This is a genomic window from Solibacillus sp. FSL W7-1436 (genome assembly GCF_038007305.1).
GTDB lineage: Bacteria > Bacillota > Bacilli > Bacillales_A > Planococcaceae > Solibacillus.
This window is the reverse complement of the sequence record NZ_JBBOWV010000001.1, coordinates 3044286-3101956: the sequence shown is the minus strand read 5'-3', so window position 1 is coordinate 3101956 and position 57671 is coordinate 3044286. Positions and strand designations below refer to the sequence as shown.

General features: G+C 39.6%; 57 protein-coding genes, 1 pseudogene and 1 other annotated feature (2 of these 59 cut by a window edge). Of the genes and pseudogenes, 10 read left to right on the top strand and 48 right to left on the bottom strand.

All coding sequences use genetic code 11. The annotated features are described in order from the left end of the window. The 3 genes from MKX73_RS15280 to MKX73_RS15270 all read left to right on the top strand — a co-directional run. Positions 1 to 609, top strand: partial view of a TDT family transporter gene (locus MKX73_RS15280; RefSeq protein ID WP_340718195.1) — the 3' portion only. The gene continues 363 nt to the left of window position 1, outside the view; 609 of the gene's 972 nt are visible here — the last part of the coding sequence; its start codon lies beyond the left edge, outside the window; its stop codon occupies positions 607 to 609. Positions 610 to 673: 64 nt separating this feature from the next. Then, positions 674 to 1246, top strand: a complete 573-nt coding sequence (locus MKX73_RS15275) for a YdcF family protein (protein ID WP_340718194.1) — start codon at positions 674 to 676, stop codon at positions 1244 to 1246. A gap of 61 nt (positions 1247 to 1307) precedes the next feature. Continuing rightward, on the top strand, positions 1308 to 2303 hold the full coding sequence (locus MKX73_RS15270; protein ID WP_340718193.1) for an LLM class flavin-dependent oxidoreductase: 996 nt from the start codon (positions 1308 to 1310) through the stop codon (positions 2301 to 2303). Positions 2304 to 2689: 386 nt separating this feature from the next. Here the strand turns inward: MKX73_RS15270 and MKX73_RS15265 are convergent, their stop codons facing one another. Continuing rightward, on the bottom strand, positions 2690 to 4279 hold the full coding sequence (locus MKX73_RS15265; RefSeq protein ID WP_340718192.1) for a 2-isopropylmalate synthase: 1590 nt from the start codon (positions 4277 to 4279) through the stop codon (positions 2690 to 2692). 77 nt (positions 4280 to 4356) lie between these two features. Continuing rightward, positions 4357 to 4589, bottom strand: a binding site (T-box leader). A gap of 61 nt (positions 4590 to 4650) precedes the next feature. Continuing rightward, on the bottom strand, positions 4651 to 5631 hold the full coding sequence (guaC, locus tag MKX73_RS15260) for a GMP reductase (protein WP_340718915.1): 981 nt from the start codon (positions 5629 to 5631) through the stop codon (positions 4651 to 4653). 357 nt (positions 5632 to 5988) lie between these two features. Between guaC and MKX73_RS15255 the strand changes: the two genes are divergently transcribed. Then, positions 5989 to 6789, top strand: a complete 801-nt coding sequence (locus MKX73_RS15255; RefSeq protein ID WP_340718191.1) for a class I SAM-dependent methyltransferase — start codon at positions 5989 to 5991, stop codon at positions 6787 to 6789. Positions 6790 to 6882: 93 nt separating this feature from the next. Here MKX73_RS15255 and MKX73_RS15250 read toward each other — a convergent pair whose 3' ends face one another. After that, positions 6883 to 7173 carry a hypothetical protein gene (locus tag MKX73_RS15250; protein ID WP_340718190.1) on the bottom strand — a complete coding sequence of 97 codons (291 nt, stop codon included), beginning with the start codon at positions 7171 to 7173 and terminating at the stop codon, positions 6883 to 6885. 173 nt (positions 7174 to 7346) lie between these two features. Here MKX73_RS15250 and sspO point away from each other — a divergent pair, with 173 nt between their 5' ends. Continuing rightward, the gene (sspO, locus tag MKX73_RS15245) at positions 7347 to 7496 is read left to right on the top strand and encodes a small acid-soluble spore protein O (RefSeq protein WP_340718189.1); all 150 of its coding nucleotides are present in this window, start codon (positions 7347 to 7349) and stop codon (positions 7494 to 7496) included. Between the two features lie 519 nt (positions 7497 to 8015). On the opposite strand, the pseudogene MKX73_RS15240 reads toward sspO, so the two are convergent. Beyond that, positions 8016 to 9046, bottom strand: a pseudogene (locus tag MKX73_RS15240) (S66 family peptidase). A gap of 82 nt (positions 9047 to 9128) precedes the next feature. Next, positions 9129 to 9554 (bottom strand): cytidine deaminase, encoded by a 426-nt coding sequence (locus tag MKX73_RS15235; RefSeq protein ID WP_340718188.1) that lies wholly within the window; start codon positions 9552 to 9554, stop codon positions 9129 to 9131. A gap of 228 nt (positions 9555 to 9782) precedes the next feature. On the opposite strand from MKX73_RS15235, the gene MKX73_RS15230 reads away from it, so the two are divergent. Beyond that, complete coding sequence (locus MKX73_RS15230; protein ID WP_340718187.1) at positions 9783 to 10277, top strand: GNAT family N-acetyltransferase; 495 nt, start codon at positions 9783 to 9785, stop codon at positions 10275 to 10277. Positions 10278 to 10375: 98 nt separating this feature from the next. Next, the gene (locus tag MKX73_RS15225) at positions 10376 to 10585 is read left to right on the top strand and encodes a hypothetical protein (protein WP_340718186.1); all 210 of its coding nucleotides are present in this window, start codon (positions 10376 to 10378) and stop codon (positions 10583 to 10585) included. A gap of 58 nt (positions 10586 to 10643) precedes the next feature. Here MKX73_RS15225 and MKX73_RS15220 read toward each other — a convergent pair whose 3' ends face one another. From MKX73_RS15220 to MKX73_RS15150, 15 genes are all read right to left on the bottom strand, one after another. Beyond that, positions 10644 to 10940: a hypothetical protein gene (locus MKX73_RS15220; protein WP_340718185.1), complete on the bottom strand. Its 297-nt coding sequence runs from the start codon at positions 10938 to 10940 to the stop codon at positions 10644 to 10646. 72 nt (positions 10941 to 11012) lie between these two features. After that, positions 11013 to 11249, bottom strand: a complete 237-nt coding sequence (locus tag MKX73_RS15215) for a hypothetical protein (RefSeq protein ID WP_340718184.1) — start codon at positions 11247 to 11249, stop codon at positions 11013 to 11015. A gap of 66 nt (positions 11250 to 11315) precedes the next feature. Continuing rightward, complete coding sequence (locus MKX73_RS15210; RefSeq protein ID WP_340718183.1) at positions 11316 to 12227, bottom strand: tetratricopeptide repeat protein; 912 nt, start codon at positions 12225 to 12227, stop codon at positions 11316 to 11318. 490 nt (positions 12228 to 12717) lie between these two features. Continuing rightward, positions 12718 to 13194 (bottom strand): CarD family transcriptional regulator, encoded by a 477-nt coding sequence (locus tag MKX73_RS15205; RefSeq protein ID WP_340718914.1) that lies wholly within the window; start codon positions 13192 to 13194, stop codon positions 12718 to 12720. Positions 13195 to 13382: 188 nt separating this feature from the next. Next, complete coding sequence (locus MKX73_RS15200) at positions 13383 to 14039, bottom strand: hypothetical protein (RefSeq protein ID WP_340718182.1); 657 nt, start codon at positions 14037 to 14039, stop codon at positions 13383 to 13385. 14 nt (positions 14040 to 14053) lie between these two features. Next, entirely contained in the window at positions 14054 to 14542 is a 489-nt protein-coding gene (locus MKX73_RS15195) for a hypothetical protein (protein ID WP_340718181.1), read from the bottom strand. A 4-nt stretch (positions 14543 to 14546) separates the two neighbouring features. Next, positions 14547 to 15038 carry an RNA polymerase sigma factor gene (locus MKX73_RS15190; RefSeq protein WP_340718180.1) on the bottom strand — a complete coding sequence of 164 codons (492 nt, stop codon included), beginning with the start codon at positions 15036 to 15038 and terminating at the stop codon, positions 14547 to 14549. Positions 15039 to 15254: 216 nt separating this feature from the next. Then, the gene (locus tag MKX73_RS15185) at positions 15255 to 15740 is read right to left on the bottom strand and encodes an NUDIX hydrolase (protein WP_340718179.1); all 486 of its coding nucleotides are present in this window, start codon (positions 15738 to 15740) and stop codon (positions 15255 to 15257) included. A gap of 39 nt (positions 15741 to 15779) precedes the next feature. Continuing rightward, the gene (locus MKX73_RS15180; RefSeq protein WP_340718178.1) at positions 15780 to 16235 is read right to left on the bottom strand and encodes a GNAT family N-acetyltransferase; all 456 of its coding nucleotides are present in this window, start codon (positions 16233 to 16235) and stop codon (positions 15780 to 15782) included. A gap of 75 nt (positions 16236 to 16310) precedes the next feature. Continuing rightward, positions 16311 to 16796 carry a hypothetical protein gene (locus MKX73_RS15175; RefSeq protein WP_340718177.1) on the bottom strand — a complete coding sequence of 162 codons (486 nt, stop codon included), beginning with the start codon at positions 16794 to 16796 and terminating at the stop codon, positions 16311 to 16313. Between the two features lie 89 nt (positions 16797 to 16885). Further along, a complete protein-coding gene (locus MKX73_RS15170) occupies positions 16886 to 17338 on the bottom strand; it encodes a GNAT family N-acetyltransferase (RefSeq protein ID WP_340718176.1) in 453 nt (150 codons plus the stop codon). A gap of 43 nt (positions 17339 to 17381) precedes the next feature. Then, positions 17382 to 17714 (bottom strand): hypothetical protein, encoded by a 333-nt coding sequence (locus MKX73_RS15165; RefSeq protein WP_340718175.1) that lies wholly within the window; start codon positions 17712 to 17714, stop codon positions 17382 to 17384. 14 nt (positions 17715 to 17728) lie between these two features. After that, positions 17729 to 18151 (bottom strand): RND transporter, encoded by a 423-nt coding sequence (locus MKX73_RS15160; RefSeq protein ID WP_340718174.1) that lies wholly within the window; start codon positions 18149 to 18151, stop codon positions 17729 to 17731. Between the two features lie 262 nt (positions 18152 to 18413). Continuing rightward, positions 18414 to 19391: a ketoacyl-ACP synthase III gene (locus tag MKX73_RS15155; RefSeq protein ID WP_340718173.1), complete on the bottom strand. Its 978-nt coding sequence runs from the start codon at positions 19389 to 19391 to the stop codon at positions 18414 to 18416. A 40-nt stretch (positions 19392 to 19431) separates the two neighbouring features. Continuing rightward, on the bottom strand, positions 19432 to 19776 hold the full coding sequence (locus tag MKX73_RS15150; RefSeq protein ID WP_340718172.1) for a hypothetical protein: 345 nt from the start codon (positions 19774 to 19776) through the stop codon (positions 19432 to 19434). Positions 19777 to 20192: 416 nt separating this feature from the next. Here MKX73_RS15150 and MKX73_RS15145 point away from each other — a divergent pair, with 416 nt between their 5' ends. Continuing rightward, on the top strand, positions 20193 to 21632 hold the full coding sequence (locus MKX73_RS15145) for an S-layer homology domain-containing protein (protein WP_340718171.1): 1440 nt from the start codon (positions 20193 to 20195) through the stop codon (positions 21630 to 21632). Positions 21633 to 21741: 109 nt separating this feature from the next. Then, positions 21742 to 22206 carry a GNAT family N-acetyltransferase gene (locus MKX73_RS15140; protein ID WP_340718170.1) on the top strand — a complete coding sequence of 155 codons (465 nt, stop codon included), beginning with the start codon at positions 21742 to 21744 and terminating at the stop codon, positions 22204 to 22206. Between the two features lie 180 nt (positions 22207 to 22386). Here the strand turns inward: MKX73_RS15140 and MKX73_RS15135 are convergent, their stop codons facing one another. From MKX73_RS15135 to MKX73_RS15070, 14 genes are all read right to left on the bottom strand, one after another. Further along, a complete protein-coding gene (locus MKX73_RS15135; protein ID WP_340718169.1) occupies positions 22387 to 22866 on the bottom strand; it encodes a GNAT family N-acetyltransferase in 480 nt (159 codons plus the stop codon). A 322-nt stretch (positions 22867 to 23188) separates the two neighbouring features. Beyond that, positions 23189 to 25768: an AAA family ATPase gene (locus MKX73_RS15130; RefSeq protein ID WP_340718168.1), complete on the bottom strand. Its 2580-nt coding sequence runs from the start codon at positions 25766 to 25768 to the stop codon at positions 23189 to 23191. Then, on the bottom strand, positions 25758 to 27050 hold the full coding sequence (locus tag MKX73_RS15125; RefSeq protein ID WP_340718167.1) for a methyltransferase domain-containing protein: 1293 nt from the start codon (positions 27048 to 27050) through the stop codon (positions 25758 to 25760). Before MKX73_RS15125 ends, MKX73_RS15130 begins: the two co-directional genes overlap by 11 nt. Positions 27051 to 27191: 141 nt before the next feature. Beyond that, complete coding sequence (locus MKX73_RS15120; protein WP_340718166.1) at positions 27192 to 27923, bottom strand: NAD-dependent deacylase; 732 nt, start codon at positions 27921 to 27923, stop codon at positions 27192 to 27194. Next, the gene (locus tag MKX73_RS15115; RefSeq protein WP_340718165.1) at positions 27913 to 29070 is read right to left on the bottom strand and encodes a M20 family metallopeptidase; all 1158 of its coding nucleotides are present in this window, start codon (positions 29068 to 29070) and stop codon (positions 27913 to 27915) included. The genes MKX73_RS15120 and MKX73_RS15115 overlap by 11 nt, the downstream gene beginning before the upstream one ends. Positions 29071 to 29121: 51 nt before the next feature. Then, entirely contained in the window at positions 29122 to 30033 is a 912-nt protein-coding gene (locus MKX73_RS15110) for a DMT family transporter (RefSeq protein ID WP_340718164.1), read from the bottom strand. A 75-nt stretch (positions 30034 to 30108) separates the two neighbouring features. Continuing rightward, entirely contained in the window at positions 30109 to 30408 is a 300-nt protein-coding gene (locus tag MKX73_RS15105) for a cytosine deaminase (RefSeq protein ID WP_340718163.1), read from the bottom strand. A gap of 347 nt (positions 30409 to 30755) precedes the next feature. Next, a complete protein-coding gene (locus MKX73_RS15100; RefSeq protein WP_340718162.1) occupies positions 30756 to 31907 on the bottom strand; it encodes a toxic anion resistance protein in 1152 nt (383 codons plus the stop codon). A gap of 277 nt (positions 31908 to 32184) precedes the next feature. Further along, entirely contained in the window at positions 32185 to 33798 is a 1614-nt protein-coding gene (locus MKX73_RS15095) for an MFS transporter (RefSeq protein WP_340718161.1), read from the bottom strand. Positions 33799 to 33967: 169 nt separating this feature from the next. After that, positions 33968 to 35227, bottom strand: a complete 1260-nt coding sequence (gene ltrA, locus MKX73_RS15090; RefSeq protein ID WP_340718855.1) for a group II intron reverse transcriptase/maturase — start codon at positions 35225 to 35227, stop codon at positions 33968 to 33970. Positions 35228 to 35779: 552 nt separating this feature from the next. Then, a complete protein-coding gene (argH, locus tag MKX73_RS15085) occupies positions 35780 to 37153 on the bottom strand; it encodes an argininosuccinate lyase (protein WP_340718160.1) in 1374 nt (457 codons plus the stop codon). 87 nt (positions 37154 to 37240) lie between these two features. Then, a complete protein-coding gene (locus MKX73_RS15080; protein WP_340718159.1) occupies positions 37241 to 38455 on the bottom strand; it encodes an argininosuccinate synthase in 1215 nt (404 codons plus the stop codon). A gap of 247 nt (positions 38456 to 38702) precedes the next feature. After that, positions 38703 to 39449: an SDR family NAD(P)-dependent oxidoreductase gene (locus tag MKX73_RS15075; RefSeq protein ID WP_340718158.1), complete on the bottom strand. Its 747-nt coding sequence runs from the start codon at positions 39447 to 39449 to the stop codon at positions 38703 to 38705. A gap of 52 nt (positions 39450 to 39501) precedes the next feature. After that, entirely contained in the window at positions 39502 to 39951 is a 450-nt protein-coding gene (locus MKX73_RS15070; RefSeq protein WP_340718157.1) for an RrF2 family transcriptional regulator, read from the bottom strand. Positions 39952 to 40194: 243 nt separating this feature from the next. Between MKX73_RS15070 and hmpA the strand changes: the two genes are divergently transcribed. Further along, positions 40195 to 41355 carry an NO-inducible flavohemoprotein gene (gene hmpA / locus MKX73_RS15065; RefSeq protein ID WP_340718156.1) on the top strand — a complete coding sequence of 387 codons (1161 nt, stop codon included), beginning with the start codon at positions 40195 to 40197 and terminating at the stop codon, positions 41353 to 41355. A 420-nt stretch (positions 41356 to 41775) separates the two neighbouring features. Here hmpA and MKX73_RS15060 read toward each other — a convergent pair whose 3' ends face one another. The 14 genes from MKX73_RS15060 to MKX73_RS14995 form a co-directional block, all read right to left on the bottom strand. Further along, positions 41776 to 42765 carry an HD domain-containing phosphohydrolase gene (locus tag MKX73_RS15060; RefSeq protein WP_340718155.1) on the bottom strand — a complete coding sequence of 330 codons (990 nt, stop codon included), beginning with the start codon at positions 42763 to 42765 and terminating at the stop codon, positions 41776 to 41778. Positions 42766 to 43046: 281 nt separating this feature from the next. Beyond that, positions 43047 to 43676: a bifunctional 2-keto-4-hydroxyglutarate aldolase/2-keto-3-deoxy-6-phosphogluconate aldolase gene (locus MKX73_RS15055; RefSeq protein WP_340718154.1), complete on the bottom strand. Its 630-nt coding sequence runs from the start codon at positions 43674 to 43676 to the stop codon at positions 43047 to 43049. Between the two features lie 8 nt (positions 43677 to 43684). Next, on the bottom strand, positions 43685 to 44629 hold the full coding sequence (locus MKX73_RS15050) for a sugar kinase (RefSeq protein WP_340718153.1): 945 nt from the start codon (positions 44627 to 44629) through the stop codon (positions 43685 to 43687). A gap of 126 nt (positions 44630 to 44755) precedes the next feature. Further along, positions 44756 to 45853 (bottom strand): ABC transporter ATP-binding protein, encoded by a 1098-nt coding sequence (locus MKX73_RS15045; protein WP_079526491.1) that lies wholly within the window; start codon positions 45851 to 45853, stop codon positions 44756 to 44758. Between the two features lie 155 nt (positions 45854 to 46008). Then, positions 46009 to 46851 (bottom strand): sugar phosphate isomerase/epimerase family protein, encoded by an 843-nt coding sequence (locus MKX73_RS15040; protein ID WP_340718152.1) that lies wholly within the window; start codon positions 46849 to 46851, stop codon positions 46009 to 46011. Positions 46852 to 46928: 77 nt separating this feature from the next. Beyond that, positions 46929 to 47711 carry a 2-dehydro-3-deoxy-D-gluconate 5-dehydrogenase KduD gene (gene kduD / locus MKX73_RS15035; RefSeq protein ID WP_340718151.1) on the bottom strand — a complete coding sequence of 261 codons (783 nt, stop codon included), beginning with the start codon at positions 47709 to 47711 and terminating at the stop codon, positions 46929 to 46931. A gap of 19 nt (positions 47712 to 47730) precedes the next feature. Then, entirely contained in the window at positions 47731 to 48561 is an 831-nt protein-coding gene (kduI, locus tag MKX73_RS15030; protein ID WP_340718150.1) for a 5-dehydro-4-deoxy-D-glucuronate isomerase, read from the bottom strand. A gap of 232 nt (positions 48562 to 48793) precedes the next feature. Next, positions 48794 to 50329 (bottom strand): response regulator, encoded by a 1536-nt coding sequence (locus MKX73_RS15025; protein WP_340718149.1) that lies wholly within the window; start codon positions 50327 to 50329, stop codon positions 48794 to 48796. Beyond that, a complete protein-coding gene (locus MKX73_RS15020) occupies positions 50322 to 52100 on the bottom strand; it encodes a sensor histidine kinase (RefSeq protein ID WP_340718148.1) in 1779 nt (592 codons plus the stop codon). The genes MKX73_RS15025 and MKX73_RS15020 overlap by 8 nt, the downstream gene beginning before the upstream one ends. Before the next feature lie 223 nt (positions 52101 to 52323). Beyond that, complete coding sequence (locus MKX73_RS15015) at positions 52324 to 53430, bottom strand: glycoside hydrolase family 88/105 protein (protein ID WP_340718147.1); 1107 nt, start codon at positions 53428 to 53430, stop codon at positions 52324 to 52326. Positions 53431 to 53515: 85 nt separating this feature from the next. Continuing rightward, positions 53516 to 54853: a sugar ABC transporter substrate-binding protein gene (locus MKX73_RS15010; RefSeq protein ID WP_340718146.1), complete on the bottom strand. Its 1338-nt coding sequence runs from the start codon at positions 54851 to 54853 to the stop codon at positions 53516 to 53518. 31 nt (positions 54854 to 54884) lie between these two features. Then, positions 54885 to 55721: a carbohydrate ABC transporter permease gene (locus tag MKX73_RS15005; protein WP_079526475.1), complete on the bottom strand. Its 837-nt coding sequence runs from the start codon at positions 55719 to 55721 to the stop codon at positions 54885 to 54887. Positions 55722 to 55727: 6 nt separating this feature from the next. Then, positions 55728 to 56669, bottom strand: coding sequence for a carbohydrate ABC transporter permease (locus tag MKX73_RS15000; protein ID WP_340718145.1), 942 nt, complete (start codon positions 56667 to 56669; stop codon positions 55728 to 55730). A gap of 138 nt (positions 56670 to 56807) precedes the next feature. Continuing rightward, a protein-coding gene (locus tag MKX73_RS14995; protein WP_340718144.1) for an ABC transporter substrate-binding protein crosses the window boundary here: on the bottom strand, positions 56808 to 57671 show its 3' portion. 474 nt of this gene lie beyond the right edge of the window; 864 of the gene's 1338 nt are visible here — the last part of the coding sequence; its start codon lies beyond the right edge, outside the window; it ends in the stop codon at positions 56808 to 56810.

Below are 57671 nucleotides of genomic sequence, written 5' to 3'. Positions count from 1 at the left end.
AAAAAAAGGATTACAGTATCGGATATTTATCCAAGCTGGCTTATTATGTTTGTCGGAACTGCCGTTATCCCATTAACAGCGAGTGATCTTTCAAGCATATTCACAAAAGCGATTGTCATTTTCTCGATCTGTTCTTTCACTGTATTAGTGCCGATTCTTATTTTCCGTGTATTTATCCGAAAAGATTTGCCGGAGCCTACGATTCCGATGCTGACGATTTTAACCGCGCCCGCTTCTATCAGTTTAGCTGCCTATTTCCAGCAGTTTGAAAGTCAATTCGGGATTGTTCTGACATTATTCATTGTCGCGCAAATATTGTATCTTTTAGTACTGTCGAAATTACCGGGCGCATTACAGCTGCCTTTTTATCCAAGCTATGCTGCCTTTACGTTTCCGTTGGTTATTTCTGCTACTGCCACTTATGAAGTCATTCGTTATTTCGGACAAAACGGGATGGCGACAAGCTGGCTGGAAACGTATTTTTATTTTCAATTAACATTCTCTGCAATTATTGTTTTTTATGTTTTTTTCCGTTATATCAACTACTTGTCCGTACAGGTACGACAACAGCGCAGAGTCATTCGGGAAGAAAAAGAAGCCATTTCATAATTCTTCCGCAATAGCGAAACATTCCCCCTTTATGCATCGTATACTACATAAAGGGGGGATTTTTTTGAAAAGAATTATTTTTGCACTATTATTTATTGTACTTATCCTCGTATTAATATTCTACTGGCTTGACTATGAAATGAATGCTGCGTTAAAAAATGAGGCTGATGGGACCAATGAGTTTGCTGTCATTTTAGGCGCAAAAGTGAAACCAGGAGGCATCCCTTCCCAGTCACTTAAAAACCGTTTAGATGCCGCAGTGGATTATCTTCAAAAATATCCCGCTGTAAAAGCGATTGTTACAGGTGGCCAGGGGGCTGATGAAGATCGTACAGAAGCATCGGTCATGGCGGACTATTTAATCAAACACGGGATTGCTGAAGATCGTGTCTTATTGGAAGATCAGTCTACTACAACATATGAAAATTTGTTGTTCGCAAAAAAACTGTTGCCCGAAAATACAGCGAGCATCACGATCATTTCAAATGATTTCCACCTGAAACGCGCGACCATTCTTGCCCGAAAACTCGGTCTAAAAGCAGATGTTGTGGCAGCCCCTACGCCAAAAGTCGTCAATACAAAATCACGTATTCGCGAACGCTTGGCGATCATTAAGGCCTATACGAGAGGCCAATAATTTTACATTTGCCGTCCAATTCGTTATCGTAAAATGTAACGAACAGTTGAGGTGAATTTCAATGAAACTTAGTATATTAGATCAAGTACCAATTTCCAAAGGCATGACATCAACCGAAGCACTAGCTAATGCAGTGAAGCTCGCCCAACTTGGTGATGAGCACGGTTATGAACGAATCTGGTTTGCAGAGCACCATAACACAACTTCCCTTGCCAGCTCCGCTCCTGAAGTAACAGCTGCCTATGTCGCTGCGAAAACAGAGCGCATCCGTGTCGGAACGGGCGGCATTATGATGATGCATTATTCTCCATATAAAGTGGCCGAAGTATTTAAAACATTGGCAGCGTTGGCACCAGGCCGAATCGATTTCGGTGCAGGCCGCGCTCCAGGCGGGGATATGCCGGCAATGACCGCTCTTGCCAGCGGACGCAGACCTGACCTGACGGAACAATACGATAAACTCGAAGTAATTTTACGTTTAATGAATGAACAACGTACAGGTGAAGCGGTTTATGATAATGTTGTCGCCGCGCCTTTCAAAATACAGCTGCCGCAAAGCTGGCTGCTTGGATCAAGCGGACAAAGCGCGAAAAAAGCTGGTGAAGCGGGTGTCGGCTATTCGTTTGCCCAGTTCTTCAATGGACAAATGTCTAAAGGGATTTTCGATGCATACCGCAACAGTTTCCAGCCTTCGTACTTTATGGAACAGCCGCAAATTATTACGACATATGCAATCAGTGTAGCTGAAACGGCGGAAGAAGCGGAATACTTATCGATGCCGATGCAAATTACCCGCCTGAACTTGATGCGTGGTAAGCTTCTCACAGTGCTTTCTCCTGAAGAAGCAAATGACTATCCGCTTACTGAGATGGATAAAATGATTTTGGAGGAAAACCGTTCGCTTATGCTGATCGGTTCTGCCGAAGATGTTGCGAATCAGATTAGAGAAGAACAGGCATACTACGGCTTTGATGAAGCGATGATCAACTGTAATCTATATACGATCGATCAGCGTCTGAACAGCTACCGTCTATTAATGGAACAGTTCAAAAAATAATATAGTTTAATCAAGTAGTGCCGATTGATTCGTCAAAGGCACTACTTTTTTCGGTTAATGGCCGTTAAATTTTGAAGTGGATACCAACAAAAGCATGCAACTAAAAAGAGGCCGGGACATAACCCAAAAACACTATTTTTCTCTCAGAGAGAAAAATAGTGTTTTTTTGCTGAACGTTAAAATTGATTTCCATTCCGGGACGCTTTCCGCGGGCGTGGCCTGAGCCTGTAGTCTCAGGCGTCACGCTATTCCCGCAGGAGTCGCCCTGCATTCCAATCAATTTTTCAAATATCCGTTTTTTAATAATGTCTTTCCTCTTATTTAACGGTTATTCTACTTATGTCCCAGCCTCCTGTAATTTTCATTTAGTTTCTATTACAATCTGTTTATACTGTAGCTGTCGTTGTAACAGTTTGCGGGGCAATTTTTGCGACGATGACACTGTTTACCGCATTAATATAGGCCATTGCAGAAGCTTTTAAAATATCGGTATCTGCTGCTTTTGCGATATAGTTCTCTCCGCCGTATTCGATTATTATTTTTACTTTCCCTAACGCTTCCTGACCGCGTGATACGGAACTGATGTTGTATTCGACAAGCTTCACCTTGATTCCTGTTACATCCGCTATAGCTGAGTAAAGAGCGTCAATCGGACCGGAACCGACCGCACTTGATTTGAATACATCTTCCCCGCGTCGGATTTTTACGCTGGCTGAAGGGAAGGCAGCGTTTGAAATAATCTGTAAGTCTTCAATATCATAAAACTGATCAGAGTACGATTCCTTATTCGGATTGTTCTTCTCTGTTTTTTCATAGTAGCTTTCAACAATGACATATAAATCATGGTTGTAAACTTCTTTTTTCGAATCGGCCAGTTTCAGGAAGCTTTCAAAAATGCCTTCAAACTCTTCGTCCGTAAAGTCTGCAAAGCCAAGTTTGGAAAGCGCATTTTTCACTGCATGACGGCCAGAACGTGCTGTTAATACAAGCTCCATATCATCAAGTCCTACATCTTCCGGGTGAACGATTTCATATGCATCGCGTGATTTCAGTAGTCCGTCCTGATGGATACCCGATGAATGGGCAAAGGCATTATCACCAGTAATCGCTTTGTTCACTTGCACATCAAGTCCCATGAAGCTTGACACTAAGCGAGACGTATTCATAATTTCTTTCGTATTAATATCTGTAAACACATCGTACACATCACCGCGCGTCTTAATCGCCATCACGACTTCTTCTAATGCCGCGTTTCCGGCACGTTCGCCAATCCCGTTCATCGTTACTTCTATTTTATCAGCACCATTTTTGACCGCCGCTAACGTATTGGCAGTCGCCATACCTAAATCGTTATGACAGTGAACTGAAAGCAGTACGGAATCGTCCAGGTTTTTCATTCGGTAGTTCAGTTTGGCAATCATTTCGCCCCACTGTTCCGGCTCGGCATACCCGACTGTATCCGGTACATTGATCATCGTAGCGCCGGCTTTCATGACGGCTTCAATCGTTTTCCAAAGGTATTCAAAATCAGAGCGGGATGCATCTTCCGTTGAATATTGTACTTGCGGCAGCAGTGTTTTCGCGTATTTCACTGCATCTACTCCGATTTGCAGAATCTGGTCTTTCGATTTACTGAACTTTTTCTCCACATGAATATCAGATGTTCCTAAAACCATATGAATCATTGGATTATCTGCGTATTTCACCGCATTATATACGGAATCGATATCATTTTTCACTGCACGTGCAAGTGCTGTAATCATCATATCCGTATTTTGACCAACCTTCTGTGCCACAGCTTTTACTGCTTCAAAATCACCTTGTGAAGATGCTGGGAATCCGGCTTCGATAATATCAACACCGAGCTTTTTTAACTGCTGGGCAATTTCCACTTTTTCATATAAATTCAGTTTAGCCCCAGGTACTTGCTCACCATCACGTAATGTCGTATCAAAAACCCAAATTTTTCTGCTCATTCTCATAACCCCTTTTCTTCTCAAATGATTGTAAAACAGTAATTAAAAATAAAAAACCTCGCCTCTAGGATGAAATCCATAGAGACGAGGTTGAACTCGCGGTACCACTCTAAATTGAATGTCCATTGCTGGAACATTCCACTTAACGACAAATAGTTTGCCTGTCTTTTAACGGAGACTTCCGACTTCCCTACTTAATTTCAGGTCGTAGCTCATGGACGAGTTCAACAGTTGTATCTGCCAGTTTGCACCACCCACCGGCTCTCTTAAAGTATACAAGCTATTTACTACTTCCAGTCATTGCCTAGATATTACCTTGAAATGAAGTTTACCGGCAATGAAATAAAATGTCAACACTTATTATCAGAAAATTAAATTTTATCGCCATTGAAAATTGAATTTTTAACTATCGCATAATCAACAGTACGGATTGCAGATAATGTTTTACCGCCTGCATATGAAATAGATGACTGCAGATCTTGCTCCATTTCAGTTAGCGTATCGAAAATCGAACCTTTTGAGTCGACGTACATTTTCTTGCCTTCAACGTTTTTACGCTCGCCTTTTTGGAATTCCGATGCAGAACCGAAGTATTCTTTCACTTGTTTGCCGTCGATTTCCACTGTTTGGCCCGGTGATTCTTCATGACCTGCAAATAGTGAACCGATCATTACCATTGATGCACCGAAACGCACTGATTTGGCAATGTCGCCATGTGTACGAATACCGCCGTCCGCGATAATCGGTTTTGAAGCTGCTTTTGCACACCAGCGAAGTGCTGCCAATTGCCAGCCGCCTGTACCAAAGCCTGTTTTAATTTTCGTAATACATACTTTACCTGGTCCGATCCCAACTTTTGTCGCATCCGCACCTGCATTTTCAAGGTCACGTACTGCTTCAGGAGTACCCACATTACCTGCAATGACAAAGCTGTTCGGTAAATGCTTTTTAATATGGCCGATCATTTCGATTACTTGATTTGAATGACCGTGTGCGATATCGATCGTAATATAATCCGGTACAAGCTGAGCATCTTTCAGCTCTTCGATGAATGTATATTCTTCATCTTTTACACCCACAGAAATCGAGGCAATCAAGCCTTTGCTGTGCATATCACGGATGAATTGCGCGCGCTTTTCAGGCTGGAAACGGTGCATAATATAGAAATAGCCTTGTGCTGCCAATTTTTCTGCTAATTGCTCATCAATAATTGTTTGCATATTTGCCGGAACTACCGGAAGTTTAAATGTATGGTCACCCAAAGTTACTGTTGCATCACATTCCGTACGACTTTTCACGATGCACTTTGCTGGGATTAATTGAATATCTTCATAATCAAAAACTGTATCTATCATTTCACTACACTCCTAAATACGAACATTTTTCGTGTTTTTTATAATAATCATTCGACATCTGTTACTTTACAAAACAATGAAAACGTTGTCAACCATAAAACGAATATTTTATATAATTTCAATAAAAATGTTCGGTTTTTAAGGCCTCTCAATAAAATTCTTCATTGTAAACCCCAAAAAAATTAAATTTAGCCTTATTTATAAATAACTATTGTCCACTGACTAATCGCAATGTTTTAATAGAATTATTGAAAAGGAGTCGATGAATTGATGTTAGAGAAATGGTTGAACGTTCAGAAATAATATTGAGCTAAAAATTGGCTCAATAATCAATCATTATTGGAGCTGAAAACATTGGAACATTTATTAAACAGTATGAAAATCATCGGGGACGATACAATCCAACGCACACAATTAACACATCGTATTGAGCTTGTAAAAACCTTTCAAGTTAAGAAAGGTATGAAAGTACTTGAAATCGGATGCGGACAAGGTGACACAACCGTCGTATTGGCAGATGCGGTCGGAGAGACAGGACATGTTGTAGCCATCGATTTTGCCTCAACTGAATATGGTGCCCCGATCACGTTAGGCGAAGCAGCAGAAACAATTTCACACTCGCCTTTAGGACAGCGAATCGACTTCCACTTTGAAACGGACTTTTTGCAAATGGCGCTCGACGAGAAATTTGATGTCGTTGTACTATCCCATTGTTCATGGTATTTCGAAAGTATTGAGCTCTTAAAGAATTACATGCAAAAAATCAAGCAAGTAGCAGATCGAATCTGTTTTGCCGAGTGGGACATCGATTATACATCGGACGACCAGCGTGCCCACTTTTGTGCAGCCAATATTGCTGCGCTCTATACAGCATTTACAGAAAATGAAGGGAATATCCAAAATCTCTTTCATAAAACGCAAATAAAGGAACTCATGCTTGGCGAAGGCTGTTCGATCAATGTTGAGCAAACAGTCGATGCCAGCTATTTGCAGGACGGGGCGTGGGAAGTCGACTACAGCAATTACTTACTAAATGAATTCCCGGAAGTTCCGACTAAAATACAGTCCTTGATCCGCAGTTATGCCTATTTAATGAATGAGCAAGCAAAACCTATTCTATCGTTGAATAGTTTTGTACTGTGCGCTGATTTCTAAAATAGCCGATATCGTTTTATGATTAATAACTTGTTGGTGATTGTTTTCAACTATAGCCCAGATTACCGCCATCAAAAAAGCATGAACGTTGATTTAACAACATTCATGCTTTTTTTGTATTTTCAAGCGTCTTCTCTCTACCAAAAAATTCTCTCCAAAACGGGTTAATTTAGCTTTGCTTAGGTCAATAGAGTGTACTCTTTCGTTATAATATTCATCATCGCCAAACCAGTAGATAGTAACATCTGTAATGTACTTTAAATCATTCAAGTATTCGATAAATTCTGCCCACAAATCAAAAGTTAAATTGAATGATGTATGAACCGGTGTAGTACCATTCTTGATTTCTTTTAAAATACTAAGTATTATTTCTTCGTTTTCCAAATTAAGTACCGACCTTTCAAAATGTATTAGGGGCGTGCTAGCGCAGTAAGTTAAAACAAATTAAAAGACTATTTTAAATTTTTTATATATAAAAATGCAGCAATCTGATAGGTTTAACTAAAATGCATACTCATGACACCATGTGGCAAACTACAATCATGGAGGTGTTTATAGTGAGTACTAACAATAAAAACAATCGCAGCACCAGTGATGAGCAAGCAATAAGAAAAAATTTATCAAGGGAGCTTGATCACGAACTGGCAAACGAACCATTGACAGCTGCCGAGAGACTGAATAACAAGAAAACGAAGAAGCGGCAATAACAGCATGCCCCCATCTAAAGCAAGTTGGGGGCTATTTGCTATTTACTATAACAAAAAAACGGCACTAGCTTTTCTGATGTTATCTCATACAAGCTACAAGCCGTTGCTATTTTCCCGATCATTTCCTTCCTTTTTATCTCCAATGTATTTCCAAAGATGATATGTACACCAAAATAATGTCGGAAAAATAAGAAGTGAAAGTGATGAAACATACGGCTTTTCAAAAAAATCACTTGGTGTAAAATAAATGTACAGGACTAAGATGATTAGGAATGGAACTAAAAGAATCCAGTAACGTATGTCTTTAAAAGTATTAAAACTCCCCATACGATTCCCCTTTTCATAACATGTGATATTTCGATTAATCCAACGCATAAAACCAAAAATAAATTGTACTTTCTACTTTCATTGCATTTAATATACCGAAATAAAATCAATTCTTCCACAAAATGCCGGTTTTAAACAACAGAAAGGTACGAATATTGTTCAGTCAACATTCGCACCTTTTATTCGCTTCGATTATTTAACACCGTTTTCTAAAATTTTAAACGTCCCCTTAACACAATCGATCTCTGCTTTTGCACCATAAGGTAAAATAAATTTTGGTTCAGTATGACCGAAATTCATGTTGTATAGTACAGGCAGATTTTCTAAATCGAGTTCTTTCATTACTTGATGAATTACCTCTTTATATTCTTCATAGTACTTCTCATCCTGCGGTTTTCCGAAAATGATGCCATTTGCTTTTTGTAAAATGCCCTGCGCAGCGTAATTTCGCAGCCAATATTTAATAAGATTCGGGTCAGGGTATTCTTCAGATGTTTCAAAGAAAAGGATGCTATTCTCCCAATATTCTTTTTCCGGCCAAATGTCAGTTCCCTTTGCAAACTCCAAAACTTCAATACAACCGCCTATTAAAAACCCTTGCGCTACACCAGTACCCTGAAGTACTTCATAACCTGAATTTTTCCGCATATTCCTGCGACGGTTTTTATTTTCTTCTGTCCATTCCAAACGCTCACTCGTCCATTCGTTTGCAGGCTGGATCTCACCAATGATCTCACCCGAGAATAGTGTCCGGTTTACCATTTCAACCGTATAAGGATCCATCTGCACATTTTCAGCAAAATCGGTTAAGATGGCCGGACCATAAAATGAAGTGATGCCCGCTTTATGACAAAATAAATGGGAAATCGTCACATCCGAATAACCCATAAATATTTTCGGATTTTTGCGTATAACATCAAAATCAATAAAAGGGAGCAGGCGGATATTATCTTCCCCTCCAATATTTGCAATGATTCCTTTGATCTGTTCATCCTTAAATGCAGTCATTAAATCCTCTGCACGAGAATGTGGGTTTTGATAAAGGCATTCTTCAACTTTCAAGCTGTTGGGCATTGGGATTACCTCGAGTCCAAACACTTCCTCCAATCGCTTAACCCCTTGTTCATAGCGCCATTTAAGTGCAGGTTCACCCGCACCACCCCAAGAAGGACTAACTGCAGCAATCCGGTCTCCCGCAGTAATTTTTCAGGTTTAATTAACATCTCACTCACCTCTACAAATCCGATTTTTATATATAGAAATTTAATTCTATAGAAATACTTTGCTGCCCAATTCACAAAGCGACTATAATTTCTTCCAATGATCGGCCATTTCTTCGTAATATGTATCTGTCCAATGGTATGGCTGCAATTCCTTTAATGTTTTATAAATCACAGCTTGGGTTTCATTTGAAATCGCACATTGTACTTGAGGTCCCCAGTAAAATAGGCGTTCCTGGCAAATACCACAAGGCGAAAGTACTTTTAATGGTAAAAGTTCATCTTCCCTTGCCAGGCAAATACTATGTGTAACTTTTTTATTGAACTTATGGGCTTCTAAAATCGCACCCGTTTCCATACAAAGAGCGGTTGAATCATTGATCATTTCTGGTGCCACACTTGTATAGATTGTCCCGTCTTCTACACGAACCGCTGCTGCACCACCCCATCCACTCGGATATCGTACATCGACTAATTCTTTTACAGCATTATATAGTTCCTTATCTACCATTGATTTTCAGCTCCTTATCTTCTTTTAATAATCCGACCAAATCATTTAACTTTCCGCAATATTCTTTAGGTCTTCACGTCAACCCAAATTAGTTCTTTTAGTTTGTATTACATACTATTTCGACAAAATATACCTTCATACCTTTAGATTTTTTGGAAATGAGCTTGCTATAAATGATTTATATTGTAAAATTTAGAAAATACATATAGTTATAGGCGGTGTGAAAAGATGGAGAACTTCCCCATTGTGAAACAGTATAGTTATGAATATCAAACGCAAGTTGCAGATTTAATTCTTCATATTCAGCAGCAGGAATACAACATTCCGATAACAAGGGATGATCAGCCTGATTTGTTTAAAATAGAAGAATTTTATCAGACAGGGAACGGAAACTTTTGGGTGGCTATTTATAATGACAAAGTAGTTGGCACAATAAGTCTTTTAGATATAGGTAATAATCGCGTTGCCTTAAGGAAGATGTTTGTTGATAAAAATTATCGCGGAACAAAATTTAAAACCGCAAGTCTTTTATTAAATACTGCACTCGAGTGGGCAAAAGAACACTCAGTAGAAGTTATCTATCTAGGAACTACCCCGCAATTTCTGGCCGCTCACCGATTTTATGAAAAGAATGGATTTACAAGAATTAATCCTAGCGATTTACCTGACAGTTTCCCTGTATTACAAGTGGATAAATTATTTTATCAGTATTTCGTTCAATAGGTTAGAAGGTATATTTAGAGGGAGAAAGAAGGCATCCGCAATCCCTCTTCAAGAAGTGCGAATGTTAAAATGAATTTACAAGAAAGGAGAAGTTGTCCTTGAATAAAAATAAAATAAATCTGGCTATCGCTATTGTTGGAAGTATTCTCATTCTATCAATTAGTGGTTTACTGTTTAACCAAATACATAAGAATCATCAAGCAAATGAACTTATTATCGAAAAATGCTTTGAAAACTTCGATAAAGCGGAAAAAGTGTTAATCACGAAAAAGGATTTTTGGTCTCCCGTGACTTGTGAAAAAAAATAGTATAAATTCCTGTTACTCAGCGATTTGTCCAAGTAATAATAGAAGGCGCAATTCTTATTTAAGAAATGTGCCTTCTATTTCTTTTTCTTTCTAAAAATATCGGCGCTATATTTAATAAGACCGAAACAATAGTTAAAAACCATAATGCCCTTTCCATACTTGGCACTACATCTTCTATAGCTGCCCAATCATTTACCTCTACCCAATTCGTTATCAGAGTGTATTCGGCACAAAGTGTTAATGCTGTAAACGATAATCCCATTGCCATTGCAAGTTTATAATCTTTACCTGTCATGTACAAATACAGGTTTGCAAAAGTTGCTGCTATCGCAATAAGACCTATTATAAACCACATAATGATGCCACCTCCCCATATCCTTCCATTTCTAGTATAGACATGAATTGTAATAATATGGTTCCCGAAGCTTTAATATGTCGGTGAATAAATTCTCCCGGTATCCGTATCAATCACAAATTCCACCCGAACCGATGCATCATACGGAATTTGGGTAAATTGATAAGATGTACACAAAAACTGCGTCATTTCTTTACTTGAGGTTGCCTGCTTTTTTGCTTGTCTATAAATTATGTTTAACTGCTTTAATGTATAGATTGGTCCAGTTAACAGCACTTGCTGATCATACCCATCCACTTCAACTAACATTTTTAATCACTGCTGGTTGCTAGCCAGCCTTATAGCTTAAATTTTAGGCATCACGGAGCCTATTGCCTACAGTATTTCCCCTCTTGCCACCTCTTCGTATTCTGGATGTCCATGCTGCATGCAGCCAAATAGCTGACAGCCGCCGTTAGGATACATATCATAGTCAAAGGGCGGTACAACACCGTTTTCCAAGCGCGGCCATAGCATTTCGAGAGTTTGCTGCTGTTCGGTTAATTCTTTTATGCACTCGTCACGATCCTGCGCTGTCCAATGCTCTTCCAGCTCTCTTTCTTGCTCATCAATTTGTTCTTCTTTATTCTGTTGAATTGCTTGTTGGATAATTGCGCGGCAAGTGTCGTAGTCCTTTAATTTCCACAGGGTATATGCATAGCGACTGACGATATAAGGTGCAAGGTAACAGCTGTTCCATTCTTTTTCAAACTGCACTCGTGCTTCGTTGTAACAACCAAGTTCTATGTAAACATCCGCAATTTCTATCGCACCTGTGTAATCATCCGCTTCTTCATTCCAATTGGCTAAAAGTGCCTTCGCCTTATCAATATGACCTGCATTCAGCCAACTTACGACCTCGTGTAATTGCGTCAAGCCTGAATCACCTTCACAGCACGAAAAGACTGTCGCTGCCTGCTCAAACTCACCGAGATGAAAATGCGCCATTGCTAAATTATAGGTCGCTTCCTCCGTCTCATTAAACATGAGTGCCTTCTGTAAATAGTTTTTAGCTTTCTCGTACTGCCTGTTATGTAACGCGATTTCACCGAGCATCATATATGGAAATGAAGACTTCGGGTTAAGGACAAGCGCTTGCTCTAATAATGCCCTTGCATCATCCCGATTCTCTTCTTCACGCAGCATTAACCATGCCAAATTATTAAGACTCTGAACAGACGGTGTTTCTCTTGCCAGCTTTTTAAATAGTGAAAAGGCCTCATCATAATTATTTTCTTCCAACAGCATAATCGCTCTCTTATTTTCCGAAATGACGTTCTCCCACCTCTCTGCAACTAATTGACACAAATAGTCGAGTATCGTTAACCGGTTGCCCTGACCTGCGATCGTCCTTATTCTAGACGTTCAAACTGCTATATAAATATAGAGATACAGATGAATATAGAGAAAATTAAACAAGCACTCCATACACACCCCAATATCTTTTGATTATGTATATTTTTCCCTTGATGTAACTTTTCCAGGAGCTGAACTAAATTTAGAAACCACAAGACCGAGAACAGTAAAGCACCTGCCAGATATAAAATTTCCATATTAGCATCATCCCTTTACAATAAATAATTTTAACCCTTTTCCAGGACGTAATCTCCTATTTAAAAACGGACCGGCATGAGTCCGGTAAATTACCGAAAACATGCCAGCCAGTTAGCTGCATATAAAAACTGTAACTTTAAGGGGACGACCGAATCGTCCCCTTATTGAAAGTCTTAAGTTAATCTTAGCTAAAGCTTTTAATTTGATTTTCAGTAATCCCTTTAATTAATCCCAGTTCACTCATCAAAAATTGATGTGTGTTATTTAACATTTCTTTTTCGCTTGTATTTAGTGCATTTTCTTCTTTCATACGCAATAAATCGCGTACAACTTCAGCACATTCCAGTATTTTACCCGTTTTTACTTTGTCCGTGTTCACTTTATACCTTTGTCTCCACGGCAATAATTCATCGGTTTTTCCATGCTGAAAAATATGAATGATGTGTTTCAAATCAATAATATTAGTAACAGGACGAATACTTGAATTCGATATTTTATCCTTAGGGATTGTGATTTGCACATTGCCGATTGTCATTTTTATGACAAAACACTGTTGCTTTTCCCCTAATATTTCCTTTTCTTCTACGGCTTTAATGATACCTGCTCCGTGCATTGGATAAATAATGTTTTCACCAATTTGAAACAAATAATCCACCTCCATGTTTGGCAACCATAAGGTAACCTACTTAACCTTAACATGTAAATGGATTTTTAACAAATTTTTAATAATATCATAAACATTATTAAAGTGTCAAATATTTATAAAGCGATAAAATTATTGAATGGAGAGGTTCTTTTTAAGATTTGAACCCTTCTATACTCAAAATCTATTCTACCTTGGATACTGCTTCAATCTATTGGATTTCCTATTGGTTTAAAAATTTCACCATCTGTTGTTTGTACTTTCAATGATCCGTTTATTTCATTAAGACCTATTTGTACAATAGGTACTTTATCATCTTCCCCACCATCTACAAATTTCAAAATAATTTCAGTAGAGCCCCATTTACTCACACTTTCCACTTCAATCTTTTTGCCAAGATATTTTTCCCCCAGCAATAAAGTAATTGCTTTACTTCCTTCAGAAATAGTCGAAATCCGATAACGTTCTGTTTCTACTGGGGCAGCACTTGCCTGTTCAATAATCCAATATCCTTCTTGTGAAAATATGGATAGCCCGATTATTGCAAAAAATAGAACAGGTAAAAGCACTAAACTGATTTTATCTTTTTTATTAAGATGTTGTGATTCTTTATTACGTATTAATAAAGGTAAAAGTAATGTCCCGAAAACACTAACTATAAAAAAGCCTCCTGCTAAAAACAAATAACCCATCCCTTCAAATCCTCCAACAAGGAATAGGCTGTACGCAACAATCAATCCCGAAAAGAGAAAGGTGACGACGGGTGCCAAATAGTATTTGCCGCTCCTTTTTGAAGCAATAAAAACAAACGAAAAAAACAGAACACCTAAAAACAATCCAACCAACATGATTATATAGGCCATATTAGCACCTCCATTTATAAAAATAACTGCAATACTTTTGCTGAAAATAAAATAATCACTAAATCAGTCCCCAAGGATAACCAGACCCATTTTTTATTGAAGAAAGTAAATGTAAATACCAGTAGAAATATGGCAGCGGGTATATAAAACAGAAAGATTCCTGATTGAATGTACTCCACCAATGATGCTACAGACTCCGCGCCATAATAGTTAAAGCTGGAGTAAACAATGTAAAACAAAATTATCGCTCTTACAGTAATCAGTAATAACTTCAACCCATTATTAAACTGCACTAATTTTTTTAAGGGTTTCAACTCTACATCTTCTGAGTAATCATGCTTTGGCAAATTTTCATTAAAGTTTTCTGTGCTATCATATAATTTTTTGCAATCTTCACAGTTTGTGATATGTTCTAAAATAACCTGTCTTGGTTCTTCATCCAAGTCATTAATTATGGGTATCAACTCTAGAGATAAAAGATGTATTTTATTAAAAGAATCCATAGAACTACCTCGCTTTAATCATTCTTTTCCTCATTCTGAACACTATCGATTTTATTGTAGAAACTGGTATATTTAATAGATCGCCAATTTCATTATAGTCATAGCCATAATATTCTTTTGCTATAATAATTGCTTTTTCAGAAGTGGATAGCTTGCCTAAAATTGTTTCCAGTTCGTTGTTTATTGTTGTACTTATTTCGGGCGTGTAATTGTCGACCAACAGCGTTTCTATAATATTCTCATCTTGAAGCAACTCAGGCTTCTTCTTTTTATAGTAATCAAGCAAAGTGTTTTTAACCCCTGTTATTAACCAGCTCCTCATATACTTAACTTCTGTAACTACTGAGGGTGAAACTAAAATTTTTGTAAAAAAATCTTGAATAATATCATCAGCTATTGCGTCACTTTTAGTAAGACCTATCAGAAAGTTTCTCAGGTACGTATAATGCTCATTGTATATTTCTTCAATAAGAACTAAAGGATTCATTTTAGACATTTTTTAATCTCCCTGAACCATTTTCCCTTCAAAAGTGAGACGACTGGGCAACTTTGAAAGTTGCTTTTATTTCCTCCATTTAGAAAAATGTGTTAAATCTATTTTAAAAACAGCAAAAGGCGCAAGGATAGTTGAATACCTTGCACCTGTTTTTTTATTCTCAAATAGTTCAGTTAACTTAATCATAAGGAATATGTATAAAATTCCATACAGCATTTATTGTATTGCACAGTCCATTATTTTCTGATAAAGTCTATTCCAATTTAGATAATAGTCGAAAATATCATTAGGGTCTATAAAGATACGTCGGGTAGATTCATATCTTCCTTCAAACGGCAACAATTTTGCGATATTCATTTTGTAGAAAACCTGATAACCGATTTTAGGATACGGACTGCCTTCTGTCCACATTAGATTTTCACAATGGTCAACAATTACATACCCTAATAACTCACATTCCCCTTCAATATACGCTTCTTCCAAAGCTTCACGTTTAAAGCATTCCTCTGGAGTTTCCTCTGGTTCGATGTGTCCTCCAGGAAAATCCCACCCTCGATTCTTTAAGTCGACTAGTAACAGTTGGTCTCCTTGAAAACAGAAACCATGTACACTTGTTATTAAATTATGTTGAGGAAGTAACGTATTTTCTTCCCAAGTTAATTTAACTCTTGATTCTCCCCAATTAACATAAGTTGTCGTCATTTTTCTCCTCCCTAGAAACCTTTATCTGAATAATAGATTTTATCGGTGTCCATCTTTCCTTGCCTGGATATAACCATAATAAACACAAGTCCCATGAGTCGATAAATCTTTCACTTCCATACCGCAGCTCTCATAAAATTTGAAATTATTTGCTGAAGTGTGTGCAAACCAATCCCCATGCGGAAGTTTTTGAATACATAACTCCACAAGTTTTTTACCTATCCCTTTGCCCCTATATTCTGATAAAACGACTAAATCCATAATATTTGCTACCATGATTTGATCGGATATCACTCGGACCATCGCAATCATTCTCTCATTTCCCCAAACTGTAAATGCCCATGTTGAATTTTTGAAGATTAGTGAATACTTTTCTTTTTGCCACGATGGAAGATTTTTTGCCCATCCAGCGTCTTTAAACAAGGACTCAACAAAATCAGCCGGAATCCCTTCAGTGCCTTCCCTTATTACGAAGCCATTGAAATATTGATACAATTGAGTTCCCCCTTCGTTTTTTTAGCTCATATTTTAAAATATAGAAATTTCTATAGTATGAATTAAAGCTCAATCCTAAAATAACAGTGTATATTGTTTAATCATTTGAAATTCAAGCTCTCTAGTGACTATATTTGATTCTGCATCTAATATTTTCATTTCCATTATTGTTTTGTCCCACTCTTTTAAATAGGAACGCTGTACGCGTTTTTGAAAACTTCTAACCCCGGAAACTTTATCTAAATATAGCGGTCTATCTGCAGTAAGATTATAGATACTTTCATCAATTTGCCATTGACCGAATTGAATATATACTTTTTCACCCGTTTTATTTTTTGTATCAAAACTAAAAACCATTTCTTCAGTTGTTTCATTAAAATGAACACCGGTTATTTTCAGATAAAAATTACTATCATCCATCAACAACAGTTGTATACCTTCATATTCTTTTTCATCTCCAACAAATTGCCGCCACTGTTCATCAGTCCATGTGTCCATTTTAGATGTATCAAATGTTTTCATTGGTAAAACAACATTAATAACCTCTTTCGAAATCCCCATACACAACCTCCCCAATATTTGGTACTTAAAGTATCTCACAGTTAAGTACATTATTTCACTTTCTGAGGAGCGTAATAGTCTCGATTAAATTATTGATTGGAATTCCATTCATAAAGAATATCGGGTAAATTTTCTTCATTTTCGTGCCCTCTGGATTTGATTTTAAAGCCGTTCTTTTCATAAAATCTGCGTGCGGGGTCATTTACTTCAAATGTATATAAGGTTAATTTCCCACTTGACTGTTCTTTTGCCTTATCCAGTAATGTTTGACCTATACCAAATCCTTGATATTCAATATGAATGTAAAGTTGGCTGATTTCCCTTTCATTATAGGCGATCATACCAACCACTTTGTCATCCATTAGGACGATATCAATTTGGTACTGCTCACGTAATACATTATTCAGAAAATATATATGACTTTCAAAGCTATGCCCTTCTTTCTGACCAATTGCCCGTTCCTTGCTGTCTCGCCACATCCTTACTGTCTGTTCAGCATATTTCGGAATATATTGCGTTATAATTAAATTATGCGGGGTCATTTTATTACCTCCATATTGTTTTCACTCGCGCATGCTCGAGCAGTTATACACTTTGTTTCTTTTTAATGAAAGTGTAGATATTTAAAATAACTCCGATAAAAAACAGGACTATTGCATTGAATGCCAGAACTATCGCAATAAACCCTCCTGCAATTGCGATTCCTTCTGCTGTATTATCCGGATCGGTATTGGTTCTTTTGAAATAATCAATTCCTAACGCTACAAAACTATAAGCGATCACCGGAACTGTAAGGGCTATAATGATTGCCGATGCCCATAAAGGGAATTTCTTTTTACGGTATACATACACTGCCAATCCATCACAAATTAAAATAGTTACTATTATAACGAGCCACATGATAGAATCTCCACCCATAATAATCCTCCCTCTTAACTTTCACTTAGCTTACGGCTTTTAAGTAAATTGAGAACTAAATAAGAAATGATTAATATTATTCCGATCAGAAATGCTATTAGGAAGCCAAATGTCCCATTTAAACCAACCCATCCGATAGTGAACGTAAGGAAAAATAGTTGATAGCATAAACCAGCTATTATTATTGCAAGGGGTACATTGAATGGAAATAAGAATTTCCAGGCAAAACCTAAAAAGGAAGCTGACAATAGTATTATAACTAACAGGATTATGTGGATTATCCCCCAACGGAATCCTGCGCGAGACTGCCCTTCTTCACCAAAGGCAACCTGTGTATTTAAGTCATACAGCGTAAACCCGGCCGTAAAAATTCCGACCATTAAAATTATTGTGAATGTCACCCAGTTTATCGTTTTTAGCGTATTTTTGCTTTTCATTTTTCCTCCTGAACTTTAGATTTTTATTTACTTTCCAAAAAGAAAAAGGCCACTCTGATATTTTGTTCTGCAAAACTGCTTAATGCTGAAGATTGATCCCACTTTTATAACAAGACTATCTCTTTCTATTACCATTTTACAATCAATAACCAGAATTTACCTGAATTATTCTTAAAAGAATGTCAGGCTCATTTACGGAATGGTAAGAACAAAAAAACGACAACCCGTTAAACCTGGATTGTCGTCTTTATACTTGTATGATTTAATATTTAAACAGCATTGCTACCATTTCGTGACCAGCTCCGATAGTCCAGAATAATACAATGTCACCACGTTTAATGCGGCCTGTTTCAATTCCTTCATTTAAGCAAATGAAAGGACTGCTAGTTGACGTATAGCCGTATCTGTCCCCTACATATATAATCTTTTCTTCAGGAATACTAAAGTGATTTTGTATTTTCAAGATGTTCGATAGGGCAAATTGCGATAAGCAAAACGAATTAACATCTTCAATATTTAACCCGTTATCTTTCAAAAGTTGCTCAATCATCTCACATGCGACCGGAATTGCCATCGCACCGTCAAACGGTGTAAAAACGATATGCTCTTTCTTGCCGATTGTTTGAGAAAAGCCTTCCTTTGGATAAATTATGTTGTTTCTATTCGCTGAATCGACTTCGTATACCGCATCAATAAAACCTGTATCTTCGTCTGCCGTCTTTTCCAGAATAACGGCAGCTGCTGCATCTGAAAAATTGGCATATGTAAATGCCTGTTCGGGATTGGAAATTAAACTGTTAGCGTCAGAACCAATAATTAGCGCGCGGTTAATACGTCGGTTTGACAGCATATAATGTGAAGCATTTTCCACTGCGACCGTCATACCAGCGCAATTGGCATTACTGTCAAACATCATTGTATGACTTGCCCCGCCAATTTCATGGTGCACAAACATCGCATTTGTTGGTAACGTATGCTCGGGCACTTGTGTTGAAAACACAATCATATCAATATCTTTTCCCGTTAATTGGGCCTTTGCTAAAACTCGCTTAGCCGCTTCAATTCCCATTGTCAGGGAATTTTCATTGTTGTCGATAATATAACGTTCATTTCTTCCCATCGAATTCAGGAAACCGGTAATATCTTCCCCTTGCGCTTTAAAATGCTCTAAGTAAAACTCATTCGCCACTAAATTTTCAGGATGATAAACAGCAACATTATTTATTTTTATATTCGTCATGCTATGTATTAACTCCTTACTGAACTTATTTTGTTAGATTTTAGTTGATTGATTCAACTGTTGCATTTGTTAGTCCAGCGGCTTTTGCAAGACGACTTAATTGCATTTTTAACGTTAAATTATTTTCTACTGTAAATTTCACTTGTTTAAAACCTGTTGTTTTATACATTTTCATGACTTCCGTTAAATTCGCTGTCATATCAGCATTCAGTAATTGCATTTGTGTACAATCCACTTCCAGATCAAATGCAGATGGTGTGATGGCTTTCATTTTAGAGTTATAGTCTGCAACAAATGCATTCGCATCTTCCATTGTCATCTTGCCATTCACAGAAATGTCTACTACTTTTCGCACTGTGTTTACTTGAATACCTGTTTTTTTCATGATTAATTCTCCCGTTACGTTAGTTGTATTTTTAATGATTTATAATATGTATAAAGATACATTAATTATAGGACGATAGAATTATATCAAGATAAATTACAAAACAACAATAGAAATATCAAATTTCCTCCACCTCCACTTCAAAATAGTATTATTAAACTAAATAAAAATATTCACATTGGTAATTTAGTTCTAACTATAAAATGCGTATCAGTTTAATTAGTTGAAAAATCAGTAATTTTTAACCTATTCGAAATCCTTCTCATCATTTCTTCCTAAAACAGGAGCAATTAACTAAATCATTAAAGAACAGCATTTACAGACATACTGGCATTCAAAAAAATCTAAAAAATTTTGAAACTATTTCCCGGTTTTTCCGTCTGTACGGGGCATTTCGAAATAAAGGAGATTAAACGATGAAGAAAATACTTCCATTCATTAGCGGGCTTGCACTGGCATGCAGCTTGCCTATAGGCGTAGCAGCAAACACAAAGCAATTTTCTGACATATCAACACAATACTTTGCCGAGGCGGTTTATGATTTAGCTGAGCGCAATATTATTGGCGGCTATGCAGATGGAACATTTAAGCCTGGAAATTCTATTACACGCGGACAGGCCGCAGCCATTATTGTAAAAATGTTAAAATTTGATACATCCAAGGTAAAAAATCCAGGCTTTAAAGATGTCTCAACAAACAATGGCTATTATAAGGCGATTGCGACACTTGCACAAAAAGGCATTATTGGCGGTTACAGTGATGGGCGTTACGGGCCGAATGATCCGATAAAACGTGGACAAATAGCATCCATTATTGTGAAAGCATTTGATTTACCACGCTCAACAAATATTGAAAATCCCTTTAAAGATTTAGAAATTTCCTACTTACCGTCACATGGAGATAATATTTTAGTTCTCTATAAGCTTGGTATAGTTGGTGGAACATCAAAGGACAAATTCAGCCCAAATGCATATGTGACAAGAGGCCAAGCTGCAACAATGCTTCAAAAAACCGAGCAGACAAAAATACCAATGACTGTGTTAAAAGCAAGCGACTTTGAATTAGACGCTCTTTCCTGGATTACACCAGACCAAATAAATAAAGACGTGTATGAAGGAATACTCGTAAAAGGGAAAGCCCAGTCTACACTTTATCCAGAAAATACAATGCAGCTCGTTCCCTTAAAAGAAGGGACATCCACACTCATTGTCCGTGGCACAAAAGCGAATAAAGAAGTAAACAAAAAATACTATGTACACGTGAAAGAAGAAAATGGTGAGCTCAAGCCAACATTAAAGCAAACTGATGATTATTTACCGACAAAGGTCGACTTATCGTTATATGAATTAACTAATAAGACCGTTAATAACATAACGCTGTCTACAATGGAGGGGCAAAGGTTATCGGACAACGTACCATTCGAAAAATATAATGATTACTACGTTTCAGTTGTGATCGATAAACCTGGTCAATATATCGCAACGCTCGAACTTGCGGACGGTCAGCACATCCGCTACGCAATTGAGGCTAAAACGAATCCTGACAGCTTTTTCTATACAATTGAGACATTAAAAGAGCAGCTTTCCGATACGTACACAGAATTAACACCAAACATCGGAAAACACAAAATCACCACGAAAAACTACGAGCAAATTGCAAGTATTACACGAGGTCCCGGCACAAACATCTTCCATGCCGAGCTCACAGGCAAAAAAGAAGGATCAGTTATTATGGAATATGAAAATAGTATTGTAATGGAAACTGCCGTTCAAACCGGCCTAAGTGTCGTTGTCAAAAAAATTGGAGTTATTTGGAATGTAGATATTGGGTTTATCGGATTTACTACGGATATGTGATCACTGTTTGGTATGTAAAGTTCTAAGACCATTCCTTCATCAGGAAGTAAGTATTTGTCGAATGGAACGAATGCGACATATTGAAAATATAAATCAAGAGGAATAAATTATGAATAAGATAAGAAAAGCAAAGGTCGAGGATGTAACGACACTGACAGAAATAGCTTTTAAAGCAAAAGGATATTGGGGTTATTCTGATGATTTTATGAAAGCATGGAAAGATGCTTTAACAATCACAGTGGACGATATCCAATCAAAAGTGGTTTATCTGCTAGAAGATGATATGGCTATAAAGGGGTTCTATTGTTTATGTATCGAAACGAATGAATTAGAAACCTTATTTGTAGCCCCTACATACATAGGACAAGGGTTAGGAAAAAGATTATGGAATGATATTTTACTGAAGGCCAAAGAATATGGAGTAAGTAGCTTCCAATTTAAAAGTGATCCAAATGAATATGAATTCTACATAAAAATGGGTGCAAAAAGAATAATTTATGTTGAATCAACAGTTATACCGGGGAGAATATACCCTCTTATGGAATATGCGCTTGCTCATCTTCCAACAAAATAACGTTTCCATATAAAAGTTTGGGAATGCAGCTTTAGGGCACGAATATTGTTTTATCAACTTTTCGTGCCTATTTTTTTAATAGAAATCCGATTGTTTTGTAGAAAAATCCCCAATTTATTTGAATAAGCTATTATTCTTTGAGTTATTGTGGATCAATATCTATTTCACCTAAAATTGAATTTATTTGTCAATTTCTTTATACATGTTGATACCTGCTACTTGAAAACCCAGGTTATTATACAAATTTATTGCATGTTCATTGTTTCCGAAAACATGTAATTTTAAAAAAGCAATTTTACGAGCAGTTAAAAGGAATTCAATTTCAGTCATCACCTTTTTTCCAATCCCTTTAGAACGAAACTCTTCTTTGAGGTAAATTTCATATAAAAAGGCACTTTTGCTTTCTTCTACTATTTTAATCCATACATAACCAACCACTTTTTCACTTTCTATAATATTAAAGAATTCATGGTTTTCAGTGTTGAATCCGTTTGGCAAATACCCTTTTATCGCTTTTTCCGCTCTAATAAAAGAAGTTTCATTTATTATTTCAAATGTATTTTCTTCAAGAGTATAAGCATACCTCTCCGTTTTATCTTTTACGTATGTATCGAATTCATCTTTATTCATAGGTATTAACCGCACCACATACTTAAACAACTTCACGCCCCCTTATATTTTAACAACCACGAACTAAACTTTTAGTATTTCTCGATTTTAATAGTTATTTTTACTCTCTCTTCGCTATTTGTTTCTGTTTCAGAAATATTCTTGACGGAGTCCTCCACTATTTGTTGAATCAACGTAGTTCTGGTTACTTTAACGGAATAATTTCGAATAAGTTCCATTAAAGGAAAATGTACCTGTATATTAATATAAAGCGAATATTATTTCCTCTTGCTATCCCTATCACTAAACAATCTTGCAGCAAAAGAAATCCCTCCAATCCAATTAGCTGAATTGAAGGGAATCTTTTAAGAATTTATAAACGCGGATCGATTGTATCGCTTTCTAACGCAAGTGTCGCAAGTGCACATTCATGTACACGGTTGCTGCTTTCCAAACTTACAAAGCGTGAAATACCTTCCATCCCTAATTTAAATTCCAATAAAGCATTCTTCATTTTGCGGGAAGGGTTACGCTGTTTTAACTTCTTCATCGTAACATCATTTGTATAGTCCATGCCATAAATGATTCGTAAATATTCACGGCCACGCACTTTTATAGCCGGTTGCAGTAATTTTCCATTATGATAAGCGAGGAAATCAAATGGCTTAATAACAATACCTTCGTGACCATTTTCAGTCATGTCCTTCCACCAATTCATTACTTCCTGCTCATCCTGCTCGCTTTCAATCAAACGGTATTCTGTCTCTATAAATAGCGAGCTGTTTTCGGCCAAATACGTATTCATTTTCATATGCCAGCTATGAGACTGGTGGAAGTTTGTTGATGAGCTATGTGCAAGGATATGGAACGGTGCTATTTGTATGCCTGAAAGCTCATTCGTTGGCCAGCAATAGTTTCTGAAAACAGCGTCGAAGCGTGCAGCATTTTTATATTTATCGGTATATTCCTCCATCCAGCTTGTCACGTTCACATGCTCTGTTGCTTTCAACTTTTCAATAAGTTTATAGCGATCCATCAACGCATTTTCAGCGACCGTTTCATATTGTTGATCGATTAAGCTTTGTGCTTTTAAATTCCAAGGTAAAATTTCGGCGTCCATTAAGACGAAATTCGTATTAAATTGCTCGAAGTAATTTTTACCGACTAGCTCAGCATGAATTTTCTCCACCATCTGTTGCTGCTCTTTTTGTTCAAAAAAGGCGCGGCCTGTACGTGTTGTAATGTAGCCCAGGCTTTCGCTGTTAATGAGCTCTTTTGCAACTTCTTTATTTTTTGCAACAAAGATAACAGCGCGGCTGCCCATATGTTTCTTCTGGGCAATCATTTTTAGAATACCGTTTTTCTTATAGTAATTAAACGCCTCTGCTGGATGTTCCAAGTAATCCGGTAACGCTGATGTTTGGGGTGTTGGACTCATTGTTGGCGGGATGTAAATTACCTGCTCCAAAGGCAATGTATAGTGAGAAAATGTATCCATTGCTGCCAATGCATTTTCTTTCGGGATTGTTATTTGATCCCCGCTCGTTGTATGAACCGCAAAGCCATTTATAAATTGAGCAACATTTGGCGGGCTGAACCGCTTATTTTTCGCCTCTAAAATAGGGTTGTCCTCAGTCCCGGCATAATTTGCGAATGCCTTCACACTTTTGAATGTCTGCTCAGGATATTGAAATGCCGTAAGCTCCCCGCCGAATACAACACCTTGGTCAATATTAATTGTTCGGTTTGCTTTAAACGGCTGTACTTTCACATCATGTCCCCAAATGATCAGCTCGCTCGTTTTATGCTGTGAAAACCAGTCACCGCGAACAGGTTTACTGGACCTGTCCGTTTGCTGAATATCTCCGTAACGGCAAAAATCGGAAATTCGTTTAGATTCCTTGCCGATGTAATGGTCCTTTATCCCAGCATGGGTAACAACAGCTTTTTTGATGTTATTTTTCGTTAAAATATAATGTGATGGTGCCTTTAAAAGCATGTTAGCAAATCGCGCTTTCAGTGACTTAGCAGCCTCTTCGCCATGTACCTTTTCATACTCGCTAAATTCTTGTTCGACAAGTTCATCCCCGTGATTGAGAGATACATTTTTCCCGTCCAACCAGCGCGCTATTTTCCAGCCATGATTGCTGTCAGTCATATAGCTTAATCCTGCTTCAATCTGATTCAACCAAAATTGCATCGTTTCAAGCGATTTTGGACCGCGGCTCATTATGTCGCCTACAGAAATTAATCGGCGTTCAGCCGGGTGAACATATACATCGCCGCGCTGCTCATAACCAAGATCCTTCAAAAGCACAAGCATCTCGTCATAGCAACCATGAATATCCCCGATAATATCAAAGCCGCTTTCGATTTCTAAATAAAGCTTATTCGGTTCACGCACAATTTCGAAGCTTCCGTCATTTACTTTATAAATTTTGGCGAATGGCTCTTTCTTTATTGTTTTCAACTCATATTTCAACGTATTAAATTGCTGAAGCACGCGTTTACGACCTCTAGGGTTATCACGCAAAATATCACGTGCAAGCAGCTGCTCTTTTGATGTATTCAAAATTAGCGCTAAAACAGGTACATGATTACGCTTGGCAATTTCAAAATATTTGGCGCGTTCAAAGCCGCGTAAATTCGTTGCATCAATTACCGATATTTTATTTAATTTTGCACGTGCTTCCACAACCGTATGAAGTGCATGGAACGCCTGCTCGGAAATGCGCTGATATTCTTCATAAATTATATCTTCATCATCTTTTGATACAGCTGTAAAATCGATGAAATCGATATCCGCCACAAGTCTACGATAGTAGTCGGAGCTAATAATCTCGCTTTCAAGGAGCTGACCTGAATCGACTAATGATTGCAGTAATGTGGATTTCCCGCTATTTGATGGACCTATTAAAAGTACGATGGCCCCGTTTGGAAGTTTAAATTGCATGTGAATCTCTCCTTGTCATGATACACATTTGAGTAGGAGCACCATATTGTTCATGTACAGAACCGATCCCTTCAAATTGTAAATCATAGTTTGGCGCAACAGCTTTACACCACGCCTCAAATTGTTTGCGGTCCCATTCAAAACGATGATCATCGTGGCGCATTACTTCAAGTTCGTAAACCGTATTATACTCAGCGTTTGGAGTCGTAATAATTAAATGCTTAGGTGTATAATTTTGTGTGATGAGTTGCATAATTTGAGGCAGTCGTTCCTCATCAATATGCTCGATGACCTCACATAAAATAAATACATCCGCGTCTGTAAACTCTTTATCCTCATAGTAAAGTGATCCCCACTTAATAATAGGTGGCGCGGCATATTGCTGATCCGCAAACCGTTTTTGCATTTTTGCAAGTGCATGATTACTAGGATCGACACTGTACAGCTTTGTAATCGAATCGATTTGCGCAAGAAGCATCGATAATTTCCCTTCTCCTGCCCCCATATCGATGACCGTTTTAGGTTTTAATGTTGTAACTGCATCGGCAATCGTTTCATAGCGACGCGTATTTAAAGATGGTTTATTGACTTTTTGCTCATTCTCTTCTTCTGACATGTACAATTGCTTAAAGCGCAATGCTTTTTTATAAATAAACTCACGCATCGGATGAGTTTCAAGCCAGCCCTCTCCGTAATTTTCCAACCGCTCCCGCTCTGCTTCATCAATAAAATAATGTTTATAGTCATCCATAACCGGGATTAATATAAAAATTTGTTGAAGTGCTTTCTTTAAAGTAATGGTGTTTGTAAGCGTTAAGAATCGGGCGCGTTTAGCGTCAGTCATTGTGTTAATCGTTACTTCATAGCCTAACGGTTCCCATATGTTTCGGATTTCTTCGTCTGTGAGCCTTGATGAAATGGGACCAAATTCAAACGTAAAGGGAAAGTCCATTGCTGCAAATTGGATATATTCTTCCTTAGGCTTTCCGTTCAGCGCTGTACCTAAAGCCGAACGAATAAGTGATAAGAAAATGGTACTTACAGCAAATTCACGGTCATTAATATAATGAGTAATATCAAATGCTTCATTGTCTTTTACAAGCGCCAATGAATCAGGTGTAACAAAGATGGAAGCGTATAATTCCTCATCTGTCATTTTATGATAAACAAATCGTACTGCGTGCCCTTTTACTTGGCGTTCATAAACGGTTGCCGGGTTTTTTGCCAGTAAATGCGAAATTGCTCTCGCATGCGGATTTTTCGTGTAAATAGATAATTGCATAATGTAAATGTTCTCCTTTAGGGATAATTACTAATTTCTATTATAAATGAGTGCTTTGTGAAATGTTTGTAAATTATCAATTTGTTGTTCAGGTTTTCATTACTGCCAAAGTAAAAAGCCTGCATTTTCATACAGGCTTTGTTATAACTTTTTAAAACCCTTCAACTCTCGATGAACATCCGCCAAAATCTCACCGGCCGATCCTTCCAACACTAAGTCAAATGAATAATGTGCGCTAGTGGACGTTTGCTCACGGTTAATATAGACGAGCTTCCCTTTCGACATGCTCGGCAACTGGTTGACAGGGTAAACTTCCAAGCTTGTACCAATCACAATAACAAGGTCCGCCTCGTGTATTTCGTGCAGCGTACGGTCCCATGCTTCCGTCGGTAATGTTTCACCAAACAGTACAACATTCGGCCGTAATTTTCCGGAACAGTATGTGCAGGAGCAGTTATTCAAAAACTGTTCTTTTGCATGTGGTTTGCCGCAGTTTTGGCAGCGGATTGACACGATATTGCCGTGAAGTTCCGCTACATTTACACTACCTGCCTGCTGATGAAGCTGGTCGACATTTTGGGTTGCGATAAGCGAAACAAGTCCGCGCTTTTCGAAGTCCGCCAAAATTAGATGGCCTTGATGCGGTTTGCAATTCTCGAGTGCGGTAATCCTCATCTGGTAAAACTCGCGGAACTGTTCATAGTTCTTCTGCAGACTTTCTGTAGAGGCAACAATACGCGGATCAATATTTTGCCACAAGCCTGTTGACGAGCGAAAATCCGGTATGCCCGATTCGGTCGACATCCCCGCACCTGTCAGCACGACCGTACGATTCGAATCTTTCATCAAGAGAGCCAGTGTTTCAGCCGTCATCCCGATTCCCCTCCATCTCAATCTCGTTCACAACTTCCAGCAATGTATTCGTCAAAAGTGCGAAACGTTCAATGATATGCTCTTTTATAATATGCTCATGTTCAGCGTGAATGCCGTCCCCTACAAGTCCAAGACCATCCAATGTCGGCGTGTATAACGATGTGAAATTACCGTCACTCGCACCGCCGACTGCTGCTTCATCCACATCAAAACCGAGTTCCTCCGCTTCTTCCTGCGCAATTTCGAACAGTTCTTCGCTTTCTTCATCACGTTCCATCGGAGGTCGGTTAATTCCGCCATCGATTTCGATTTTCGTACGCTGATCATATGGCTTTAGCTCTTCGAAATAATCGTCGATACGTTCCTGCTCTGTGCGAGTAACCGATCGGACATCGACTCCTACGTGCGCTTCATCAGGTACGACATTCAGTTTACCGCCGCCCTGGATCATACCGACATTCAGCGTTGTCCCTTTTTCGTAATCGTTCAGTGCATCAATATTCAGGATTTGCCTTGCTGCTTCCGTAATTGCACTGACACCATCCCGCGGATTATTGCCAGCATGCGATGCTAGTCCTCGAATGTTCAGCAAATACCTGGATGTCCCTTTTCGCGCTATTTTCAGTTCGCCCGAAACGGTAACGGCCGGCTCCAGTATAAATGCGGCCACTGATTTTTTCGCTTCTGCTTCAATTAGCGCTCTGGACGTAGGGCTTCCGATTTCTTCATCACTGTTCAGAAAAAACACAACCCGGCGCTTCAACGGCAGATTCATTTTTTGAACATATTTAAAAAACCAAATCGCACTGACGAGACCTGATTTCATATCCAAAATACCGGGTCCAAAGATTTTATCTTCTTCTTCCCGGTACGGCAAAGCCCCTTTATCCCAAACGGTATCATAATGGCCGATCATTAAAATCTGTTCGGTTCCTTCGCCCAGTTCAAAGCGGAGATGATTGCCGTTATGCTCCATCGCATATTCCGTTGCCTTTACATGAAAATAGTCATAAAACATCGACTGGAGTACATCTTTGCACAGATCAAGCAGCTCTTTGTTTTGCGAAGGTGAATCGGCTAATACTAAGCGTTTAATATCGTCTTTTATATCCTTTTCATGCAATGTAAAAAAATCGAATGCTTCCATAACAACGCCTCCTTCGTTTTCTATACCCAAAAATGCCTAAGTGACATTCACTTAGACATTCGAATTGGGAGACTTTTTGCTCCCGGCAATTGATAAATAGGCGACAAATACTAGCATTAATAAAATACCGACATACTGCCAGTTATACAATGTCGCACCGAGCCAGACAACGGAAATCGCCATTGCCGTCAACGGTTCGATACTTGATAAAATACTCGTTTCCACTGGTGATATGTATTTCAGGCTTGTTAAAAATAAAATATAGGCCAAGGATCCCAAAATGCCCGTAGCAATAATGATGACTACATTTACCGGATCCAGCAGCAACAGCCATTGCTCCGGTTTCCAAAGCTGCCCCGTTACCGAGAATATAAGCCCGCCTATGATCATACCCCAGCCGATAATTATGATTACCCCTACTTCAGCCATTAACCGAGCAGGATACAATGTATAAAATGCATACGTAAATCCTAACAGCAGCCCCCATACAAGCGCTTCATTGCTCACAAGTAACCCTGAAACCGAGCCATTTGTCAGCAATAGAAACAGCCCGACAAGCGTACCGAAAATACCGATCAGTTGACTGCTTGGTGGAAGAACTTTCCCAATAATCGATGTATAAATAATGATAAAGATGGGCGCTAAAAACTGCAGTAGTGTTGCAATGATCGCATTGCTTACTTCTATCGACTTTACGAACGTAAATTGTAACCCTACCATTCCAATCACGCTGAAAACAAGTAATTGTACGGAATTGTTCCGGTTTTTCCAAATAGAGAATACCGATTTTTTCTGCATAGCTACAATGCTAAGTATTAAAATACCTGCAATCGTTAACCTTACTGCAAGCATAAACTGAGCGGTCATGGCCGTTTCTTGCAGGAGCCACTCCATCATCGGACCTGTAGCCCCCCAAAACATCGAACCAACTATAATCATCGCTATGCCTTTGACTCGTTCCACCACTACTACCTTCTTCCAACGTTCTATTCATAATAAAATTTTATCATGATTCCATTGTCGGGAATATAGTACTTATTATTTGATTAGCTCGATCCAGCCACTTTCTTTAATCGTTACACGGGGTGATGCGTACTTTGGGGGTTCGTAGGAAAATACCGTTTTATCAAAATCATCTTTTACAACAAACACATTTAAAAATTGGATTTCATTAATTAATTTTCGGATATGCGCCTTATCATACATATCACTTTTTTCATTCATTAATATAAGCAGTTCATTCTTTATACTCAATACGTCCCGTTCATTTGCTCTGCGTATAACACTTTTCGGCATTTTAAGAAATTCGTCGATCTTCATTAAGTTCTTTTCCATCATTGTCTTCCTTTCCCTCATGGCAATACTTGTGTAAATTTTCTTTTGTTGTTATTTACCCAATTTCACCAATTTCACCCCTAATTAATCACCAAGAGGAAATTTTAGACGACTTCCATGCCCAATATAACAAGCTTTTAAATTGTATGTTCATCCTTATTTTCGAATATATATTTATCGAATATTAGGTGTATGCCCCGATAGATGGCAGCCCCCACCCCTCCTAATATTGAATATAATAAAAGATTGGCATTTTCAAAAAAAATATAGAAAAATATAGCGCGTTTCCGAAAATGACAAAAGGCATCGAACAGAGGTTGCTCGATGCCTTTTAACAATAATTTATTTGATTACATGCTCTTTAATTTTTCATATTCAAGCTGTAATTGTTCAATACGTTTGCGTCCTTCTTCACGATTACGCACTGTTTCTGCCTGAATTTGTTTTGTTTCTTCAATACCGGAAATGATCGTTTTCCAAGTTGTTTCAATCGTTTCGACTTTGATGCTCGGGCTTCCCGCCTGGCGTGCAATGTTGACCGAATTTTGACGGACATTTTCCGCGTTTCGTACAAGCATTTCATTTGTACGGCGGTCCAGTTCAGCCATCGAATCCGAAACAAGCTTTTGTCGCTGCATTGTAACGGCGTGGATCAGACCTTGTTTGAAAATCGGAATTGTCGTTACAAATGCCGAGTTGATTTTTCCGATTAGATGGTTGTTCCCCTGCTGCATTAAACGAATTTGCGGTGCTGACTGGAAAGAAACTTGCTGCGCCATTTCAAGATCGTAGCCACGTTGCTCCAGCAGTTCGATTCCGCGTGTAATCGTTTCAAGTTCCATTATCGCTTCATGGTCACCGGAATCCGCTTTTGCCGACAATGCAGGCAGTTGCTGACGTAAATCATTTACTTTAATATCGATTGCCGCAATATGCTCGCTCAATGTATGGAAGTAATTTAAATTCTCATCATACATTTGTTCCAGCTGTACGGTATTACGTTTCATTTCCACTTCATACTTCTGAATTTCGTTATAAACGACATCGACTTCTTTGTTCATCGTGTCATATTTGGATAAAATGCGCTCCAATTGCTCTTTGCTTTTTGAAAACAGTTTTTTCAGGAAACCTTTTTTCTGCTCCTCCTGGAAATCCTGGGGATCAAAGCGGTCCATAATTTTATTTAAATTGTTCAGTAATGTAGTTGATTTTTCCAAATTGCTCTGTTTAATCGTTGCGAGCATACGGTCTGAAAACGTTGAAATGCCCTGGGCTGTTTCTTTACCGAATTCGAGAACCGCGATTTGGTTTTTCACATCGATTTTTTCTGCAAGCTGCTGAACTTGCGGCTGTTGTTTTAACTGCTCCTGACGCTGACGGATTTGAGACAGCTCCTGTTCCGAAACAAGTTGTTTTTGTGGTTGTTCGACAATATCAGTCGTTTGTGCCGGCTCTTGCTCGGTACGTTTATTTAAATCTTCAAATAATGGATTTTCAGCCATGTTCGATTCCCCCATTCTATGTATTACTAGTATTTACGTAAATTTTGATGAAAAGTTTCATGCTGCTCCTGCTAATTATAACGCAAAACATTGCGAATATTCTAATTTAAGGCTATCCCATACAAATGCATCGCTTTTTGACAACAAAAAATGCCCTTTTATGCGCAAAAGGACACTTTTTGTAAGTCTACTATTGGGGGAGAGACTTCACACCCACACAAGCTTTGCATGAGTCTAAAGATAAATTACCCTAATTTGTTCAACCTAAAACACTTTTTTAAATTTCCAATGATTTTTTTCGAATCGGTTTCAAAATCAATCCAACTGCAAAAATACAGATGGCAATGACAACCGCCGAGTAAAATAGGCCGCCATAGCCGTTTTGTGCTGCCATGACCGTTACTTCATTGACAGAATTCAAAATGACTTCTTTAAGCGTCGGATCCTGAATATTTTGAACGACAGTCATCATTTGTTCCTCGGAAAACTGACCGCCCGCCGCGAATTGACTGCCCACTTGAGCAAGCTCCGCAGTTGCCTGTTCAGATAAATTTGCCTGTTGTACATTTTGCTGCAAAATTCCTTGGAAATCGTTTTTAAATAGCGATGGAATTTCACTGAAGCCGCGCGCGATAAATCCTGCATAAATCGTTGGCGCGATCGTCATCCCGATTGTTCTGATTAACGATAATGACGCTAAAGCCGTCCCTTTATTTGCTTCGAGTTTTTCAGTCGCCAAAATGTTCAGTGGTGCACCTAGTAGTACCCCCATGCCGACACCGCCAATTACGGATGCAATGACAAACTGCCATTTGGCATCAATCCAAGTCGGGAACAGGAAAAAGCCGATAGCCGCAACGAGACCTGAAAACAGGACCGCTAAAACCGGGCCTCTTTTATCGACTAAAATACCGCCAACCGCTGCCCCAATACCTGCAGCCAGTGCAAGCGGTGTCATCCAATACCCGGCATGCTCGGATTTAATGCCCAATACTTGCTCCGAAAAGGCCGGAATGAAAATCATTGCAGCAAGCATCGCACCAGATAGAAGACCTAACAGCAATGTCAGTAAATAAGTCGGCTGACGCATTAATGCCACCGGTAGAATCGGGTCCCCACCACGGCGCTCAAGACGAGTTTCATAGAAATAAAGGATAACAAGTACGATAATGCCAGCTAGTAAATACGGATATACTGTCGGTTCGATAAGAGAGCTGAAAAAGTTAATCCCTTCAATATTTGTCAGCCCGTACATAATCCCTAAAATCGCGACAGAAAGCAGGACCGTACCCGTCATATCAAGCTTGCCGGGTGCTGCATCTTTCGTTTCCTCCAGTTTGAGATAACCCATGATCACAAGGAAAATCGCGATCGGCACATTAATTAAAAAAAGCCAATGCCAGCTGCCTGTCAGATCCAAAATGACACTTCCGATATTCGGACCTAAAACAGCGGCAACCCCATTCATTCCGCCAAGCAACCCTAATGCTTTCCCTTGCTTTTCCGCAGGCAGTGTACTGACGACATACGAAGTACCGATAATAAAAATACCACCTCCGCCCATCGCCTGGATAAAGCGGGAAATCAGATAAAACGTAAAGTTCGGGCTAAGTGCAACGAGCAGTGAACCAAGACCAAATAACGCAATTTCCACAATAAACAGTTTCTTGCGTCCATAACGGTCTGAAAGTTTCCCTACGATCGGAACACTGATTGCCAACCCGAGTGTGTACAGTGTAACACCCCAGGCTCCCCAGTTTGCTTCGACATTAAACGAGCTGTTGATCGTTGTCAGTGCGGCACTGATGATTCCGTTATCGAGTGCAGCCATAAATACGCCAAGTGCAAATAACGTAAGCACCCATGTTTGCGAAGTCTTTGTATTTGTCATAAAAAGACTCCTTTCTTTTAGAAGTTACCTATTATTATACTGCTAAGTTTTAATTTACATAAGAAAAAATACCATTAAAAGGCAATCGAGTAGGAGGTTAGCCATTAATTGGCTAACCGACCTCTCACACCACCGTACGTACGGTTCCGTATACGGCGGTTCAAAAGTTTTATGTAGGATTAATGATTGTAGCGAGGTTTTTCAACTTGAGTTTTAACCAATATTTATTGTTTAATGCTCGGTCGATGATTGGATTATTTGAGGAGCGCCAGTACCCTTTACGAGTATTGGCCATTCTATAGGCATCGTTATGGTTGATACCTAGTCTTTTGAGGTTTCTATATTTTGTTATGGTTCTTTTCCATTCTTTCCATCGACATGCCCTTAATCTTCTTCGAATATGGCTATCTATTTCCTTTGCGTAGGATTTTATGTCGGCAATTTTAAAATAGTTGCCCCATCCTTGAATGAGATAATTGATTTTCTGAATGCGCGATTCCATATCAATTGAGTAATTACGATTTGTAATATATTTTAGCTTTTCTTCGAAACGCTTCTTTGATTTCTTTGGCACGTATACTCTGATTACACCTCTGGCGTTATAGAAGCTCACACCTAAAAATACACGTGCTATCGGCTTTCCCACTGCTGATTTCTCTTCATTCACTTTTAATTTAAGTTTCTTTTCGATAAATGTCGTGACGCCTTCTTTAACTCGTTCTCCTGCTCTTTCACTTTTGACATAAATGTTGCAGTCATCTGCGTAACGAACGAATTTATGATTGCGTTTCTCTAGTTCTTTATCAAGTTCATGAAGGATTACATTACTCAGTAATGGACTTAACGGTCCACCTTGTGGCGTACCTTCTTTTGAGTGAATAAAAGTTCCGTCTATCATGGTACCAGCGTTTAAGAAACTTCTTATTAGCTTTAATGTCGGTTTACATAAAATATATTTCGCCATGAGTGACATCAGCTTGTCATGCTGAACTCTATCAAAGAATTTCTCTAAGTCGATGTCTACGACAAACTTATGACCTTCCTCAATATAACTTCTTGCTTGTTCAATTGCTTGATGAGCACTTTTATTCGGGCGAAACCCATAACTATAGTTACTAAACATTGGGTCTAGTATTGGGGTTAACACTTGTACAACCGCTTGTTGAATAACACGGTCTGTAACCGTGGGAATTCCTAATAGTCGTTTCCCTCCATCTGGTTTGGGAATTTCAACTCTTTTAACCGGTTGCGGTTTATATTTACCTGTTTTAATCATTTCGATAATCTGAGTATTATTCTCTTTTAAGTATTGGCGGGTTGCCTCTATATCTTTCGCATCGACACCGGCTGCACCTTTATTTTTACGCACTTTCTCAAAAGCTTCGTTCAAATTATCTCTGCTTATTATTACGTTGATTAATCCTTCCATATGTTCGCGTGTATAGAGAAATGCACATGATAGATTCCACGCTAAACCTAAACATGAGGTATTCCGTACCTTACTTTTAGGGTAGCCCTTTCGGTTCTGTATCTTCATCTCCATGTAATATTCTCCTTCACGTTCACTCCTTTCGTTCAGCCCTTCCCATTGCTGGTACTATGGCTTCTGCTGACTTCTGATGATTCAGCTGTACATCACTGCACAGGTTCCTCTGGGGTTATTCATCAGATCTCCCGGGGTAAGCCTGCCCACTTTCCTCTCATCTATCTGCCGCATTTATTGACTCATCTTCCGAGGATATTTGGGACTTCAGTTTGTTTAGCAACCTTATCCAGATGAATCAACCTCATACGATTCGTATTCCTCAGACCAAGATTTTGCCTAGGACTTCCTTCAGATTCCGCGTCGCCACGGACACCCTTGTCTTCGGCTAATGGTTCGCATATCCCAACGTCCACAGTGAACTTTCATCACCTAGTTGGCAGACATGCCCGGCACACTAAAAAATGCCCTGTAAAAATTTTTACAGGACATCCATCGCTATACTAACAGCTGTTTCGCATTTTGAATTTGAAGTGCCACCTGCTCAAAACCTGTGCCGCCTAATGAATTACGTCGGCTTACAGCAGCTTCCGGTGCAAGTACTGCATAAATATCTTCTTCAATTAATGCAGATTCTTTCTGCATTTCTTCCAATGGCAGGTCCAGCAGGTAGATTCCTTGCTGGATGCATGTAAATACAAGCTTTCCTGTTACTTCATGCGCTTCACGGAACGGCATTCCTTTCGTCGCCAAATAATCCGCAAGCTCTGTCGCATTCGAAAAGTCTGAATGTACCGCACTGTGTAGACGCGCTTTGTTGACCGTCATCGTACGAACCATGCCTTCGAAAATTTTCAGTGATCCTAATACCGTTTCCATCGTATCGAACATGCCTTCTTTATCTTCCTGCATATCCTTGTTGTACGTTAACGGCGTACCTTTTAAAACTGTTAACAGCCCCATTAAGTTCCCGTATGCACGGCCTGTTTTCCCACGAATCAGTTCCGCCATATCCGGATTTTTCTTTTGTGGCATAATAGATGATCCTGTTGAGAATGCATCATCCAGCTCGATAAATTTAAATTCATCCGTTGACCAAATAATGATTTCTTCCGCAAAACGTGATAAGTGTGTCATCAATAGAGCTGAATTCGATAAAAATTCAACGATAAAATCACGGTCACTTACCGCATCCATTGAATTGGCATACACTTCCGCAAAACCAAGCAGTTCAGCTGATTTCAAACGGTCGATCGGGAATGTTGTACCTGCCATCGCCCCGGCTCCTAAAGGTAAAATATCAATGCGCTTCATTGATTCTGTAAAACGTTCTTTATCACGTTGCAGCTGCCAGAAGTACACCATTAAATGGTGGGCAAAACTAATTGGCTGTGCACGCTGTAAATGCGTGTAGCCAGGTGCAATCGTATCCACATTCTGCTCTGCCTGCTCGACAATCGTTTTTTGGAAATGCTCGATTAAGCCGATTACTTCAGGTACGCGTTTCTTTAAGAATAAGTGCATATCTGTTGCGACTTGGTCATTACGTGAGCGCCCAGTATGAAGCTTCCCGCCAACAGTACCGATCAGATCAATCAGCATTTTTTCAAGATTTAAATGGATGTCTTCATTGGAAACCGAAAACTCCAGTTCACCCGCTTCGGCTTTTACTTTTAATTGTGCAAGACCGTCCAGAATTTTCTCGACATCTTCTTTTGGTAAAATATTTTGTGCACCAAGCATTGTGACATGTGCTACAGAACCTTCAATATCTTCCAACACTAACTGCTGATCAAAGCCAATCGATGCCCCGAATTCGTCAACCCAGCTTTCTGCAGATTTCTGGAAACGACCGCCCCATAATTTTGCCATAGTAGTTTCACTCCTCAACTTATGTTCCTAATAATAGAAGAAGCGACTCGGGTTCCGAATCGCTCACTTCAATAACCGTATATCTAATTATTTATTTACTGGTTGTTTTGCGCTTTTTGCTACTTCTGATGCAACAACTGTCGGCATACCCCATAATTCGATGAAGCCTACAGCAGAAGCGTGGTTGAATTGGTCATGTTTAGAATATGTCGCCAATTCTTCAGAGTATAGAGAATTTGGAGATTTACGTCCTTCAACAATCGCATGGCCTTTGTAAAGTTTTACACGAACTGTTCCGTTTACATACTTTTGCGTTTCTTTTAAGAACGCTTGAAGCGCTGTACGGATCGGGTTGAACCAAAGACCGTTATAGATGATTTCAGATAGTTTTTGTTCGATGATCGGTTTGAAATGCGCCAATTCTTTTACTAATGTAATATCTTCTAATTCTTTATGCGCTGTCAATAATACTTTCGCACCCGGAATTTCGTATACTTCACGAGACTTGATACCAACTAGACGGTTTTCAACGTGGTCGATACGTCCGATGCCGTGTTCACCAGCAATTTTATTTAATTCTTGAATTAAGTCTGCTAGTTTCATTTGAATACCGTTAATCGAAACAGGCTTTCCTTCAACAAATTCGATTTCAACGTATTCCGGTGTATTCGGTGCTTCTTCCAATGAAACCGTTAAACCGTATGCTTCTTCTGGTGGTGCAACCCAAGGATCTTCCATTACACCCGCTTCGTTTGCACGGCCCCATAGGTTTTGGTCGATCGAGAATGGTGAATCAAGTGTTGCAGGAATCGGAACACCGTGTTTCGCTGCGTATTCGATTTCTTCGTCACGGCTCCAGCCCCACTCACGTACAGGTGCTAAAACTTCAAGATCCGGATTTAATGCTTTGATTGACACTTCGAAACGTACTTGGTCATTCCCTTTACCCGTACAGCCGTGTGCTACTGCATCGGCATTTGTTTCATTTGCGATTTCTACTAATTTTTTAGAAATTAATGGACGAGATAATGCAGAAACTAATGGATACTTTTGCTCATACCAAGTGTGTCCTTGTAATGAGATTAATGCAAAGTCTTCAGCAAACTCATCTTTTGCATCGATCATATATGATTCAACAGCACCTACTTGAAGTGCTTTGTTACGGATAAATTCTAAGTCCTTACCTTCACCAACATCAAGACATACTGCGATTACGTCCCAACCTTGTTCTTTTAACCATGGAATTGCTACTGATGTATCAAGACCACCTGAATATGCCAATACGACTTTTTTGTTCGCCATGTTAATTGCCCCCAAATGATGTATGTTTATACACTGAATTAATAGTTTATACACGAATAGTAACACGTTATAAAAATAAACGCAACTGCATTTATATAAATTTTTTCACTTTTTGATACAATCTAAAAACATTCGTTCCGGAAGTTTCCACAAGCTCTCGTTCATGCATAAATATGCTATTAATTGCAGCAGATTACAAAAGAGAGCATATCAATTTTTATGACTGAAAAATCGAATGCTCTCACACTTACTTCTTATTAAAGAAACCTTTACCGACAAATTCTACAAGTGCTGGTGCTACTGCATATAATTTGCTTGTAACACTCATAATACGTGGTAGATTCACTTCACGCGGGCGTTTCACGATTGCATGGACAACTTCTTTCGCGACTTTTTCAGGCGGCAGCAGGTATTTCCCGATTGCATCCTTATAAGCGTTCGTTGCATCGGCTTTCTGAATAAACGGTGTATCGATCGGTCCGGGATAAATTCCGGTAACGTGTATATTGTATTCTGCCAGCTCCAGACGAAGGCCATTCACAAAACCGGTAATTGCATGTTTACTCGCTGCATAAACACTCGCTTTTTTTGTAGCGACCTTGCCTGCCTGCGAACCTATAAAGATAAAGTGACCGTTCTTTCTGTCGATCAATGCCGGTGCCAGACGTTTTGCCAAGTAGATCGGCGCACGGACATTGACATCGAGCATCTGATCGATTTCCTCGTCTGCTAAATCAACGGCACTTTCAAAATAACCTAATCCGGCATTTAAAATGGCGATGTCGATTGGCGGTAGTTGTGATACAACTTCATCGATATGAGATGGAATTCGTAAATCCGCTTTGTAGGCGATCGCTCCTATGCCATTTAAATAGTTAATGGCACTGTCATTCCTGCCAGTTGCATAAACGGTATGTCCTTCTTTTACTAGCATTTCTGTAATAATGCGCCCGATACCGCTTGTCGCACCGGTAATAAAAACTGTCTTTTTCATGGCTTCCCTCTTCATTATCTTATTTTTGGGTAATATAAAAACTAGTAAACGGTTATTTACTAGTTTGGGTAATGCCGAATAATTCACTTAAAATGTCTTTCGATACGAGCACATCCGCCAATGTATAGGTATCAAGCACAGCCAAGTATGCTTTTAATGCTTCACCTAAGGCAAATTTCAGTCGGCACTCCGGAGATATTTTGCAAAGGTTCCCTTCCGGATTGAAACATTCCACAAGGTGAAAGTCATCTTCTGTCTTACGGACGACATCACCGACATTGATTTGTTCAGGTTCAAGCGCCAGACGTATTCCGCCGCCGCGACCGCGTATTGTTTCAATATAGCCATGTTTCCCTAAATCATGGGTTACTTTCATTAAATGGTTTTTGGAAATCTGATACGCATCTGCAATTTCCTGAATTGTAACTAAATTTTCTCTGCCCCGTACACCTAAATACATGAGCGTACGTAAAGAATAATCCGTATATACTGTTAACCGCACGCTGTTCACCATCTTTCTTCAACTTAAGTATAACATTTTAAAAAAAATGTTCGAATAGAACGGCTTATGTTTATCGATGAATTCATTATATAGTTTTGTGTCCATTTTGTTAAAGATGTATTTCTGATATATCTTTGTGACAGATCTGTTAAAGATGTATTTTTGATATTGCTTTAACATTTTTTTAGCAGTATATTGATGGTGCAAGAAACAAACAACCAAATTTGAGGGGACGTGCAATGTATGTTAGCACAACAAACAATCAATATTATTAAATCAACAGTACCTGTATTGGAGGTACATGGATTAGCCATTACTAAAACTTTCTATTCAAACTTATTCAGAGATAACCCTGAATTACTAAACATTTTCAACCATACAAACCAAAAGAAAGATCGTCAGCAAACAGCTTTGGCAAACACTGTTTATGCAGCAGCAGTGCATATCGATAACTTGGAGGCAATCGTTCCGGCTGTTGTCCAAATTGCACATAAACACGTAAGTTTAGGTATTTTACCGGAGCATTATCCGATTGTCGGCAAATATTTATTGGAAGCGATCAAAGAAGTGCTTGGAGATGCGGCAACAGATGAAATTATCGACGCTTGGGCTAAAGCATACGGTGTCATTGCAGATGTATTCATCTCAGTTGAAGAAGATTTATACAAAGCAGCAGAAAATGCTGGAGGCTGGCGCGCATTCAAAGAATTTACAATTGCAGAAGTTGTGGAAGAAAGCGAAGCAGTCAAATCATTCTATTTAAAACCAGTGAACGGCGAGAAGTTACCGCCATTCAAAGCTGGTCAATTCATTACATTGCGCACACAGGTACCTGGTGAACAATACTTAATGAACCGCCAATATACATTAACAGACGGGTCGGAAGATTATTTCCGCATTTCTGTAAAACGTGAGGATGATGTAACGCCTAACGGAATTGTTTCAAACTTCCTGCACAACGCAGAAATCGGTACAAAAGTGGATGTAAGTGCTCCTGCAGGTGTGTTCACATTAGTCGACAATGACAGCCCGGTCCTATTTATCAGCGGTGGTGTTGGTGTAACACCATTACAAGGAATGCTGAAAACAATTGAAGGCCGCCAAGCATCATTCATCCAATGTGCACGCAACGAAAATGTAGCGGCATTTAAAGAAACAATCGAAGAAAACGTTGCAGCGACAGACGGTAAATATAAAGCGGTTTATTCAGATTTAGACGGTTATATTACAAAAGCGCAAATCGAGGAATTCCTGGTTCCTGGTACGGAAGTATATGTATGTGGCCCAACAGTCTTCATGGAAACTGTGATCCAATACTTAGTTGAACTAGGTGTACCAGCAGAGAAAATTCATTATGAATTCTTCGGTGCAGCGATGGCGTTACAGATTAAGAAAACAGCTTAATTTATTAGGAGAAAAATACCAGTTTCCGGTAGCCATACCGGAGACTGGTTTTTGTTTTCTACCGCTTTTGCTATTCTGTTTTCAATATACCGTAAGTTTCTAATATATTGGTGAGATGTTCTAATAAACGTGTAAAAGTTCTAATAAAACAACGATCTTCTAATATAAGTCACCGATGTTCAAATAAGTGGTCTGGATTTTCTAATATGGGGTCGAGAACTGCTAATATGTACGGCGGATGTTCTAATATATCGGAAAAAGTTCTAATATATGCGGCAGACCGAATCTTCTACTATAAAATCGCGAAGTTTTAATGCGGTGGTGCACCGGTTTTCTAATAAGTTCGGGCGATGTTCTAATAAACCGCCCGGAACTTCTCATATTTCAGAAATGAGTCCGATATAATACCGGATTCATTTTTTAAAACAGGCTGATAAAGGTTTCCGCAATTAACGGGTCAAAATGTTTTCCTTTGTTTTCCTCAATAAATGCCAATGCTTTTTCTTCCGGCCAGGAATCTTTATACGGTCTGCGCGTTGTTAGCGCATCAAATACATCGACAACCGATACAACTCTTGCTTCCAGTGGAATCTGCTCACCTTGTAAATGGAACGGATAGCCTGTTCCATCCCACTTTTCATGGTGGTACAATATGATATTTTCGGCGACTTCCATACTCTTTATAAAATCATAATTGATTTCCTTCGACATTTTGTTTAGAATATCCGCGCCTGTCAACGGATGCATTTCAATTATTTTTCTTTCATAGATGGTCAATGCACCCGGTTTATATAAAATCCCTTCTGGCATACCGGCTTTTCCTATGTCGTGCAATATACTGGAATGAATGACAGTGTTGATATAATTGGATTCCAGCTGAAGGTTATTTTTCTCATTGTGCGCCTTCAAAAGTTTTTCCGTCAATGCCTGAACTCTTAGTAAATGCTCTTCCGTTCCGGGATCACGGATTTCACAGGAGATGGCCAGCACTTTCAATAGCTCTCTCTGCACTTCTATTTTTTTGTCTTCCGATAAGTATAAGCCTTCTTCCAGCTGTTCTAACGCCCGAAAAACACCTATATAAAACAATTCCTCCCCTATTTTGAAAGGTGTAATCGTTATAGATGAATGCCACAGTTCCCCCGATTTCTTTCGGTTCACAAAAATTCCTGACCAAGGGATCTGCTTCTTTAGGGACTCTTTCATTGCACGATATGTATCTTTACTTGTAAGGTTTGATTTAATGAATCCCGCTTTCAAACCGGTAATTTTGTTTCGATCAAATCCTGTTACCTCTTGGTATGTATCATTGACTGCTAAAATAATATGATTACTGTCTGTTATCAGTACAGCATCCCCCAATTCCAAAAAGCCTTTTAGTTGGAAAGGTAACTGCAGCATCGTTTTCATAAACAGCCTCCTGTTTCATTTTATTTCTTTTATGACATTGTGCCGACTCGTTAGAAAATCACATGGGAATATTATACTGATAAAACAAGATTAATGCGCTCCTGTTCTTGGTTAATAATGACACTTTTACCACTCGTTATATCGATTTTTTAATTTCAAGATTTTTACTTGCTGACTGTAGATGGTTTGTGGGAGTTATAAATAAATAATAAAACGTCAAAACCAATGTGGGTGAAAGGTTTTGACGTTTCGATTGGAGAATATAAGCGGTGAACTAAACGTCACCTTACCTCTACTAACAGCTTTTTACAATATTGCTGACTCGCAGCTACTACAGCATCAACACCACCTGTTTCGTAGGCCTTCGTTAAATCACTGCTAATCCCTACAGCGACAGCACCTGCATCGAGCCAACCCTGCATATTGTCGGCATCAATCCCGCCTGTCGGCATAATTTCCACATGAGGCAACGGCCCATTCACCGAACGGATAAAGCCGGGTGTGAAATGGTTCGCCGGGAAAAGTTTCACGATGTCACAGCCCGCTTCCAGTGCCGTTACTATTTCATTTAAAGTCATACACCCAGGTAAATAGGGCACGCCGTAGCGGTTACATAATCTCGCGATATCCTCATTAAAGCCCGGGCTGACAATAAATTTCGCACCGCATAAAATGGCATGTCTTGCCGTCTCCGAATCTAAAACGGTTCCAGCGCCTATGATAGCGTTTAATGATCGAATCTCCTCAAATACTTCCTGAATAAACGGTGTTGTATATGTAAGCTCTATAAGGCGGATTCCTCCTTGTACAGCACCTTGTATAATTTCTGTCGCTTCCTGTACCGAGCTTCCGCGAATGACCGCTACAATTTTATGCTCTTTCAGTTGGTGGATCACTTCATATTTTTTCATCGGAACCCTCACCTTTCAACTAGCGTTTTTTGTCCTAAAAATACTTCTACATCTGTGAATTCAGGCAACCCTTCATTGTCACCCTTTACCGTTGTTACCATTGCACCAACAGCATTCGCCATGCGCAGACGCTCGGCCACATCATAGCCTTTCATTAACCCGGCAATATATGCCGCATCAAAACCGTCACCTGCGCCAACTGTATCAACAGGTTTTACTTGAAACGGTTCCGCAATATGCCATTGCCCGTTTACATAAGCTTTCGAACCATTTGCACCGTCCTTAATAATGAGTTCGGAAATGTCATACTGAGCGGCAAACTGTTCAAATGGTGTAGTACCGATTATCATTTCGATTTCGTCCAGCCCGGTCAATAAAATGTCGACATACGGGAAAATCTCATAATAGGCAGCCCTTGCTTGCTCCAATGTCCAAAGTTTCAAGCGGATATTCGGGTCAAAAGAAACCGGAATGCCTTTAGCTTTTGCGATACGTAAAATTGCCAGTACAATTTGCAGGTTTTGCGGTGCAATGGCCAAAAACACGCCCGTCAGATGAACATATGCTATGTCATCAAACATCGTTTCCTCGATATCCTCTTCGGTCATCGTCAAAATCGGTGACTGATAACGGTAATAAAATGTCTTCCCGGAGCCGTTTTCCAATATTTCTTTAAAATTCAGCGATGTCGGATAGCCCGACACATACTCCACATAATCCATATTGATGCCTTCGCCGCGCACGGTGTTATAAATATATTTCGAAAATTCATCCCCGCCTAATCGGCTCATCCACTTAACAGGAAGCCCTAATCTTGCACAGCCAATGGCAAAATTCAGTTCGGCCCCGCCTAACTTGCGCTCAAATGAATTAACATAGCGTAACGGACCTGTAGCCACCGGATTAAATGTAATTAGCGCATCCCCTAAAGTAAAAATATAGTTTCGTTTCATGAGCTTTCCCCCTGCCTTCATACAAGTAATCGTTGAAAGAAAGGCTGTCCTAAAAGTAAATGACTTTTGGACAGCCTTCTTCCTTCTATTAAGTTAGAAGCTTCTCTATGGCTTCTCCCACCGGTATTAACGAATACGTATTTCTGTTTCTTTATCAAAGAAATGCATTTTATCCGTATTGACGGCAAAATTGACTTTTTGTCCTGCTTCAATTGTTTGTTGCGCATCCGTCAATGCTACAACTTCCTGGTCGCCGATTTTGAAATACAGCATAATTTCAGAACCTGTTAACTCCGCAACTTCGATTTCATATTGAGACACAACAGAAGGATCAAGCTCCGCCGTCTCTTCCCCTACGAAAAAGCTCTCAGGACGAATTCCTAAAATAACTTCCTTCCCGACATAACCTTGCTGACGAAGCATCGTCATTTTATCTTCCGGAATTATTATTTTTCTGTCTCCCAGCTGGTAATAGCCATCTTCTACACGTCCATCTAAAAAGTTCATGGAAGGTGAACCGATAAAGCCGCCAACAAACACATTTTCAGGATTATCATAAATATACTTCGGTGCCCCTACCTGATGAATAATGCCGTCCTTCATTACGACAATACGGCTCGCCATCGTCATCGCTTCTGTCTGGTCATGTGTTACATAAATTGTCGTTGTCCCGATACGACGGTGCAATTTAATGATTTCAGCACGCATTTGCACACGCAGCTTTGCATCAAGATTTGACAGCGGCTCGTCCATTAAGAACAGCTTCGCATCCCGTACAATGGCACGGCCCAATGCAACACGTTGTCTTTGTCCACCAGATAAAGCTTTCGGTTTACGGTTCAAGTAATTTTCAATGCCTAAAATTTTCGCCGCATTGCGTACTCGCTCATCGATTTCCGACTTCGGCAGCTTACGTAATTTCAAACCGAATGCAATATTGTCATAAACCGTCATATGCGGGTACAATGCATAGTTTTGGAATACCATTGCGATATCGCGGTCTTTTGGTGCGATGTCGTTTACACGCTTATCATCAATATAGAAATCCCCTTTTGAAATTTCCTCCAAGCCTGCCATCATCCGTAAAGTTGTCGATTTTCCGCAACCCGAAGGACCAACAAAAACGATGAATTCCTTATCCTCGATATGCAAGTTAAAATTATCTACAGCGGTTACTTTATTATCGTAAATTTTATAAATATTATTTAATTTTAATTCTGCCATTTCCTTACCCCCTCGATCGATTCCGTGTGAACACTGCTAATGTGCTTCTTAATTTAATAGTAATAGAAAACGCTTTCAGAAATAATTTAAAATTTTTAGATAATTGTTTAAAATCTTATAATATCTGGCATATTTCGATTCATCACTGCGCAGTTTTATGCTTGTTCATAGCGGTCATGTATATAACGAATGCTGTCGGCAATATGAGGATCGCGCGTATTTTCCAAAAGAATATTGAGGAACGGCTTCTCCTTCTTCAGTCGTTCCGCTAAATACTTATAATCGAGCTGGCCGGTCCCGACTGGCACCATTACAATTTCACCATTGTCCACAATGAAGTCTTTCGCATGAACAATCACGATTCGGTCGCCGAATAATTCAAAAGCTTCATCAATTACCCGATGCTGATCATGGACATTTTCCAAGCTCATAAAATTCGCCGGATCATAAATGACTTGCAGGTTCGGTGACGGTACATCTTCCAATAATCGCTTCATCCGCATCGGTGTGTGAATCGGGTGATTGATCCCCCCTTCAATGCCGACGATGACACCAAATTTTTCTGCCTCTTCTACGAGTTCTTGCACACTTTTTACAACTTCCGTATAAGCTTCATCGGTAAAATTATCTTCACTGTAACCGAGCGACGGAATGACACTGCCCGTTTCTGTTCCGACTATACTGCAGCCGAAATCACGTGCAAAACGGATATGCTCCTTAAAACGATCGAGCTGCCGCTGTCTCTCAGCTAAATCCGGATGAATCATATTAATATAACAGCCTAAAACAGCAATGCGGACATCGTGTTGCTGAAAAAGAGACTTTACATAATGCCCATAGCCTGGTGAAAGTGATCCTGTACTTGTTGTGAATTCTGTAATGGATTTTGCAAGTGCTAGCTGAACTGCTGAAAATCCTCTTTGCGCTACGTTTCCCGCAAGCTCCTGTAAGTTTTCTGCTTCCAGATCATGTGCACGAATCCCTAAATTGGCTTTCATTATTCCCACATCCTTTAGTAAAAGCCGTATCAGCATTGCGTGATACGGCTTATAATTATTTTCTATTATTTTAGTAGTTATCTTGCCAGCCAGCCGCCATCAACGGCTAAAATATGACCGTTCGTATAATCAGAAGCGCGGCTTGCCAAGTAAACGACAGATCCCATCAAGTCTGCAGTCGTAGCCCAACGTCCTGCAGGAATACGGGAAAGAATTTCCGCGCTGCGTTTTTCGTCCTGGCGAATCGGAGCCGTATTATCTGTCGCCACATAACCTGGCGCAATCGCGTTAATCTGTACATTATGCTCTGCCAGTTCATTGGCAAATGCCTTTGTTAAACCGGCAACGGCATGTTTACTCGCTGTATATGGCGGAACAAATTTACCGCCCTGGTATGAAAGCATCGATGCGATATTGATAATTTTCCCGCTTCTTTTCTCTACCATTACTTTTGCGACTTCCTGGCTTAATAGGTATAGAGAGTTTAAGTTAATTTCCATTACCGCATCCCAGTCCTGTTCAGGGTAGTCCAGTAATGGTGAACGGCGGATCGTACCGGCATTATTCACTAAAATATCCACTGTGCCATATTCTTGCAGGCAAGCTTCTACAGCAGGTTTGATAATCGTACGATCGCTTAAATCACCCTGGTAAAATGTTGCCTTTTGGCCTGTATCGTTTATTAAACGTTCTGTCTCACTCCAGTCCGCGCTGCGTGCAATGACAAAAATGTCTGCTCCCGCTTTAGCCAAAGCGACCGCATATGCCTGACCTAATCCTTTATTGCCGCCTGTTACAATGGCAACTTTTCCTTTTAAGCTAAAATAATCTAATGAAAAACCGGCTACTTCCTGCGTCATCTAATGTTCCTCCATTCGCTTAGCGTAAATCTTCCATTTTTACATGGTCCATGTCGTCATACGTAATGTTTTCTCCGCACATTCCCCAAATGAATGTATAGTTGCTTGTCGCTGTCCCTGTATGAATTGACCAGCTCGGCGAAATTACCGCCTGTTCATTTTTCAGAATAAGATGACGTGTTTCGTCCGGTTGCCCCATAAAATGGAAAGCGCGAGTATCTGCTTCCATATCAAAATACAAATACACTTCCATGCGGCGTTCATGTGTATGAGCAGGCATTGTATTCCACACACTGCCCGGTGACAGCATCGTCAAGCCCATCTGCAACTGGCAGCTCTCACAAACATTCGGATGAATATATTGATAGATTTTTCGTTCGTTCAATGTACCCGGTGCACCTGCTTCTAACGGTTTAATGTTGTTAATATCAATTTTCACCGTCGGGTATGTATGATGTGCCGGTGTGGAATTGATGTAGAATTTCGCCGGATTTTCCGCATCGTTTGACCGGAACAGCACTTGTTTTGTACCTCGGCTTACATATAATCCATCACGGCGCTGCATGTCATATTCAATACCATCCAATACAACAACACCATCACCGCCAATATTGATGATGCCCAGTTCACGGCGCTCCAAGAAGTAACTTACGCCTAATTCTTTATCCAGTTCAATCGTCAGTTCCGTATCTGCAGGTGTAACCCCGCCAAAAATCATACGGTCCACATGTGTGTATGTTAAATGTACCTTTCCAAGTTCAAAAAGTGTTTCCACTAAAAAATGCTGACGCAATTCGTCCGTATTATAGCGTTTAATCTCTTCAGGGTGATTGGCATAACGTGTTTCCATTTTGCTACCTCCTCCGGTTAATGAACAGTTTCAAACATCTAGGTCTGTGTTTTTCATAACCTCTGCTATTGTTTTCTGAATATTGTTACAATCCGATTATAAAAAACGATGTAAGGGTTTACAATGTTACGTAACGATGTCCTTAAAATATCAAACGCTTTTCTTAAAAATTTGTACACATACGTACGGTCTTCAAAAAGAAACACAAAAAAGCTAGCGGCAATTAATACCGCTAGCTGACATTCGGATTCAGTTTCTTTTTGAATTCGGCCGGTGTATGGCCAGTATATTTCTTAAAACAAATACTGAAATATTGCGGATTGCTGTACCCTACCTGCTCACTGATTTCATATGTTTTCAAACTTTCTTCTCGCAGCAGTTCCATCGCTTTTTTCATGCGCAATTCGAGTAAATGGTCCCCAAAATTAAACCCTTTTTCGAGTTTAAACAGATTGCTTAAATACGGTGCACTTACATGAATCATTTTGGCCAGTTTCTGCAATGTCAATGTACTGTCCGAATAATATTCATTCATATAGTGAATTGCGAGATCAACATGGCTTTTAAACTTGCTTTCCTCTTTTTGATAAAGAATTTCCGACCATTGGTGAATAAGCTTCCGGATAATTTGCATCATGTCTTGCAGTGAATTCATTTCCATTACTGCCTTATATACATCAGCCGAGTGGGTCGAAGCTTCGTCTTTACTCCAGCGGTCGATTTCAAATGATAACAGTGTTGCATATTTTAGCGTCATTACTTTCAGATCCGCGAGCGATAATGACTGATAGTCGATGATTGCATCATGAAATTCTTCAAGCAGCTCCTCTACCTTTTCTGGAACCCCTTGCTTAATCTGTGCAATCAGTTTCACATCAATCGCTCTTAAATCTTCCGCTGTCTGCTCGCCGTTCGTCACTTTATCATCAATTGAAAACAGCTTGCCTGTCCCCATAATATAGCGCAGATCCAACGCCATTTTCGCCTCGATAAACGAACGGCCAATTTCGAACAAATTCGTATATGAACGCCCATATGCCAGTGTGGCATCCGGCAGCTGGTCAAGCAAGAAGGTTGCCAGGTCAACAGCTTCACCTGCTTCATCATGACCGATCAGCAATACCCATTCATTGTCCTCTGCCGACAGCAGATGAAATTTGTCTTCATCAATTTTTGTCGAAGCAAGCTGAACAATCTGCTCCTCAGGCAACTGCCCTTCGCATCCAACATGAACAACAATTGCCGTGTACCATGTCCCGTCTAAGTGTACATCCAAATCCGAAAGCCCTTTTTCGATATCGGTCTCCGTTTCATCAACTGCCATGAGCTGCTTAAAAAATTTCTGTTGCCGTATTGCGCGCGATTCCACGAGCAACTGTTCATTCGAAAACGTTTCGGACCATTCTGCTAGTGCTTCCTTCACTTTTTCCAGCAGCAGTTCCGAATCGACCGGTTTCAGTAAGTAATCAAATGCCTTTAACTGTACAGCCTGCTGCGCGTAACTAAAATCCTCATAACCGGTTAAAAAGATAAATTTTGTCTGTGGGCTGATTTCTTTTAGTTGACGTGCCATTTCGAGCCCGTTTAAAAAAGGCATATTAATATCAGAGATGACGAGATGTGGCTGCTGCTGTGCAATCAGTTCAAGTGCCATTTCCCCGTCACTTGCTTCTCCTACTACTTCTATCCCGTTTTCTCCCCATGGAATCGTCTGGCAGATGCCTCGACGGATTATGCGGTCATCCTCTACTACGATTATTTTATACATCCTTTGTCAAGCCCCCTGTTGTCACCGGAATAGTAATAATCATCGATGTTCCTTCACCATATTTGCTTCGGATTGTGAGTCCGAAAGCTTCCCCATACTGCATTTTAATTCGGTCATTGACAGACTTTATGCCAATTCCGATATATTGCTTCTGCTCTTGATAATTCAGCTGCAGCTCGGCATGGATCGCCTCAAGCCGCTCCGCTGGAATTCCTGTTCCGTTGTCCGAAACTTCCAAATAAACATAATTTGCATCCCGGTACCCTTTAATGACAATCTTTCCTTGTCCGCGCTTTTGTTTTACGCCATGATAGATCGCATTTTCAATGATCGGCTGCAACGAAAGTTTAACGATTTCATTTTCCAATATGCTTTCTTCCACATCGATTTCATACGTAAAATCATCCCCATAGCGCATCTCCTGGATGATTAAATAGTTTTCGATATGCTCGATTTCTTCTTTTACAGAGATGATTTCTTTCCCTTTACTGATCCCGATTCGGAAAAAATTCGATAATGCCGTGACCATCTGACTCGCTTCTTTTGTCATGCCCATATCACAAAGCCCTTTAATCGAGTAAAGCGTATTATAGAGGAAATGCGGATTGATTTGAGCATGCATAATCGCAAATTCCAGCTGGCGTTTTTCTTCCTGCTCCAAAATTACCTGGTCCATCAACCCGTTAATCCGGTCAACCAGTTCGATAAAACCGCGGTTCAACACGCGCATCTCTTTTGGACCTGAAATTTTTTCTTCGAGAAAAAGATGGTTTTCATTGACGAGATCCATCTGTTTCGCCAATTTCTGAAATGGTTTCGACATATAGAAAATAAAAATGTTCGTTACAAATACGACGAGTCCGATCATGATGATAATTAAAAACACGGCGAATATTTTTATATACTCCACTTTGTTCAAAAGATTGTCTTCAGGAATAATCGCTGCAATTTTCCAGCCATTGGACTCAAGCGTATCGTAAATGACAATCATTTCCTCGTTGTCTTCATTTGTATATGTAATTTGATCTTTTGGAGTCGTTGATTGATGCAGTTTCTGAAATGTCTCATCATCAAGCGTATATTTTGATTCAAGCTCCTTCGACTGATAGATGCCGTCATCTGAAATAAGCGCCAAATAACCATTCTCCCCGATGAGTGATCGACTCAGCACCTTCCCGAAAAATTCTTCCCGAATATTAAAGAGCACAATACCTCTTTTCTCCAGCTCATTCAGTTCCAAAAGCTTGTACATCGACATCACCGCATTTCCAGTATGGAACGCGACGTCTTCATGCACATTTTTCCATTTAAAATTTTCACTATCTGCCCGGTAATTCACGAAGAAGTCATCATAATCAATAACAGGTTTCCTCGTAAATTCGCTTTGATAAATTAAAAATTCCCCTTCGTTCAGATCAATTGTAGCCGATTCCAAAATTGTACTGTAACGCCCATATATAATTTGCAGATTTTTATCAATCGGAATATAATCTTCGGGTATGATTTGCTCCTGCTCCTTCATCAATAAGTTGACGAGCCGTGTATCATAGGAAATAGACACTAGCTGCGAAAACAAATCAGAAAGGGTATGGTCCAAATAATTCTTTGTCTGATAAATCGTATCGTTCATACTTTGATACGTATTCTCTTCAATTTGGGCCGTTGCGATATATGTTGACACACCGCCGGTCACTAAAATACATATAATCACAATCGGCAAAAACAGCATATTCATCGTTGTTTTAAATGAATGAAAAATATATTTATACAAAAATGCCCTCAATCGCTCCAGATGCCACACCTACCAAACATTCCATTCTCATATAAGAATAAGATATTTCAAACATAAAGCACATACAAATAGAATAAAGTAGTAGAATCTATATTTTCTTTATATTTCAATTATTCTAACATAATATGTAAGCTCTATACATTTATTTTTTCAAAGGCAAGAAAAAAGTACCCTTGATTCGGGTACCTTTTCTCTATTTATATTATTTTGCCGTAATTTCATGCAAAGCCATGCTTGCTAAAATGAATGCGCCCATACCGTGTAAATCATTTTCTGAAGTCGGACGGTCCACATAATAGTCATAAATCCCTGCTGATGTGCCGATGCAGATACCTTTTAGATTGGCCGCATCCTCTTTCACATCGACCATATGCTCGATCATTCCGTCATATGCTTTATTTACTACTGATCGGTAAGAATCATCAACTAATCCTAGTTTAATCGCTTTTGCAATGAAGTAAATAAACAGGGATGAGCATGAAGATTCCAGCCAGTTATCGCTGCGATCGCCCTTATCCACGATTTGATACCATAATCCCGTCTTTTCATCCTGGAACTTTGTAATGGCAGGCACTAGATCTTTCAATGACTGGACGATATCTTCCTGACCGCGTGCACTGTTGATCAGTTCCAATATATCGACAAGTGCCGTCCCGTACCATCCGACAGAACGTCCCCAAAATTCCGGTGAGCACCCTGTTTCCGGGTCTGCCCATGGTTGCGCTTTTTTCTCATCCCATGCGTGGAACAGTAAACCCGTTTTTTCATCTTTCATATGTGTACGCATCAGTTTTTCCTGGCGTACAACATTCAGTACAAGCTCTTCTTCGACAAAATGATTATTGTACATAAGCATAAACGGACCTGCCATGAACAGCCCGTCCAGCCACATTTGATAAGGATATTTATCTTTATGCCAGAAACCGCCCTCTGTCGTCTGGTTAATCGAATACAGCAGATGACGGAGTTTTTTCGCGGCAACTAAATAACGACGGTCCTTTGTCTGTTCATATAATGGGAACAGTAAAATGCCGGCCTGCACAGAATCCAGCTCATCCCGTGCAAAATATAAGTTCCCTTCTTCGTCAATCAGGCTGTCGATATATCCTTTCATATAGTCAAAATACTGCTGCTCCCCAGTCGCTTCCCATACTCGAAGCATTCCGTATAAAAATACCCCTTGATGATAATGGAAGGAATTCGCCGGTGGCAGCTGATCCGGTGTATAAGTATTCATAATCGCCTTACATGCTTTTTCCGCCAGTGCAAGCGGTGTATTAACCGTAATGTTTTCGGATGTCGTTCTCATTTGTGCCATCTCCTTTAGCTTTCTCGCCATCTTTACTTTTCAAAAAATAAAGGGTGTGGCTGAAGCACCGCACCCTTTTTTTGTACTATTTGCCAAAGTGCTCTGAGTATTTAGCTTGCGCAGCTTCCATCGCACCCGCCCACTCATCTAAAAATTCCTGTGCTGACGCTTTACCGCTCATAACCGATTGGATTCCGGAATCGACCGTACCATCCAGGATTGAACGATATTCCGGTAAATAGAATGGCGGCTTATAAAGAACTGTGTTCGGATCATCATACACTTCAAATGCTGTTTGAATATGCGGTGAATTTTGAATCCAGTCTTCTTTTAACACATCACTGTTCGTCGGAATCTGACCAACTTGCTCATTCCAGAAACTTTGACTAGCAGCCGAGTTCAGGAATTCTGCAAATTTCCATGCTTCATCCGGATTGTCTGTCCCTTTGAAAATTGAAATACCGATCGTATTTCCGCCTTCCGCCACATAGTTGCCGTTTTCCGATTTAGGCAGCGGGATCGCCTGGAACTGACTTTCTTCCAATGCTTCTTTGTGCTCGCCGAATGAACCGATGTTGTGCTGTACCATTGCCACTACACCTGTATCAAAACCGGCGATCATTTCTTTATAGCCGTTTGTAATATCGCTTTTCGGTGTGTAGTCTTCATATAACGATAAATATTTTTCGATAAACTCGACATTTTTCTGATCATTGATCGTAGCTTTGCCATCTTCCGTCAAATAATCTTCAAATCCGTTATACGCATACATCATACGCTGAATTTGGAATGATCCGCCTGCACCGCCACGGATTGTATAGCCATAGCGATTATTCGCTTTATCCGTCATTGCTTCTGCAGCCGCATAAAACTCATCCCAAGTCTCAGGAATTTTTACTCCTTTTTCTTCAAACCAGTCTTTACGTATCCAAAGGATATCCAGGTTTTGTGTGTAAGGAATTCCATATAGCTTTTTATCCGCTACGATATCTTTATTGAAATTCAGTGCCCCTTCATTGATCAGACCGTTCAGCTCCGAATCTGCAAAGTAATCATCCAATGGCAGTAATGCTTCACGAATCGAGAATTCAGGTAGCCAGCTCGTTTGGACCGATGCCAAGTCCGGCGTATCGTCCGCTGCAATTGCTGCATCCATTTTTGATTTTGCCGAGTCTTTCGGTAATCCGACATACTCCACATCGATCATCGGGTTTTCCTCTTCAAATTGGGAGATTAACTCCTCCCAAATAGGTGTACGCTGCGGTCCGGCATTTTCATCCCAGAACGTAATTTTTACCGGTTTTCCGTTTTCTGCCGACACCTCTTTTTTACCCGCCGACTCATCATCCCCGCAAGCGGCCAATAATAGTGCCGTTGCAATCGTACTTACTGCAATCGATTTTCTAAATTTGCTTTTGAACATCAACCTTCACCCCTTATGAATTCATGTACAATTAACCTTTTACTGCTCCACCCATACCATTGACTAAATGCTTTTGCGCATATGCAAATAAAATTACTGCCGGAATTAAGGCAATGACACTGCCTGCTGCCAACGCACCGTAGTTGACATTGAATTCGCCCATCATCGTACTCAGACCGACCGGCAAGGTGAACCGGTCCTGACGATTCGTGAGCATCAAGGCAATTAAAAACTCATTCCATGTGTAAATGAATGTGAACACCCCTGTTGCGACGATACCAGGAAGAAGCAGCGGGAACACGACATGACGGATGGACTGAAGTTTCGTACAACCATCAATCATCGCAGCTTCCTCCAACTCTTTCGGAACGTTTGCGATAAACCCGCTCATCAATATGGTCGTAAACGGAATCTCAATTGCCGTATACGTAATTATTAGAGCGAGCGGACTGCTGATCAGTCCTAAATTTTTGAAAATGATAAATAATGGAATAATCATCATTGATCTCGGAATAAATTGCGTACATAACAGCATCAGCATAAAGGCGCGTTTTCCCTTGAACTGATAACGGGCCAATGCATAGCCGGATAATGTGGAACAGATCAATACGACAATCACTGTACTGACACCGACGATCAAACTGTTTTTCATGAATGTAGCAAACCCGACATTATTCCACGCCATTACAAAGTTTTCCACTGTCGGATTAAGCGGCGCATATTCAAGCGGACGATTCATAATATCTCCCTCAGGCTTGAACGCCGTATTGATCGTCCAGTAAAGCGGGAAAAGTGTAAAACTTAACAACATTCCGAGCGGCACATAAAGTGTCAGCAATTTATCTATTTTTTTATTTTTAGAAAACATACGTTATCACTCCTTTTCATAGCGAGATAATTTCAGATAAAGCGCTGCGAAAACTAATAGAATACCAAACGAAATGACTGTAAGCGCTGAGCCATATCCAAAGTTACTGCCATGAACAGCTAATTCTGCAATATACATCGTCAATGTCGTTGTCGAATGTGCAGGCCCGCCGCCAGTTAAGTTGAAGATCAGGTCAACGTTATTAAACTCCCACACAACTCGCAGCAGTGTCGTTAAAATAATTGTGTTTTTCAACTGCGGCAACGTTACGAACAGGAATGATTTCCAGCGACTTGCACCATCTACCCGCGCTGCTTCATACAATTCTTGCGGAATACTTTGCAAACCTGCCAAAAGCGTAATCGCAAAGAATGGAATCCCTCTCCAAAGTTCGGCAATAACTACTGCACCAAATGCTGTTGATGTACTTGCCAAAAAGGCTTGCGGTGAATCGACAATGCCTAAACGCATCAGGATATCATTCAAAACACCCATATGTTCGTTGTACATTAGTGACCAGATAACAGAAGCCAGTACACCTGAAATTGCCCATGGAATGAATGCAACGGCACGTATCATTCCTCTAAATTTAAATGTTTGGTTCAGCAACAGTGCCAAAATCAAACCAAATACCAATTGAAGCCCAACTTCTGTAACAACCCACTTCAAACTGTTGAGTAAGCTTGGGAAGAACAGCTTATCACTGGTAAAAATATTCACGAAGTTATCGAGCCCTGCAAAACTATTATAGTAAGGTGCCGAAATATCGTAGTTTTGGAAGCTATAATAAAATACCATTCCAATCGGGTAGAAAAGGAAACTTACAACCATTAGTACGGCCGGCGTAATGAATAGATAAGGTACCAACTTCGCCTTATTAAATTTACGGACTTTTTCGCTTTTCTTTTTTTCCAATACTGGTTCATTTACTTCTGGGGAATAACTCATTAAATTTCCTCCCTTCTTACACATTATTCTAATTGAAAACGCTTTCCCGAAATATTCAAAATATTAAGATGTTAGATAAAAATTTTAAGAATCTTCACATTTCGATGGCATAAAAAAAACGCTGAGCAAGTTTTTCACTTACTCAGCGCTTCGATGTTTTGGCATGAAATTTTCATATTGATCATATTCATTTTCAATGGCCTCGCTCCAGTCTTCCAGGAACTGCTCAATCGTTTTCGTCCCGCTCAGCACTTCCTGGAGCCCCGGTTCAACAATCGTATACCGGATGGAGTTGTACCCAATTAAATAAAAAGGTGGCTCGTACATTTTTGTTTGCGGATTTTCATAAACAGATAGCGCTGTTTGCAAATGCGGGGAATTTTGCACCCAATCTTCCTGCAGCACTTCCTGATGTGTCGGCAATTGACCGACCCGTTTATTCCATTGGCTTTGTCCCTTTTGCGACGCGATAAAGGAAATAAAGGTCCATGCCTCTTTTGGATGTTTCGTACCTTCGAACATCACCATGTCCATCGTGTTGCCCGCCTCGACAGTGTAGTGACCATCGACTGACTTCGGCAATGGCAATGACTCGAACTGATCCGAAGACAGCACTTTTTGATGTTGCGCATAAGAGCCGATATTATGCTGGATTAATCCAACAGCTCCATGTTCAAAATCATCGAGCATTCCTTTATAGTCCTTCACAATATCATTTTGGGATGTATGCAAACCATAGAGCGACAGATATTTTTCCAGAAACTCCACATGGCGGGGATCATCAATCGTACTTTCACCATTTTCGATATATGTCGAAATCCCGGAGTATGCATACATCATCCGCTGCAGCTGCAGTGACGACCCTTCCCCGCCACGAATACTGTAACCGTACTGTTGCTGCGCCTTATCCGTAAAGGTTTCAACGGTATGAAAAAAGTCATCCCAAGTTTCAATTGTTTCCAGACCATAGTCGGCGAGCCAATCTTTGCGAACCCAAAGAAC

What these genes read in the sequence shown, in the direction of transcription:
- MKX73_RS15270 (WP_340718193.1), top strand. Translation starts at nt 1,308, where the DNA reads ATGAAACTTAGTATATTAGATCAAGTACCAATTTCCAAAGGCATGACA.
- MKX73_RS15265 (WP_340718192.1), bottom strand. Translation starts at nt 4,279, where the DNA reads ATGAGCAGAAAAATTTGGGTTTTTGATACGACATTACGTGATGGTGAG.
- MKX73_RS15235 (WP_340718188.1), bottom strand. Translation starts at nt 9,554, where the DNA reads ATGGTAGATAAGGAACTATATAATGCTGTAAAAGAATTAGTCGATGTA.
- MKX73_RS15230 (WP_340718187.1), top strand. Translation starts at nt 9,783, where the DNA reads ATGGAGAACTTCCCCATTGTGAAACAGTATAGTTATGAATATCAAACG.
- MKX73_RS15220 (WP_340718185.1), bottom strand. Translation starts at nt 10,940, where the DNA reads ATGTGGTTTATAATAGGTCTTATTGCGATAGCAGCAACTTTTGCAAAC.
- MKX73_RS15215 (WP_340718184.1), bottom strand. Translation starts at nt 11,249, where the DNA reads ATGTTAGTTGAAGTGGATGGGTATGATCAGCAAGTGCTGTTAACTGGA.
- MKX73_RS15210 (WP_340718183.1), bottom strand. Translation starts at nt 12,227, where the DNA reads ATGCTGTTGGAAGAAAATAATTATGATGAGGCCTTTTCACTATTTAAA.
- MKX73_RS15205 (WP_340718914.1), bottom strand. Translation starts at nt 13,194, where the DNA reads ATGGAGGTGGATTATTTGTTTCAAATTGGTGAAAACATTATTTATCCA.
- MKX73_RS15200 (WP_340718182.1), bottom strand. Translation starts at nt 14,039, where the DNA reads ATGGCCTATATAATCATGTTGGTTGGATTGTTTTTAGGTGTTCTGTTT.
- MKX73_RS15195 (WP_340718181.1), bottom strand. Translation starts at nt 14,542, where the DNA reads ATGGATTCTTTTAATAAAATACATCTTTTATCTCTAGAGTTGATACCC.
- MKX73_RS15190 (WP_340718180.1), bottom strand. Translation starts at nt 15,038, where the DNA reads ATGTCTAAAATGAATCCTTTAGTTCTTATTGAAGAAATATACAATGAG.
- MKX73_RS15185 (WP_340718179.1), bottom strand. Translation starts at nt 15,740, where the DNA reads ATGACGACAACTTATGTTAATTGGGGAGAATCAAGAGTTAAATTAACT.
- MKX73_RS15175 (WP_340718177.1), bottom strand. Translation starts at nt 16,796, where the DNA reads ATGGGGATTTCGAAAGAGGTTATTAATGTTGTTTTACCAATGAAAACA.
- MKX73_RS15170 (WP_340718176.1), bottom strand. Translation starts at nt 17,338, where the DNA reads ATGACCCCGCATAATTTAATTATAACGCAATATATTCCGAAATATGCT.
- MKX73_RS15165 (WP_340718175.1), bottom strand. Translation starts at nt 17,714, where the DNA reads ATGGGTGGAGATTCTATCATGTGGCTCGTTATAATAGTAACTATTTTA.
- MKX73_RS15160 (WP_340718174.1), bottom strand. Translation starts at nt 18,151, where the DNA reads ATGAAAAGCAAAAATACGCTAAAAACGATAAACTGGGTGACATTCACA.
- MKX73_RS15155 (WP_340718173.1), bottom strand. Translation starts at nt 19,391, where the DNA reads ATGACGAATATAAAAATAAATAATGTTGCTGTTTATCATCCTGAAAAT.
- MKX73_RS15150 (WP_340718172.1), bottom strand. Translation starts at nt 19,776, where the DNA reads ATGAAAAAAACAGGTATTCAAGTAAACACAGTGCGAAAAGTAGTAGAC.
- MKX73_RS15145 (WP_340718171.1), top strand. Translation starts at nt 20,193, where the DNA reads ATGAAGAAAATACTTCCATTCATTAGCGGGCTTGCACTGGCATGCAGC.
- MKX73_RS15140 (WP_340718170.1), top strand. Translation starts at nt 21,742, where the DNA reads ATGAATAAGATAAGAAAAGCAAAGGTCGAGGATGTAACGACACTGACA.
- MKX73_RS15130 (WP_340718168.1), bottom strand. Translation starts at nt 25,768, where the DNA reads ATGCAATTTAAACTTCCAAACGGGGCCATCGTACTTTTAATAGGTCCA.
- MKX73_RS15125 (WP_340718167.1), bottom strand. Translation starts at nt 27,050, where the DNA reads ATGCAATTATCTATTTACACGAAAAATCCGCATGCGAGAGCAATTTCG.
- MKX73_RS15120 (WP_340718166.1), bottom strand. Translation starts at nt 27,923, where the DNA reads ATGACGGCTGAAACACTGGCTCTCTTGATGAAAGATTCGAATCGTACG.
- MKX73_RS15115 (WP_340718165.1), bottom strand. Translation starts at nt 29,070, where the DNA reads ATGGAAGCATTCGATTTTTTTACATTGCATGAAAAGGATATAAAAGAC.
- MKX73_RS15105 (WP_340718163.1), bottom strand. Translation starts at nt 30,408, where the DNA reads ATGATGGAAAAGAACTTAATGAAGATCGACGAATTTCTTAAAATGCCG.
- MKX73_RS15100 (WP_340718162.1), bottom strand. Translation starts at nt 31,907, where the DNA reads ATGGCTGAAAATCCATTATTTGAAGATTTAAATAAACGTACCGAGCAA.
- MKX73_RS15095 (WP_340718161.1), bottom strand. Translation starts at nt 33,798, where the DNA reads ATGACAAATACAAAGACTTCGCAAACATGGGTGCTTACGTTATTTGCA.
- ltrA (WP_340718855.1), bottom strand. Translation starts at nt 35,227, where the DNA reads ATGGAAGGATTAATCAACGTAATAATAAGCAGAGATAATTTGAACGAA.
- argH (WP_340718160.1), bottom strand. Translation starts at nt 37,153, where the DNA reads ATGGCAAAATTATGGGGCGGTCGTTTCCAGAAATCTGCAGAAAGCTGG.
- MKX73_RS15080 (WP_340718159.1), bottom strand. Translation starts at nt 38,455, where the DNA reads ATGGCGAACAAAAAAGTCGTATTGGCATATTCAGGTGGTCTTGATACA.
- MKX73_RS15075 (WP_340718158.1), bottom strand. Translation starts at nt 39,449, where the DNA reads ATGAAAAAGACAGTTTTTATTACCGGTGCGACAAGCGGTATCGGGCGC.
- hmpA (WP_340718156.1), top strand. Translation starts at nt 40,195, where the DNA reads ATGTTAGCACAACAAACAATCAATATTATTAAATCAACAGTACCTGTA.
- MKX73_RS15060 (WP_340718155.1), bottom strand. Translation starts at nt 42,765, where the DNA reads ATGAAAACGATGCTGCAGTTACCTTTCCAACTAAAAGGCTTTTTGGAA.
- MKX73_RS15055 (WP_340718154.1), bottom strand. Translation starts at nt 43,676, where the DNA reads ATGAAAAAATATGAAGTGATCCACCAACTGAAAGAGCATAAAATTGTA.
- MKX73_RS15050 (WP_340718153.1), bottom strand. Translation starts at nt 44,629, where the DNA reads ATGAAACGAAACTATATTTTTACTTTAGGGGATGCGCTAATTACATTT.
- MKX73_RS15045 (WP_079526491.1), bottom strand. Translation starts at nt 45,853, where the DNA reads ATGGCAGAATTAAAATTAAATAATATTTATAAAATTTACGATAATAAA.
- MKX73_RS15040 (WP_340718152.1), bottom strand. Translation starts at nt 46,851, where the DNA reads ATGAAAGCCAATTTAGGGATTCGTGCACATGATCTGGAAGCAGAAAAC.
- kduD (WP_340718151.1), bottom strand. Translation starts at nt 47,711, where the DNA reads ATGACGCAGGAAGTAGCCGGTTTTTCATTAGATTATTTTAGCTTAAAA.
- kduI (WP_340718150.1), bottom strand. Translation starts at nt 48,561, where the DNA reads ATGGAAACACGTTATGCCAATCACCCTGAAGAGATTAAACGCTATAAT.
- MKX73_RS15025 (WP_340718149.1), bottom strand. Translation starts at nt 50,329, where the DNA reads ATGTATAAAATAATCGTAGTAGAGGATGACCGCATAATCCGTCGAGGC.
- MKX73_RS15015 (WP_340718147.1), bottom strand. Translation starts at nt 53,430, where the DNA reads ATGAGAACGACATCCGAAAACATTACGGTTAATACACCGCTTGCACTG.
- MKX73_RS15010 (WP_340718146.1), bottom strand. Translation starts at nt 54,853, where the DNA reads ATGTTCAAAAGCAAATTTAGAAAATCGATTGCAGTAAGTACGATTGCA.
- MKX73_RS15005 (WP_079526475.1), bottom strand. Translation starts at nt 55,721, where the DNA reads ATGTTTTCTAAAAATAAAAAAATAGATAAATTGCTGACACTTTATGTG.
- MKX73_RS15000 (WP_340718145.1), bottom strand. Translation starts at nt 56,669, where the DNA reads ATGAGTTATTCCCCAGAAGTAAATGAACCAGTATTGGAAAAAAAGAAA.